The sequence below is a fragment of the Pseudomonas sp. 1 genome, assembly GCF_056626735.1.
The window spans coordinates 1-57671 of record NZ_JBWXMQ010000004.1; the positions used below are offsets into that span (position 1 = coordinate 1).

General features: G+C 60.6%; 49 protein-coding genes and 2 pseudogenes (1 of these 51 running past the window's edge). 36 read left to right on the plus strand and 15 right to left on the minus strand.

Annotation, left to right across the window (positions count from 1 at the left end; all coding sequences use genetic code 11):
* The first annotated feature begins 182 nt into the window (after window positions 1–182).
* The 3 genes from AC1MDC_RS07380 (at window position 183) to msrA (ending at window position 5375) form a co-directional block, all read left to right on the plus strand.
* Window positions 183–1580: an alkaline phosphatase D family protein gene (locus tag AC1MDC_RS07380; RefSeq protein WP_480392769.1), complete on the plus strand. Its 1398-nt coding sequence runs from the start codon at window positions 183–185 to the stop codon at window positions 1578–1580.
* 239 nt (window positions 1581–1819) lie between these two features.
* Window positions 1820–4516, plus strand: coding sequence for a putative bifunctional diguanylate cyclase/phosphodiesterase (locus AC1MDC_RS07385; protein WP_480392770.1), 2697 nt, complete (start codon window positions 1820–1822; stop codon window positions 4514–4516).
* 193 nt (window positions 4517–4709) lie between these two features.
* Window positions 4710–5375 carry a peptide-methionine (S)-S-oxide reductase MsrA gene (gene msrA / locus AC1MDC_RS07390; RefSeq protein ID WP_085701072.1) on the plus strand — a complete coding sequence of 222 codons (666 nt, stop codon included), beginning with the start codon at window positions 4710–4712 and terminating at the stop codon, window positions 5373–5375.
* 146 nt (window positions 5376–5521) lie between these two features.
* Here msrA and AC1MDC_RS07395 read toward each other — a convergent pair whose 3' ends face one another.
* The 6 genes and pseudogenes from AC1MDC_RS07395 to putP form a co-directional block, all read right to left on the minus strand.
* Window positions 5522–6361: a 23S rRNA (adenine(2030)-N(6))-methyltransferase RlmJ gene (locus AC1MDC_RS07395; RefSeq protein WP_085701073.1), complete on the minus strand. Its 840-nt coding sequence runs from the start codon at window positions 6359–6361 to the stop codon at window positions 5522–5524.
* Window positions 6362–6601: 240 nt separating this feature from the next.
* Window positions 6602–6922 (minus strand): hypothetical protein, encoded by a 321-nt coding sequence (locus AC1MDC_RS07400; protein WP_227234216.1) that lies wholly within the window; start codon window positions 6920–6922, stop codon window positions 6602–6604.
* A 333-nt stretch (window positions 6923–7255) separates the two neighbouring features.
* The gene (locus AC1MDC_RS07405; RefSeq protein ID WP_480392771.1) at window positions 7256–7978 is read right to left on the minus strand and encodes a DUF4123 domain-containing protein; all 723 of its coding nucleotides are present in this window, start codon (window positions 7976–7978) and stop codon (window positions 7256–7258) included.
* A gap of 27 nt (window positions 7979–8005) precedes the next feature.
* Window positions 8006–8395 carry a hypothetical protein gene (locus tag AC1MDC_RS07410; protein WP_266202161.1) on the minus strand — a complete coding sequence of 130 codons (390 nt, stop codon included), beginning with the start codon at window positions 8393–8395 and terminating at the stop codon, window positions 8006–8008.
* A 1052-nt stretch (window positions 8396–9447) separates the two neighbouring features.
* Window positions 9448–11454 (minus strand): annotated as a pseudogene (locus AC1MDC_RS07415) (type VI secretion system Vgr family protein); the annotation flags it as partial.
* A 351-nt stretch (window positions 11455–11805) separates the two neighbouring features.
* Window positions 11806–13290, minus strand: coding sequence for a sodium/proline symporter PutP (gene putP, locus AC1MDC_RS07420; RefSeq protein ID WP_085701076.1), 1485 nt, complete (start codon window positions 13288–13290; stop codon window positions 11806–11808).
* A gap of 456 nt (window positions 13291–13746) precedes the next feature.
* Here putP and putA point away from each other — a divergent pair, with 456 nt between their 5' ends.
* Both putA and AC1MDC_RS07430 read left to right on the plus strand, forming a co-directional pair.
* A complete protein-coding gene (gene putA / locus AC1MDC_RS07425; RefSeq protein ID WP_480392772.1) occupies window positions 13747–17700 on the plus strand; it encodes a trifunctional transcriptional regulator/proline dehydrogenase/L-glutamate gamma-semialdehyde dehydrogenase in 3954 nt (1317 codons plus the stop codon).
* A 277-nt stretch (window positions 17701–17977) separates the two neighbouring features.
* A complete protein-coding gene (locus AC1MDC_RS07430) occupies window positions 17978–19780 on the plus strand; it encodes an acyl-CoA dehydrogenase (RefSeq protein WP_480392773.1) in 1803 nt (600 codons plus the stop codon).
* A 161-nt stretch (window positions 19781–19941) separates the two neighbouring features.
* On the opposite strand, the gene AC1MDC_RS07435 is transcribed toward AC1MDC_RS07430, so the two are convergent.
* The 4 genes and pseudogenes from AC1MDC_RS07435 to AC1MDC_RS07450 all read right to left on the minus strand — a co-directional run bounded on the left by AC1MDC_RS07435 (window position 19942) and on the right by AC1MDC_RS07450 (window position 22509).
* On the minus strand, window positions 19942–20787 hold the full coding sequence (locus AC1MDC_RS07435; protein WP_427115172.1) for a methyl-accepting chemotaxis protein: 846 nt from the start codon (window positions 20785–20787) through the stop codon (window positions 19942–19944).
* Window positions 20788–20808: 21 nt separating this feature from the next.
* Window positions 20809–21879 (minus strand): annotated as a pseudogene (locus AC1MDC_RS07440) (HAMP domain-containing protein); the annotation flags it as partial.
* A 100-nt stretch (window positions 21880–21979) separates the two neighbouring features.
* Complete coding sequence (locus AC1MDC_RS07445) at window positions 21980–22282, minus strand: cell division protein ZapA (protein ID WP_007952314.1); 303 nt, start codon at window positions 22280–22282, stop codon at window positions 21980–21982.
* Window positions 22279–22509 carry a hypothetical protein gene (locus AC1MDC_RS07450; protein ID WP_085685455.1) on the minus strand — a complete coding sequence of 77 codons (231 nt, stop codon included), beginning with the start codon at window positions 22507–22509 and terminating at the stop codon, window positions 22279–22281. The genes AC1MDC_RS07445 and AC1MDC_RS07450 overlap by 4 nt, the downstream gene beginning before the upstream one ends.
* Window positions 22510–22789: 280 nt before the next feature.
* Between AC1MDC_RS07450 and AC1MDC_RS07455 the strand changes: the two genes are divergently transcribed.
* The 5 genes from AC1MDC_RS07455 (at window position 22790) to trxC (ending at window position 31875) form a co-directional block, all read left to right on the plus strand.
* A complete protein-coding gene (locus tag AC1MDC_RS07455; protein WP_227234207.1) occupies window positions 22790–24415 on the plus strand; it encodes a methyl-accepting chemotaxis protein in 1626 nt (541 codons plus the stop codon).
* Between the two features lie 301 nt (window positions 24416–24716).
* Window positions 24717–26459 (plus strand): potassium/proton antiporter, encoded by a 1743-nt coding sequence (locus AC1MDC_RS07460; protein ID WP_085701081.1) that lies wholly within the window; start codon window positions 24717–24719, stop codon window positions 26457–26459.
* 34 nt (window positions 26460–26493) lie between these two features.
* Window positions 26494–29847 carry a mechanosensitive channel MscK gene (mscK, locus tag AC1MDC_RS07465; RefSeq protein ID WP_085701082.1) on the plus strand — a complete coding sequence of 1118 codons (3354 nt, stop codon included), beginning with the start codon at window positions 26494–26496 and terminating at the stop codon, window positions 29845–29847.
* 48 nt (window positions 29848–29895) lie between these two features.
* Window positions 29896–31359: a protein adenylyltransferase SelO gene (selO, locus tag AC1MDC_RS07470; RefSeq protein WP_480392774.1), complete on the plus strand. Its 1464-nt coding sequence runs from the start codon at window positions 29896–29898 to the stop codon at window positions 31357–31359.
* Window positions 31360–31440: 81 nt separating this feature from the next.
* Window positions 31441–31875 carry a thioredoxin TrxC gene (gene trxC, locus AC1MDC_RS07475; RefSeq protein ID WP_011332109.1) on the plus strand — a complete coding sequence of 145 codons (435 nt, stop codon included), beginning with the start codon at window positions 31441–31443 and terminating at the stop codon, window positions 31873–31875.
* Between the two features lie 7 nt (window positions 31876–31882).
* On the opposite strand, the gene AC1MDC_RS07480 is transcribed toward trxC, so the two are convergent.
* Window positions 31883–32653, minus strand: coding sequence for a ParA family protein (locus tag AC1MDC_RS07480; RefSeq protein ID WP_064382864.1), 771 nt, complete (start codon window positions 32651–32653; stop codon window positions 31883–31885).
* A 370-nt stretch (window positions 32654–33023) separates the two neighbouring features.
* Between AC1MDC_RS07480 and AC1MDC_RS07485 the strand changes: the two genes are divergently transcribed.
* The 22 genes from AC1MDC_RS07485 to queC all read left to right on the plus strand — a co-directional run bounded on the left by AC1MDC_RS07485 (window position 33024) and on the right by queC (window position 52826).
* The gene (locus tag AC1MDC_RS07485; RefSeq protein WP_480392775.1) at window positions 33024–33749 is read left to right on the plus strand and encodes a beta-ketoacyl synthase chain length factor; all 726 of its coding nucleotides are present in this window, start codon (window positions 33024–33026) and stop codon (window positions 33747–33749) included.
* Complete coding sequence (locus tag AC1MDC_RS07490; RefSeq protein WP_085704983.1) at window positions 33725–34534, plus strand: lysophospholipid acyltransferase family protein; 810 nt, start codon at window positions 33725–33727, stop codon at window positions 34532–34534. The genes AC1MDC_RS07485 and AC1MDC_RS07490 overlap by 25 nt, the downstream gene beginning before the upstream one ends.
* On the plus strand, window positions 34515–34775 hold the full coding sequence (locus AC1MDC_RS07495; RefSeq protein WP_085701087.1) for a phosphopantetheine-binding protein: 261 nt from the start codon (window positions 34515–34517) through the stop codon (window positions 34773–34775). The genes AC1MDC_RS07490 and AC1MDC_RS07495 overlap by 20 nt, the downstream gene beginning before the upstream one ends.
* A 9-nt stretch (window positions 34776–34784) precedes the next feature.
* Entirely contained in the window at window positions 34785–35039 is a 255-nt protein-coding gene (locus AC1MDC_RS07500) for an acyl carrier protein (RefSeq protein ID WP_007947135.1), read from the plus strand.
* Entirely contained in the window at window positions 35036–35581 is a 546-nt protein-coding gene (locus AC1MDC_RS07505) for a COG4648 family protein (RefSeq protein ID WP_007952346.1), read from the plus strand. Before AC1MDC_RS07500 ends, AC1MDC_RS07505 begins: the two co-directional genes overlap by 4 nt.
* Window positions 35578–37257 (plus strand): ApeI family dehydratase, encoded by a 1680-nt coding sequence (locus AC1MDC_RS07510; protein WP_480392776.1) that lies wholly within the window; start codon window positions 35578–35580, stop codon window positions 37255–37257. Before AC1MDC_RS07505 ends, AC1MDC_RS07510 begins: the two co-directional genes overlap by 4 nt.
* On the plus strand, window positions 37250–37984 hold the full coding sequence (locus tag AC1MDC_RS07515; RefSeq protein ID WP_011332103.1) for a glycosyltransferase family 2 protein: 735 nt from the start codon (window positions 37250–37252) through the stop codon (window positions 37982–37984). Before AC1MDC_RS07510 ends, AC1MDC_RS07515 begins: the two co-directional genes overlap by 8 nt.
* Window positions 37981–38928 (plus strand): LpxL/LpxP family acyltransferase, encoded by a 948-nt coding sequence (locus AC1MDC_RS07520; protein ID WP_480392777.1) that lies wholly within the window; start codon window positions 37981–37983, stop codon window positions 38926–38928. Before AC1MDC_RS07515 ends, AC1MDC_RS07520 begins: the two co-directional genes overlap by 4 nt.
* Window positions 38909–40453 (plus strand): HAL/PAL/TAL family ammonia-lyase, encoded by a 1545-nt coding sequence (locus AC1MDC_RS07525; protein WP_227234198.1) that lies wholly within the window; start codon window positions 38909–38911, stop codon window positions 40451–40453. Before AC1MDC_RS07520 ends, AC1MDC_RS07525 begins: the two co-directional genes overlap by 20 nt.
* Entirely contained in the window at window positions 40446–40871 is a 426-nt protein-coding gene (locus AC1MDC_RS07530) for an acyl-CoA thioesterase (protein ID WP_085685400.1), read from the plus strand. Before AC1MDC_RS07525 ends, AC1MDC_RS07530 begins: the two co-directional genes overlap by 8 nt.
* On the plus strand, window positions 40868–41470 hold the full coding sequence (locus AC1MDC_RS07535) for an outer membrane lipoprotein carrier protein LolA (RefSeq protein ID WP_480392778.1): 603 nt from the start codon (window positions 40868–40870) through the stop codon (window positions 41468–41470). The genes AC1MDC_RS07530 and AC1MDC_RS07535 overlap by 4 nt, the downstream gene beginning before the upstream one ends.
* A complete protein-coding gene (locus AC1MDC_RS07540) occupies window positions 41454–43793 on the plus strand; it encodes an MMPL family transporter (protein ID WP_480392779.1) in 2340 nt (779 codons plus the stop codon). The genes AC1MDC_RS07535 and AC1MDC_RS07540 overlap by 17 nt, the downstream gene beginning before the upstream one ends.
* Window positions 43790–44950: a cation:proton antiporter gene (locus tag AC1MDC_RS07545; RefSeq protein ID WP_480392780.1), complete on the plus strand. Its 1161-nt coding sequence runs from the start codon at window positions 43790–43792 to the stop codon at window positions 44948–44950. Before AC1MDC_RS07540 ends, AC1MDC_RS07545 begins: the two co-directional genes overlap by 4 nt.
* The gene (locus AC1MDC_RS07550; RefSeq protein WP_227234196.1) at window positions 44937–46184 is read left to right on the plus strand and encodes an NAD(P)/FAD-dependent oxidoreductase; all 1248 of its coding nucleotides are present in this window, start codon (window positions 44937–44939) and stop codon (window positions 46182–46184) included. Before AC1MDC_RS07545 ends, AC1MDC_RS07550 begins: the two co-directional genes overlap by 14 nt.
* On the plus strand, window positions 46181–46906 hold the full coding sequence (locus AC1MDC_RS07555; RefSeq protein WP_085701097.1) for a class I SAM-dependent methyltransferase: 726 nt from the start codon (window positions 46181–46183) through the stop codon (window positions 46904–46906). The genes AC1MDC_RS07550 and AC1MDC_RS07555 overlap by 4 nt, the downstream gene beginning before the upstream one ends.
* Window positions 46906–47502 carry a hypothetical protein gene (locus AC1MDC_RS07560; RefSeq protein WP_176247775.1) on the plus strand — a complete coding sequence of 199 codons (597 nt, stop codon included), beginning with the start codon at window positions 46906–46908 and terminating at the stop codon, window positions 47500–47502. The genes AC1MDC_RS07555 and AC1MDC_RS07560 overlap by 1 nt, the downstream gene beginning before the upstream one ends.
* Window positions 47499–48695 (plus strand): beta-ketoacyl-[acyl-carrier-protein] synthase family protein, encoded by a 1197-nt coding sequence (locus AC1MDC_RS07565; RefSeq protein ID WP_085704969.1) that lies wholly within the window; start codon window positions 47499–47501, stop codon window positions 48693–48695. The genes AC1MDC_RS07560 and AC1MDC_RS07565 overlap by 4 nt, the downstream gene beginning before the upstream one ends.
* Window positions 48692–49171 carry a hotdog family protein gene (locus AC1MDC_RS07570; RefSeq protein ID WP_085704967.1) on the plus strand — a complete coding sequence of 160 codons (480 nt, stop codon included), beginning with the start codon at window positions 48692–48694 and terminating at the stop codon, window positions 49169–49171. The genes AC1MDC_RS07565 and AC1MDC_RS07570 overlap by 4 nt, the downstream gene beginning before the upstream one ends.
* The gene (locus AC1MDC_RS07575; RefSeq protein WP_480392781.1) at window positions 49164–49892 is read left to right on the plus strand and encodes a 3-ketoacyl-ACP reductase FabG2; all 729 of its coding nucleotides are present in this window, start codon (window positions 49164–49166) and stop codon (window positions 49890–49892) included. The genes AC1MDC_RS07570 and AC1MDC_RS07575 overlap by 8 nt, the downstream gene beginning before the upstream one ends.
* Window positions 49892–51118, plus strand: a complete 1227-nt coding sequence (locus AC1MDC_RS07580; RefSeq protein WP_480392782.1) for a beta-ketoacyl-ACP synthase — start codon at window positions 49892–49894, stop codon at window positions 51116–51118. Before AC1MDC_RS07575 ends, AC1MDC_RS07580 begins: the two co-directional genes overlap by 1 nt.
* 25 nt (window positions 51119–51143) lie before the next feature.
* The gene (locus AC1MDC_RS07585) at window positions 51144–51947 is read left to right on the plus strand and encodes a hypothetical protein (protein WP_480392783.1); all 804 of its coding nucleotides are present in this window, start codon (window positions 51144–51146) and stop codon (window positions 51945–51947) included.
* Between the two features lie 180 nt (window positions 51948–52127).
* A complete protein-coding gene (gene queC, locus AC1MDC_RS07590) occupies window positions 52128–52826 on the plus strand; it encodes a 7-cyano-7-deazaguanine synthase QueC (RefSeq protein WP_227234192.1) in 699 nt (232 codons plus the stop codon).
* 52 nt (window positions 52827–52878) lie between these two features.
* Here the strand turns inward: queC and AC1MDC_RS07595 are convergent, their stop codons facing one another.
* Both AC1MDC_RS07595 and AC1MDC_RS07600 read right to left on the minus strand, forming a co-directional pair.
* Window positions 52879–53757, minus strand: coding sequence for a queuosine precursor transporter (locus AC1MDC_RS07595; protein ID WP_480392784.1), 879 nt, complete (start codon window positions 53755–53757; stop codon window positions 52879–52881).
* Window positions 53741–54343 carry a helix-turn-helix domain-containing protein gene (locus AC1MDC_RS07600; RefSeq protein ID WP_480392785.1) on the minus strand — a complete coding sequence of 201 codons (603 nt, stop codon included), beginning with the start codon at window positions 54341–54343 and terminating at the stop codon, window positions 53741–53743. The genes AC1MDC_RS07595 and AC1MDC_RS07600 overlap by 17 nt, the downstream gene beginning before the upstream one ends.
* A gap of 340 nt (window positions 54344–54683) precedes the next feature.
* Between AC1MDC_RS07600 and AC1MDC_RS07605 the strand changes: the two genes are divergently transcribed.
* Both AC1MDC_RS07605 and AC1MDC_RS07610 read left to right on the plus strand, forming a co-directional pair.
* Window positions 54684–55013, plus strand: coding sequence for a DUF6124 family protein (locus AC1MDC_RS07605; protein ID WP_480392786.1), 330 nt, complete (start codon window positions 54684–54686; stop codon window positions 55011–55013).
* Between the two features lie 73 nt (window positions 55014–55086).
* Window positions 55087–55365, plus strand: a complete 279-nt coding sequence (locus tag AC1MDC_RS07610; protein ID WP_085704954.1) for a hypothetical protein — start codon at window positions 55087–55089, stop codon at window positions 55363–55365.
* Window positions 55366–55567: 202 nt separating this feature from the next.
* Here the strand turns inward: AC1MDC_RS07610 and AC1MDC_RS07615 are convergent, their stop codons facing one another.
* The gene (locus AC1MDC_RS07615; RefSeq protein WP_085701102.1) at window positions 55568–55951 is read right to left on the minus strand and encodes a type II toxin-antitoxin system PemK/MazF family toxin; all 384 of its coding nucleotides are present in this window, start codon (window positions 55949–55951) and stop codon (window positions 55568–55570) included.
* Between the two features lie 211 nt (window positions 55952–56162).
* Here AC1MDC_RS07615 and AC1MDC_RS07620 point away from each other — a divergent pair, with 211 nt between their 5' ends.
* Window positions 56163–56600 carry an excinuclease gene (locus AC1MDC_RS07620; RefSeq protein ID WP_480392787.1) on the plus strand — a complete coding sequence of 146 codons (438 nt, stop codon included), beginning with the start codon at window positions 56163–56165 and terminating at the stop codon, window positions 56598–56600.
* On the opposite strand, the gene AC1MDC_RS07625 is transcribed toward AC1MDC_RS07620, so the two are convergent.
* Window positions 56601–57497, minus strand: coding sequence for a LysR family transcriptional regulator (locus AC1MDC_RS07625; RefSeq protein ID WP_085701104.1), 897 nt, complete (start codon window positions 57495–57497; stop codon window positions 56601–56603).
* A 114-nt stretch (window positions 57498–57611) separates the two neighbouring features.
* Here AC1MDC_RS07625 and AC1MDC_RS07630 point away from each other — a divergent pair, with 114 nt between their 5' ends.
* Window positions 57612–57671: the beginning of an MFS transporter gene (locus AC1MDC_RS07630; protein WP_085701105.1), read on the plus strand. It continues 1218 nt past the right edge of the window; only the first 60 of its 1278 coding nucleotides appear in the window; it begins with the start codon at window positions 57612–57614; its stop codon lies off the right edge, out of view.

The following is a 57671-nucleotide window of genomic DNA, read 5'->3' on the forward strand; positions in this document are numbered from 1 at the left end:
TTGCCTGAAATAACTTCCGCCCGAACTTTTTCCCACAACTCGTGCTGATATAAGCCACACCTCAAGTCCACTTCCTGTTGATATTTTTCAGCAACAGGCAACTAACCTTGGCGTATTAAAGTTGCACCAATAAAACGGGGCAACTTTGTTCATCACCAACTTCTATTCGAATGGATTCGAACATGCTGAAACCTACTGTCGGCCCGATCGTTGGCCACACAACAACTCATCAGGCGCGAATCTTTATTCGCGGCGGACTGCAACATAACACGGCCGTATTTGCCGGCATTCGTTACCGGCCATTGGATTCCAAACAATGGCAAACGGGCCGGTTTGTAAAGCTTGATTCAACTCGCGACATGACTGAGGTGCTGGTACTCGATCATTTGCAAGCCGACACCGAATATGAATACCAGACCGGCTGGTTCAGCCCGATGAGCCCCGTCCACACCGTCCACAGCGTGGCGGAGCTGCCGCTGCAATGGCCACGGGAAACGTATCGCCTGCGCACCCGCAGCCATCAGCCGTTACAGCCGCGTGCCTACATCCTTGGTTCCTGTCGCTACCTGCGCATGACCTCTGGCATCCCTGTCCTCCCGCATCTGGGCGACCGGATCTTCGCGTCCATCAGCCAATTGATCGAGGGAGCACGACCGGCAGTCAGCGCAATCATGATGTGTGGCGATCAGATCTACGCCGATGATTTGAACCTGCTCGCTCCTGACCGCGACTATGACGAGATCATTGCAAAGTATCGTGCGGCGTTTTCCCTGCCCAATATTCGACGACTGATGTCGGAGACTTCGACTTACATGATTCTTGATGATCATGAAATAGAAGATAACTGGCCAATGAACGCCAACACGTCCGATGAAACTCTCTATCGCAATGCAATGGCGGCTTACGATATTTATCAAGCCAGCCATAGCCCGATCTGTTCAACAACAACTAACGGCACTATCGATCGAACCTCTCTGACGCACTACTGGTATCAATTCAGTGACGGCGATATCGAATGGTTTGTAACGGACAGCCGAACTCGCCGCAACTTGTCGAACGACAACCGCCGCATCCTCGATGAAGAACAGGAACAGGCCTTGTGCAAGTGGCTGGTCGACAGCCCGGCGCGGGTCAAGTTCGTGGTCACCAGCGTCATGTTCTACCCCGACCGCAAACTGAACGGCAACGATGCCTGGGCGGGCTTCCCCGAACAGCGCCTGCGCCTGCTGGAGACCATCCGCAAGCATCGGCTCAAAAACGTTGTGTTCATTTCCGGCGATGTGCATGGTTCGCTGACCAGTCGCCTGAGCCACAGCGAAGACCCGGACTTTGAAGTACACACCGTCGTTTCCTCGCCGCTGAGCAACAGCAAACTGCTGCCCTACGCCACCGCCGCGACCTTCAGGCTCGACTCGCCACTGGCACAGACCGAGTCAGGCGAATACCGGCACGCGCTGACCAGTCAGGTCATCAGCCAGGACAACTTCGCGCACATGGTGGTCGAGGCCGGGCGGATCCAGGTCAACTACCACGACCGCGATGGCAGGCCTCTGCAATCGATCGATATTCTGTTGCGGTGAATCCAGCGGCAACGACCGTTCCGGATGCCAGAAGGCTCTGGAACGGGCATCACCACGCTTGAAAGCATTAGTTTCCGGCAAGCGCTGGAGAAATGTTCACTGCAGCCGACATATTCTTATAGCACTTGGCCTTCATGTCTCTTGTCAGTCAGTGCCGCAATGATGCAACCTTGCCGCAGGCAACAGTAAAGAGGGCGAGAGCCCGGCGCGTTCAGCAAATTTCCAAGCGAGTTCCCTTCATGAAGAGCCAACCCGATGCCGCCAGCCGTATGGTGGCCGAGGTAGTGACGCAGTTGCCTGTGCCCTCGCGGCTCGGCATGCTGCGTTTCGAGCGCTTGAATGAAGCCAGCTGGGCGATGCTGTTTCTCGATCCCAACTGCGAACGTCAGTTCGGCCAGCCCGCCGTCGAACTCTGCGCCCTGGTCGGCTCGCCCTACGCCAGCCTGATGGAGCCCGAAGCGCGCTATCAGCTGCATGACACGATCCAGCAGCAACTCAGCCAAAGTCCGCACTATCTGGTGCGCTACACCCTGCACACCGCCGCCGGCGCCCTGAGCATTCTTGAACTCGGTGAAGCCTACAAACAGCACAACCGTCACTTGCTGCGCGGTTACCTGCTGGCGGTCGACAACGTGTTCGACGAAGCACCAGCGCTGCCGTCCGTCGACCTGGAAACCCAGAACTCGCGCCTGCAAATCGCCCTTGAGCTCAACCAGCGTGCCCAGCAGGAGCAACTGCAGCATCTGGAGCGGGTGCGCGCCCAGCAGGATCTGATCCTGTTGCTGGCCCGCCAGCGCTACAGCAGCCAGAATTCCCTGCAAGAAGCCGCCGAACTGATCACGCGCTGCGCCTGCGACATCTATGAAATCGACTGCGCCAGCCTCTGGAATCTGGAAGGCCAGAAACTGGTGCCGATCTCGGCCTACCACCGCGCCACTCAGGAATACATTCTGCCGGAGGCCATCGACGTCAGCGGCTTCCCCGATTACATGGAAGCGCTGCACAGCAGTCGCGCCATCGACGCGAACAACGCGATGCGCGACCCGCGCACCCGGGAGATGGCCGAGGCCCTGCGCCCCCGTGACGTCAACGCCATGCTCGACGCCAGCATCCGCGTCGACGGCCAGGTGGTCGGCGTGCTGTGCCTGGAGCAGACCGGCGTCACCCGCGCCTGGCAGTCCGACGAAATCGCCTTTGCCGGTGAACTGGCCGACCAGTTCGCCCAGGTCATCAACAATCACAACCGCCGCACCGCCACCAGCGCCCTGCACTTGTTCCAGCGCGCGGTCGAGCAAAGCGCCAACGCCTTTTTGCTGGTCAATTGCGACGGCGTGGTCGAGTACGTCAACCCGAGCTTCACCGCGATCACCCAGTACACCACCGAGGAAGTCCACGGCCAGCGCCTGGCGGAGCTGCCGGCCCTGGAAAACCTCAGCGAACTGTTGTTCGACGCGCCCTCGGCGCTGGCCAAGAGCAACAGCTGGCAGGGCGAATTCAAGAGCCGCCGGAAAAACCTCGAACCCTACTGGGGCCAGTTATCGATCTCCAAGGTGTACGGCGACAACCGTGAGCTGACGCATTACATCGGCATCTACGAAGACATCACCCAGTCCAAACTGGCGCAGCAGCGTATCGAACGTCTGGCGTATACCGACAACCTGACCAACCTCGGTAACCGGCCTGCATTTATCCGCAACCTGGATGAACGCTTCGCCCGGGACAGCGATACCCCGATCAGCCTGCTGCTGGTGGACATCGACAACTTCAAGCGGATCAACGATAGCCTCGGTCACCAGACCGGCGACAAACTGTTGATCAGCCTGGCCCGGCGCCTGCGCAACAGCCTGAGTTCCAGCGGCAGCCTGGCGCGGTTCGCCAGTAATGAATTCGCGGTGTTGCTCGACGACACTGACCTGGAGACCGGCCAACAGATCGCCAGCCAGCTGCTGATGACCCTCGACAAACCGATGTTCGTCGACAACCAGCTCATCAGCGTCACCGGCTCCGTGGGCCTGGCCTGCGCGCCGCTGCACGGCCGCGACCCGCAGACCCTGATGCGCAACGCCGGCCTCGCCCTGCACAAGGCCAAGGCCAACGGCAAACATCAGGTGCAGGTGTTCACCGAAGCGCTGAACGCCGAAGCCAGTTACAAACTGTTCGTCGAGAACAACCTGCGCCGCGCCCTGACCCAGAACGAGCTGGACGTGTTCTATCAACCCAAGCTGTGCCTGCGCAGCGGTCGGTTGCTGGGCATGGAAGCGCTGCTGCGCTGGAATCACCCGGAACGCGGCATGATCCGCCCGGACCAGTTCATCAGCGTCGCCGAGGAAACCGGCCTGATCATTCCGATCGGCAAATGGATCGCCCGCCAGGCCTGCCGCATGAGCAAAGCGCTGACCGCCGCCGGCATGGGCAAACTGCAAGTGGCGATCAACCTGTCGCCCAAGCAGTTCTCCGACCCGGATCTGGTGGCCTCGATCGCCAACATCCTCAAGGAAGAAGCCCTGCCGGCCAATCTGCTGGAGCTGGAACTGACCGAAGGCCTGCTGCTGGAGGCCACCGAAGACACTCACCTGCAGCTCGATCAGCTCAAGCGCCTGGGCCTGACCCTGGCGATGGATGACTTCGGCACCGGCTACTCGTCGCTCAGCTACCTGAAAAAATTCCCGATCGACATCATCAAGATCGATCGCAGCTTCATCCATGAAATCCCGGACAACCAGGACGACATGGAAATCACCTCCGCCGTGATCGCCATGGCCCACAACCTGAAGCTCAAGGTCGTGGCCGAAGGCATCGAGACCGCCGAGCAACTGGCGTTCCTGCGTCGCCACCGCTGCGACGTCGGCCAGGGCTACCTGTTCGACCGGCCGATTCCGGGCGGCGAGCTTATCCAGGCGCTCAAGCGCTACCCGCGCGGCCCGCTCTGCCTCTAAATCCCATAATCCCCCCAACCCTGTGGGAGCGAGCTTGCTCGCGAAAGCGGTGGGTCAGTCACTGCAAATGTTGAATGGATCGCCGCCTTCGCGAGCAAGCTCGCTCCCACATTTGAATAGTGCGAAAACGGGCATCATTGGGCACACTGGTGGTCTGCTTATTTACATCCCATCCTGACTGAGAGGAACGATCATGGTTCTGCGCTCGGAAATTCTGGTGAACAAAAACGTGCTACCGACTAAAGAACAAGCTCTGCCTGGCCGCGAAACTCCGATGGCCCTGCCTGAAAAACACTTTGTGTTCGAAGACACGCCGCTGCTGGGCCCGTTTTTCGAAGACGTCGACTTCGCGATTTTCGGTCTGGGTTGCTTCTGGGGTGCCGAGCGCCGCTTCTGGCAGCGCGAAGGTGTGGTCAGCACCGTGGTCGGCTACGCCGGCGGCTACACGCCGAACCCGACCTACGAAGAAGTCTGCTCGGGCCTGACCGGTCACGCTGAAGTCGTTCTGGTGGTGTTTGACAAGGCCAAGGTCAGCTACGAAGAGCTGCTGGCGATGTTCTGGGAATTGCACAACCCGACGCAGGGCATGCGCCAGGGCAATGACATCGGCACTCAGTACCGCTCGGTGATCTATGCCACCACGCCGGAGCAACTGGAAACAGCGCTGAAGAGCAAGGCCGTGTATCAGGCCGAGCTGTCGAAGGCGGGTCTGGGTGAAATCAGCACCGAGATTGAACAGGCCCCGACCGTTTACTTCGCCGAGGCCTATCACCAGCAGTATCTGGCGAAAAATCCGGAAGGCTACTGCGGGATTGGCGGCACCGGCGTTTGCATGCCTCCGAGCCTGGCGGGTAACTAAGCCCGCCCTGATCGTTCCCGCGCTACGCCTGATCGTTCCCACGCTCCGCGTGGGAATGCCTCAATGGACGCTCTGCGTCCGCTGTTGGGACGCGGAGCGTCCCGGGCTGCATTCCCACGCAGAGCGTGGGAACAATCGGTCAGCGATCAGCTCTCGGCGATCAACCAATCCATCTGCCACCCACCCTGGGTTTGTCCAAGTTTCTTGGACAGCCACGGCAGCAGCTCACGCAATTCTTCCTCCAGCCCCCACGGCGGATTGGCAATCGCCAGCCCGGAGCCGTTCAGGCTGTTCGGCGTATCCAGCGGATGCACCAGCAACTCGACCCGCAGCAACTTCGGCGCGCCGGTGCCGGCCAGATCCTGATAGAAACGACGCAATGCGCGCTGGTCCTTCACCGGATACCAGATGGCCGCCACGGTCTGGCGCATGCGCGAGATCGCTTCTTTCAAGGAGGCCGCGCAACGCTGCATCTCGTCGAGTTTCTCGAACGGCGGATCGATCAGCATCACCGCGCGTTTCTCGGCCACCGGCAACAACGCCCGCGCCACATGCCAGCCCTCACCCAGATGCACGGCCACACGACGGTCGCCCTTCATGTTGTCCTTGAGCAGCACGCCGTCTTCCGGGTGCTTCTCGTTGAGCAACACCCGATCCTGAGAACGGGTCAGACGTCGCGCCAGCTCCGGCGAACCCGGGTAGTAGCGCAACTGGCCATCCGGGTTCATCTCGCGCAGCACATTCATGTAGTCGGCGGTCAGCGCCGGCAGATCCGGCTGATCCCACAACCGCGCGATGCCTTCCAGGTACTCGCCGGTACGGTTGGCCTGATCGCCCTGCAAATCATACAGACCGATGCCGGCGTGGCTGTCGAGATAGGCAAACGGCTGCTCCTTGCGCGACATCAAGGCGATGAGACGGGTCAAGGTCAGGTGTTTGAACACATCGGCGTGATTGCCGGCATGGAAGGCGTGACGATAATTCATGGCTGCTCCTGCGAGGGCCGTGAAGTTTACCTTTTACCGGGCGGCAAGTCAGGGGCTCGCAGCTGAGTGGCGTCCCGCTGTGCTGATGATCGTTCCCATGCTCTGCGTGGTAATGCAGCCCGTGACGCTCCGCGTCGCATGGGGTATCAGCCCCAACTGCGGTGGACGCCTGGAACGCGGAGCGTCCCTGGAAGCATTCCCACGCGGACCGTTCGACGCCTCGACGTGGGAACGATCGAGTCAGAACGGCATGGCGCGTAGTCGCTTGCCAATCACATCCAAGACATCGCAGCCGTCACGCAGCGGAATCACACAGAGTTGGGCGAAGTCGCTGAGGATGACCGAGTCGCATTCGACCGAGCCGCGCATGCACATGTTTTCGAGAACCTGGATGACCGCGCGGATACGGTAGTTGGCGGCGTCCATCAGCACATCGAGCGGGGCGTGGGTGTCGATGAACAGGGTGGGCATGTCGTTGCAGTTGCTGGTCAGCGCCATGAGGCGGTTGTTGGGGTGGGGGATGAAGGGCTCGTACGGTGGATCGGGTTTTAACGTCGACATTTATTGCACCTCGGCAGGTTAAGTGAAGCTGCCAACGACCTTCCTACAGGTTTGGGTGGCAGCTGTACGCGAGAGTAGGAAACTGAGGAACCCACCAAACTCAGCTACGCCGAAGCGTTCCCGCGCACAGCCGCCGCGAACAATGTCATGGGCACGTTCAAGTGCCGCAATCAAAGAGCAGAGCGAATGCACGGCGAGTTTTCCAAGGGTTCCTACACCCTGTCACCACTCTCGCAGTGACAGCCAAAAGACTATCCCCGCACCACCGCGCCCACCAGTTCACGCAAACCGCCGCAACTCGCAGGAAACGTCCGAAGCCTTTGCCCGGAAATTTCACTCTGACTCGTCCCGCAAGTAGTCCAGCAATGCCGAAGCCGACGATTCGTCCGACGCCATAACCGCAAAAAATCTGACAACCTTGCAGCGCAAGACATCGGCGGGGAAAGCCTCGAACAACGCCGGCTGCTCCTCGCTCAACCACTGCAAGGCGTTGTTGATCCGGGCTTCATCGCCGAATTGCGCCAGCAGCTTTTCCGGCACCGACCACCAAGGAAACTCCCGCCCCGAGACCCGCGCCCTGCCCCCGATCTCGACAGCCTGACCGTTGATCAAGCCTCGCGTAAGAACCGGCAGCAATTGCCCGGCCTCCACTTCCGACGACTCAAGGATCGGCAACAAAAACCGCCCATCCCAAAACCGGAAGAACACCGCTTTGCCGTCCGGCATCAGCACTTGGGTCAAACTGCGAAAGTGCTCGACCACCGCCTCAAGCCCCGCCGAAGAGACCGCCAGCCAGCCCCAGTCGCGAGACTCCGTGGTCGCCACCCAATCCAGAAACTCACTGCCCGCGTCGACGATTCCCACGTAGGGCATCACCGCATCCCACTCGGCATAGTTCGTTTCCGCCCAAACAGGGCTGGGTGCCGACGCAAACTTCGAGCGTTGCCAAACTTTGAACGGCTCGGCACTGCTCGCATTGCAGAAGATGGCGAAGAGTTGTTCAGCACTGTCAACGGGGTGGGCTTGAAGCCAATTTCTAACGGAATCGTCTCTCATAAACCTATAACTGCCTGCCATTCAATTTCATTCAAGCCACCCCATAAAGTTCGCAACCAATAAAAAAACAACCATCACTACGAAGCTTCCAATTGCTGATAAATACACATAGCGAATCAAACGCAACAAACCCTTCGGAAAACTCAGAAAGTCACTCTCATCCAACGCCCCCCCCTTGATTGCCCGAGATGGCATGAGCAGGTACGAGCCGATGCACGCCAACATGAAATAAGCACCTGTAACCCCACCACTCAAAGGCTTACGAACTAACACGCCTTGCGAATTACTGAGAAAACGAAAAATCGCCTCCATTCTGAATAGAACGAGATAGAACTGACCGACAACAGATATGAAAGCAAACCCAAAGAACATTCCGCCAAAAGTCAAAACGAACCAGATTTCATCAGCCCTCGTCATGTGCCGACTCCTTCATAAATGACCTCACCAACCTTTTCACCCAAAATCTCGCCGCCCACTCCCCCTCCAAAAGTTCCAGCCCCGACCAGAACCAATGAGCAAAGCACCCCACCTGTTCCTGCCGTACCCAAGCCAATGCCAACGCATACAAGAGAGCCCGCGATACCACCACCGAGACTTCCCCCAAATGCACCGGCAAATTTCGCCGTCTCGGTGAACTTCACTTTCCTGCAAGCTTCCTCCGTACCTAACCGGCAAGTCTCCCTGACCTTTAACCCCGAAGCCGTCGCCCCCAGACCAACTCCAACCCAACCACCTAACTTGATCACCTTGCTGGCCTTACTTACGCCTTGAATATGCGTTGCGTATCCAGGAATCTCACCCGCAATACCAGCCTTGCTCCAATGGTGAACGAGACTCCGGCTGGAAATACCCAACGTTTTTTTTAAGTTTGGATGATCGGGTAAACCAGCCGCTTTACGCACTAGCGGGCTAAGACTGCCATCGAGTTGCGCCATCAACTGTTTGCGCCTGGAAAAGAAATCAGCGCCCTGAAGTTTTCCGTGTTTTTCGAAGGTTTGCTTATGCAGTATCTCCAGCTCTTTCAGCGTCTTGCCAAGATTGTCCAGATGATTACTGAACATCGCCGAGCCGATCCCCACGGCCGTCGAACCCTGAGATAAAAACGACTGAATCTCACCGTGATGCCGCGCCATAAACTCAGCCTCCGCATCACTCATTGGCGCCAGCGCCGCATCAACCTTCTGCGCCGCCTCCATCAATAAGGCTTCTTCGCGCGTGCACTGCGTATTACGTGGATCACTCAGGACAATAAGTTGACCGGGTTTTGCGTATTGAGTGAGTTGTGGATTAAGACTGCGGAATTTATCCAGCACGGCAGAATCCGGCTGCGGGAACAACATTGATTCAAGCGCTGCCCGAGACATTCCCTGTTCAACAATATGAAAGCCCGGCTCAACGCTGGAAGGCGTTGGCCGGGCCGAAGGCTTTGGGGAGTGAGTCAAGCTGTTCGAGGGCAGAGTCGGAGTTGGGCACACACCCTCCTTACAGCGCTCGCATTCTTCACAGAACGGCGCGTCTCCCTTAAGGCTCATGATTTGCGCGGCAGTCAGAATCGCAGCCGGCGCTGCCACCAGTTTTTCCGGCAACCCCGGCACGGTCGGCGCGGCGCTCATCGCCGCCATCGGCGCACCACCCACCACAATCGGCACGCTACTGAAAATCCCGCCGGGGCCAATGTTGATCCACTGCCCGCCCGCCTGAATCGTCGCGCTCGCCCCACCGTCGATCACCACTTGCTGGCCGGCGCTGACGTGGAATTGAGCGCTGGCGTGGATCGCCTGATTACTCACGCGGATGTGCCGATCGCCGGCCACCGTGAGGTGGTCGTCCTGCTTCACTTCGGTCTGGCGCTGACCGTGGGTGATGCGTTGCTCATCGGCTTTATGTTCATGCTTGGCGAGACCGGTGACGACGACACTGCGCTGGTTATCCACCTGCACCTGCTGATCGTTCAGCACATGCTGGGTCCAGTTTCGCTGGGCGCGCAGGTAGATTTCCTCGGCGCCTTTGCGATCTTCGATGCGCAATTCGTTGTAACCGCCACCACCCGGACTGCTCTGACTGCGGAAAATGCTGCGGGTCTTGTCGGCCGGCAGGTCCAGCGGCACGGGTGTTTCGGCGTTCGGCAGGCAACCCATGACCAACGGTTTGTCGGCATCGGAATCAATAAACCCCACCAGTACTTCCATGCCGACCCGCGGAATCAGCACGCTGCCATAACGGTCATGCGCCCAACCGCTGGCGACCCGCAGCCAGCAACTGGAATGCTCGTTCAGTTCGCCGTCGCGATCCCAGGCCAGTTGCACCTTGACCCGACCGTACTCGTCGCAATGGATTTCACTGTCTTTCGGGCCGGTTACCACGGCCGGTTGATAGCCGAGCATCCGAGGCTTTTCCGGGCCCATCGGCGGGCGAAAGAACACGTCCCATGGCGTGGCGAGAAAGGTATTACGGTAACCCTGGAATTCGTCGCCATCGCTGGTGACCGATTCCTCCAGCACTTGCGGCTGTCGTCCATGGTGTTCGATAGCGGTCAGCAGCCAGAGGTCATTCAAATCCTGGCGCGGATGCTCGGTCAGTTGCAGGAAATGTCCGCTGGCCAAGGAGGATTGATCGCTGCGACCCTCGGCCTGACGGTAGTCGGCGATATGTCGCTCAAGCGTGCGCTGGGCCTGCTGCCTGCCGGTTTCGCGCTCGGTGAACTGGCCAGGAAAGTGGTAATCCTCGAGCACCGGGCGCTGTTCGCTCTCGGCGCGACTTTGCAGCGCCAGCCGGGGCTTGGTGAAGTCGTAATCGCGCCGGGTGACCACGCTGGTGCGGGTTTCCACGCGCACGGTGAAGCGTTTGATCGCCGGTGCCGCCGCAGCCATGCCGCTGCCCGGCAGGTACAGGGTCGGCTCGGACAGACGCGGAAACACCGTTTGATCGTCGCCGAACACCACCAGATGCCCGTCCGGGCTGTGCTGAAAATGGAAATGAATGCCCACTTCGGCACACAGGCGCTGAATGAAGGCGAGATCACTCTCGGCGTACTGCACGCAATATTCACGGGGCGGATAATCGCTGCCGAGGCGAAATTCGAAGGCATCGCGCAGGATCGCGTGATCCTTGAGGATCTGCGTCACGATCTGCGGCACGCTTTGGTGCTGGAAAATCCGCTGATTGATCCGGTGCCCCAGATAGGCCAGACGTGGAACGAGGCTGACGTGGTAGCGGGTCAGACGCTTGCCGGAATCCCCCTGCCCGACCCGATAGATCTGACCGTGGATACCGGAACCGCCTTCATCAAAACTCAGAAACGCCTGACAGTGCAGCAGGCTTTCCAGATCCAGATCCGGCCGTTCACTGACCAGTTCCAGGTCAAAGCGAAAGGGTTGGCTGATGGCTTCCTTGCCCGTGAACTCAAGGACTTTGAGGTCAAATTGGGCGCCTTCGACGGTCAACGTGAAACGCGGTTGATTGGCAGGCGCGAACATCCGATGTCTCTCTGCAGATTGAGGGCGGGCGATTCTGCATGAGGGGCAAGGAGTGCAGGTTGGGTGACCGGAAAATCAGATTTTCCCTACTTGAAACTTCACTTTCCCCTTCAAAAATTGGCGCTTTCAACTACAGACATTTCCCTCAACAACATCACCAATCCCTGTGGGAGCGAGCTTGCTCGCGAATGCGGTGTGTCAGAAAAACAGATTTGAATGACAGGACGCCTTCGCGAGCAAGCTCGCTCCCACAGGGTTCTCGGTGTTTTCAAAGAACTTGCAGACAATAAAAAACGGCCCGTTTCCTGGCAGGAAACGGGCCGTTCTTTTGTGAGCCTCAGCTCATTCCCATCACTTGTTCAGATGGAAATCCTTCTCGGCCGCTTCAAAGCGCTGAACCATGCCAACACTCGGCTGGCCCATCAGGCTGACCAGGTAGATTGCCAGGCTGGCGAAGATGAAGCCCGGGATGATTTCGTACAGACCCAACAGTTCGAAATGCTTCCACACGATTACGGTGATCGCGCCGACCAGAATGCCGGCCAGTGCGCCGTTTCGGGTCATTTTTTTCCAGATCACCGAGATCAGCACTACCGGGCCGAAGGCTGCACCGAAACCGGCCCAGGCGTAGGACACCAGACCCAGTACGCGGTTTTCCGGATTGGCGGCCAGAGCGATGGCGACCAGGGCGACCAGCAGCACCATTGCACGACCGACCCACACCAGTTCAACCTGGGAAGCGCTCTTGCGCAGGAAAGCCTTGTAGAAGTCTTCGGTCAAGGCGCTGGAACACACCAGCAACTGGCAGCTCAGGGTGCTCATCACTGCCGCGAGAATCGCCGACAACAGCACGCCCGCAACCCACGGGTTGAACAGGATTTTCGCCAGTTCGATGAATACGCGCTCGTGGTTTTCGGTCACTGGACCCGCCACTTCCGGGTGCGCCGAGAAGTAAGCGATACCGAAGAAGCCCACGGCCACGGTGCCGCCCAGGCACAGGATCATCCAGGTCATGGAGATGCGACGGGCGTTGGCGATGGATTTCACCGAATCAGCGGCCATGAAGCGCGCCAGGATGTGCGGCTGGCCGAAGTAGCCCAGACCCCAACCCATCAGCGAGATGATGCCGATGAAAGTGGTGCCCTTGAGCATGTCGAAGTTGCTCGGGTCCTGCGCCTCGATGGCCAGGAACGTGGTATCCACGCCACCGGTAGCCAGCAGCACGATGATCGGGGTCAGCAGCAGCGCGAAGATCATCAGGGTGGCTTGCACGGTGTCGGTCCAGCTGACCGCGAGGAAACCGCCGACGAAGGTGTAGGCAATTGTCGCCGCAGCACCGGCCCACAGCGCCGTCTCGTAGGACATGCCGAAGGTGCTTTCGAACAGGCGGGCGCCGGCCACGATGCCGGAAGCGCAGTAGATGGTGAAGAACACCAGAATCACGACTGCGGAAATGATCCGCAGCAGACCGCTCTTGTCTTCGAAACGGCTGGAGAAATAGTCCGGCAGGGTCAGCGCATCGCCGTTGTGTTCGGTTTGAACACGCAGACGACCGGCGACGAACAGCCAGTTCAGGTAGGCACCGACGATCAGGCCGATGGCGATCCAGCTTTCGGACAGGCCGGACATGTAGATGGCGCCCGGCAGGCCCATCAGCAACCAGCCGCTCATGTCGGAAGCGCCGGCGGACAATGCCGTCACCACGCTGCCCAGGCTGCGGCCGCCCAGAATGTAATCGGAAAGGTTGTTGGTGGAGCGATAGGCCATGAAGCCGATCAGCACCATTGCTGCGATGTAGATCACGAACGTGATCAGGGTTGGGTTGCTTGCGCTCATTACGTACGTGCCCTGGCTTTGTTTTTATGTAGCGGCGGCGGTTGCACCGTTTGCAGACTGACGTCTGACAGACGATTCGCACGGCCACGCATTTATGACCAATGTTTCCCCAGGAAAGCCATTGGCCGGTGCGCAGGGTTTCCCCGGTTGCACCTTGGGCGCGAATCCTATGCAACAAAGCAAAACAGGTGCAACCAGTTTCTGGAGATTAAGTTGCACCCAGTCGGATTTATCCTGCGGAAGTCGCTTTTTGCTCCCTTTTAACGCAGTCGCAGCGCTTTTCTAGAAGCAAAAGCACCAAGCAGGAGCAGCACTTTCGTACCAGAAATTATTTCCTGACGAGTTGCAGAATATTCCGACAAAAAAGGGTTGCACCCGGTTGCACCTCTTTCGGCTCGCGGCTAATCTTGCCGCCAGCTGTTGTCGCGCAACTGCGGCACCTATGAGGATAAAAATATGGCTACCACCACCCTTGGGGTCAAACTTGACGACCCGACCCGCGAGCGCCTGAAGGCTGCCGCAACCTCGATTGATCGCACACCGCACTGGCTGATCAAGCAGGCAATTTTCAATTACCTGGAAAAACTCGAGGGTGGTGCAACCCTGACCGAGCTGAACGGTTTGACCGCCAAGGACGCCGACGACGCGGGCGAAGTCCACACCGATCACGCTCACCAATGCTTCCTCGAATTCGCCGAAAGCATCCTGCCGCAATCGGTGCTGCGCGCCTCGATCACCGCCGCTTACCGTCGCCCCGAGCCGGAAGTGGTGCCGATGCTGATCGAGCAGGCTCGCCTGCCGGCATCGATGGCCGAAGCCACCAACAAACTCGCTGCAACCATTGCGGAAAAACTGCGTAACCAGAAGAGTGCGGGTGGTCGTGCAGGCATTGTTCAGGGCCTGCTGCAGGAATTTTCCCTGTCGTCCCAGGAAGGCGTGGCGCTGATGTGCCTGGCAGAAGCGCTGCTGCGTATCCCGGACAAGGGCACTCGCGATGCGCTGATCCGCGACAAGATCAGCACCGGCAACTGGCAGCCGCACCTGGGCAACAGCCCGTCGCTGTTCGTCAACGCGGCGACCTGGGGCCTGCTGCTGACCGGCAAACTGGTCTCCACCCACAACGAAGCCGGCCTGACTTCGTCCCTGAGCCGCATCATCGGCAAGAGCGGCGAGCCGATGATCCGCAAGGGCGTCGACATGGCCATGCGCCTGATGGGCGAGCAGTTCGTCACTGGCGAAACCATCGCCGAAGCCCTGGCCAACGCGAGCAAGTTCGAAGCCAAGGGTTTCCGTTATTCCTACGACATGCTCGGTGAAGCGGCGCTGACCGAACACGACGCCCAGAAGTACCTGGCCTCGTACGAACAAGCCATTCACTCGATCGGCAAAGCGTCCCACGGCCGTGGGATTTATGAAGGTCCGGGCATCTCGATCAAACTGTCGGCCCTGCACCCGCGTTACAGCCGCGCCCAGTACGAGCGCGTGATGGACGAGCTGTATCCGCGCCTGCTGTCGCTGACCCTGCTGGCCAAGCAATACGACATCGGCCTGAACATCGACGCCGAAGAAGCCGACCGCCTGGAGCTGTCGCTGGATCTGCTTGAGCGCCTGTGCTTCGAGCCGCAACTGACTGGCTGGAACGGCATCGGTTTCGTGATCCAGGCCTATCAGAAACGCTGCCCGTATGTGATCGACTACGTGATCGACCTGGCTCGCCGCAGCCGTCATCGTCTGATGATCCGTCTGGTGAAAGGCGCGTACTGGGACAGCGAAATCAAGCGCGCCCAGGTCGAAGGCCTGGAAGGCTATCCGGTCTACACCCGCAAGGTGTACACCGACGTTTCCTACATCGCCTGCGCCCGCAAACTGCTGTCGGTACCGGAAGTCATCTACCCGCAGTTCGCCACGCACAACGCCCACACGCTGTCGGCGATTTATCACATTGCCGGTCAGAACTATTACCCGGGCCAGTACGAATTCCAGTGCCTGCACGGCATGGGCGAACCTTTGTACGAGCAGGTTGTAGGCAAAGTTGCCGAAGGCAAGCTGAACCGTCCGTGCCGTGTGTACGCTCCGGTCGGTACCCACGAAACCCTGCTGGCGTACCTCGTACGTCGTCTGCTGGAAAACGGCGCCAACACCTCGTTCGTCAACCGCATCGCCGACCAGTCGATTTCGATTCAGGAACTGGTGGCCGACCCGGTTGCGCAGATCGAGCAGATGGCAACCGTGGAGGGTGGTTTCGGCCTGCCGCACCCGCGCATTCCGCTGCCGCGTGACCTGTATGGTTCCGAGCGCGCCAATTCCAGCGGCATCGACATGGCCAACGAACATCGTCTGGCATCGCTGTCCTGCGCCCTGCTGGCGACCGCGCACAACGACTGGAAAGCCGCGCCGATGCTCGGTTGCGCCTCCAGCAACGAAGCGCCGGTTCCCGTCCTGAACCCGTCCGATCTGCGTGACGTGGTCGGCCATGTGCAGGAAGCCACGGTCGAAGACGTCGACAACGCCATTCAATGCGCCCTGAACGCCGCACCGATCTGGCAGGCGACCCCGCCGGCCGAACGCGCCGCGATTCTGGAACGTGCCGCTGACCTGATGGAAGGCGAGATCCAGCCGCTGATGGGCCTGCTGGCCCGCGAAGCCGGCAAGACCTTCGCCAACGCCATCGCCGAGGTCCGCGAAGCCGTCGACTTCCTGCGTTATTACGCGGTGCAGGCACGCAACGATTTCAGCAACGACGCCCACCGCCCACTGGGCCCGGTGGTCTGCATCAGCCCGTGGAACTTCCCGCTGGCGATCTTCAGCGGTCAGGTTGCTGCCGCACTGGCTGCCGGTAACCCGGTGCTGGCCAAACCGGCCGAACAGACTCCACTGGTCGCCGCACAAGCCGTGCGTCTGCTGCTCGAAGCCGGGATTCCGGAAGGCGTGCTGCAACTGCTGCCGGGTCGCGGTGAAACCGTCGGCGCCGGTCTGGTGGGTGACGAGCGCGTCAAGGGCGTGATGTTCACCGGTTCCACCGAAGTCGCGCGCCTGCTGCAACGCAACATTGCCGGCCGCCTCGACAACCAGGGCCGTCCGATCCCGCTGATCGCCGAAACCGGCGGCCAGAACGCGATGATCGTCGACTCTTCGGCTCTTACCGAACAAGTAGTGATCGATGTGGTGTCGTCGGCCTTCGACAGCGCCGGTCAGCGTTGCTCGGCCCTGCGCGTCCTGTGCTTGCAGGAAGATTCCGCAGATCGCGTCATCGAAATGCTCAAAGGTGCGATGGCTGAAAGCCGTCTCGGCAACCCGGAGCGTCTGTCCGTGGACATCGGCCCGGTGATCGACGCCGAAGCCAAGGCTGGCATCGAGAAGCACATCCAGAGCATGCGCGACAAAGGTCGCAACGTGTACCAGGTGGCCATCGCCGATGCCGAGGAAGTCAAACGCGGCACCTTCGTCATGCCGACCCTGATCGAGCTGGAAAGCTTCGACGAGCTGCAGCGCGAGATCTTCGGCCCGGTGCTGCACGTGGTGCGCTACAAGCGTAAAGAGATCGACCAGTTGATCGCCCAGATCAACGCCTCCGGCTACGGCCTGACCCTCGGCGTGCATACCCGCATCGACGAGACCATCGCCAAGGTGATCGACAACGTCAACGCCGGTAACGTCTACGTCAACCGCAACATTGTGGGCGCCGTGGTCGGCGTCCAGCCGTTCGGTGGCGAAGGCTTGTCGGGTACCGGCCCGAAAGCCGGTGGCCCGCTGTACCTGTACCGTCTGCTGTCGACGCGTCCTACCGACGCCATCGAACAATCCTTCGCTCGCGGTGATGCTGCCGTGGCGCCGGACGTTCGTCTGCGTGACGCCATGAGCAAACCGCTGACTGCCCTGAAAGCCTGGGCCGACAGCAACAAGTTCGCCGACCTGAGCACCCTGTGCGTGCAGTACGCAGCGCAGTCGCAAAGCGGTATCACCCGCGTACTGGCCGGCCCGACCGGCGAAAAGAACAGCTACGCGATCCTGCCGCGCGAACACGTGCTGTGCCTGGCGGACATCGAAGGTGATCTGCTGACTCAACTCGCGGCGGTACTGGCGGTGGGTGGTTCGGCGGTCTGGCCGGAATCCGACACCAGCAAGGCATTGTTCGCACGCCTGCCGAAGGAGATTCAGGCGCGGATCAAACTGGTTTCCGACTGGAACAAGGACGATGTGGTGTTCGATGCGGTTCTGCATCACGGCCACTCCGACCAGTTGCGGGCGGTCTGCCAGCAGATCGCCAAGCGTGCCGGCGCCATCGTCGGGGTTCAGGGCCTGTCCCAGGGCGAGACCAACATTGCGCTGGAGCGTCTGGTGATCGAGCGTGCGCTGAGCGTCAATACCGCGGCAGCGGGTGGTAACGCCAGCCTGATGACCATCGGCTAATCCTCGCGCGATCGTTCCCACGCTCCGCGTGGGAATGCCTCAAGGGACGCTCCGCGTTCCAGCCGCGCTGCCAATTTCAAGTCTGGCACCGATGGGACGCGGAGCGTCCCGGGCTGCATTCCCACGCAGAGCGTGGGAACGATCGCACACCAATATAGAAATGGGCGCCCTCACCGGCGCCCATTTTTTTGGCCTCTCCATCACCGTCATCAATCTTCCTGTTCAGACTTTATTCGCACGCCTAGACTCGGCCCATTCCAAAAAAAGGTAGGCCGCCATGTCCGAGACGCTGCTCAGTTCCCGCAATCTGGCTTTCGAGCTGTACGAAGTCCTCGATGCCGAGGGCCTGACCCGGCGTGAGCGGTTTGCCGAGCACAACCGCGAAACCTTCGATGCCGCCATCGGCACGGCGCGCAACATCGCCGAGAAGTACTTCGCACCGCACAACCGCAAGGGCGATGAGAACGAGCCGCGCTACGAGAACGGTCAGGCGATTTTGATTCCGGAGGTGAAACCGGCGGTGGATGCCTTCCTCGAAGCCGGATTCCTCAACGCCGCGCGCAGTTTCGACGCCGGCGGCATGCAACTGCCTACATTGTTGTCCCAGGCCTGCTTCGCTCACTTTCAGTCGGCCAACGCCGCTTCGACCTCCTATCCGTTCCTGACCATGGGCGCGGCCAACCTGATCGAAAGTTTCGGCACCGAAGAGCAAAAGCAGCGCTTTCTGCAACCGATGATCGACGGCCGCTTCTTCGGCACCATGGCCCTGACCGAACCCCATGCAGGCTCGTCGCTGTCGGATATTCGTACCCGTGCCGAGCCGGCGTCCGACGGCACTTATCGACTCAAGGGCAACAAGATCTTCATTTCCGGCGGCGATCACCCGCTCTCGGAAAACATCGTGCACATGGTGCTGGCCAAGCTGCCGGATGCGCCGGCCGGGGTGAAGGGGATTTCGCTGTTTATCGTGCCCAAATTCCTGGTCAACGATGACGGCAGCCTCGGCAAGCGCAACGACGTGCTGCTGGCCGGGCTGTTTCACAAGATGGGTTGGCGCGGAACGACCTCGACTGCGCTGAACTTCGGCGATAACGGCGAATGCGTCGGCTATCTGGTGGGCAAGCCGCATCACGGTTTGAGCTACATGTTCCAGATGATGAACGAGGCGCGGATCGGCGTCGGCATGGGCGCGGTGATGCTCGGTTATGCCGGTTATCTGTACTCGCTGGAATACGCTCGCGAACGTCCGCAAGGCCGGGTACCGGACAGCAAGGACCCGACGACGGCGCCGGTGGCGATCATTCAGCACGCGGACGTCAGACGCATGCTGCTGACGCAAAAATCCTACGTCGAAGGTGCGTTCGATCTCGGCCTGTATGCGGCGCGACTGTTCGATGACACCACCACGCTGGAAACCGAAGCCGAGCGCAAACAGGCTCACGAGCTGTTGGATTTGCTGACGCCGATCGTCAAATCCTGGCCATCGGAGTTCTGCCTGAAAGCCAACGAACTGGCGATCCAGATTCTCGGCGGCCACGGTTACACCCGCGAATACCCGGTGGAGCAGTACTACCGCGACAACCGTCTGAACCCGATCCACGAAGGCACCCACGGCATTCAGTCGCTGGACTTGCTGGGACGCAAACTGGCGCAGAACGGTGGCGCCGGGCTCAAGCACCTGATGCGCCTGATCGCCGACACCGCCGAACGCGCGGTGGCGTATGAATCGTTGACCGCACTGCGCGAACCGCTGGAGAAACTGGTCGCGCGCTTGCAGAGCGTGACCATTGGCCTGCTGACTGACCTGGCCCAGGGCAAGGTCAACAGCAGCCTGGCGAATTCGGCGCTGTACCTGAAAGTGTTCGGGCATGCAGTGATCGGCTGGCGCTGGCTGGAACAGGCGATTCGCGCCGAGGAAGGGTTGGCCAAGGGGGATGCGGCGGATGCCGACTTCTATAACGGCAAGTTGCAGGCGGCGCGGTATTTCCTGACGTGGGAAGTGCCGGGGTGTCAGCATGAGCTGACGTTGCTGGAGGCGCGGGATGACACGTGCCTGGCAATGCAGGATGCGTGGTTCTAACCCTTAACCATGATCGTTCCCACGTCGAGGCGTCGAACCGTCTGCGTGGGAATGCCTACTGTGACGCTCTGCGTCACGATCTTGAGGGAACGCGGAGCGTCCCGGGCTGCATTCCCACGCGGAGCGTGGGAACGATCAGTGCCTCGACAGGGAACGATCAGTCAGCTCAGCTTGAACCCACCCATCTGCCGCGCCAGATCATCCGCCAGCCGCTGCAACATCTGACAATCCTCACGACAAGCGCGAACCTCCCCCGCCGTGGCCCGCGCCAGATCGGAAATCCCCTGCACATTGCGGTTGATCTCTTCGGTCACCGCCGACTGCTCCTCTGTCGCCGTCGCGACTTGATGGTTCATGTCGCTGATGCGCTCGACCTGCCCGGTAATCGCGGTCAGTGAAGCCCCGGTACGCTGACTCGATTCAACGCCGGTGCCCGTCGCGGCCTGGCCGGTGCGCATCGATGAAACTGCGTTCTCCGCCCCCTGCTTGAGGCTGCCGATCATCTGCTGAATCTCGTCGGTAGACGCCTGAGTGCGGCGCGCCAGCGTCCGCACTTCATCAGCCACCACCGCAAAACCACGCCCCATATCGCCGGCCCGCGCCGCCTCGATCGCCGCGTTCAACGCCAACAGATTGGTCTGCTCGGACACCCCGCGAATCACCGCCAGCACCTGATCGATCGACGCCACCTGATGCGCCAGTTCACCTACCGCGCCGGCAGCAACGCCGATTTCATCGGACATGCTTTCTATATGGCGAATCGACCCGCCGACCACTTCCCGCGCCTGCATCGCTTCATCGCGGGCGGTTTGCGAGGCGAGCGCCGCGTTACCGGCGTTCTGGGCAATCTCCTGCACGGTCAGGCCCATTTCGTGGACGGCGGTGGCGACCATATCGGTCATTTCCTGCTGGCGACCCGAGCGTTCGGCGGTGTTATCCACAACCCTGGCCACCTGGCCGACGGCAACGCGCAGACGCTCGCTGGTGGTCAGCACTTCGCCGATCATCCCGCGCTGGCTGTCGAGGAAACGGTTGAAGCCCCGAGCGAGGTCGCCCAGTTCATCGGCGCGGCTGGAATCTAACCGGTGAGTCAAATCTCCACCACCGCTACCGATTGCTACCAGTGCCGCTGTTACCTGACGAATCGGTCGCACCAATCCCTGGGCCAGCCAGATCACCAGCGCCAGACAAACAACCGCCACGGCCAGACCGATACCGCTGCTCATCCACATCGCCCGGCGGGCTTCGGCGTAGATCTGCGACTGTGGCACTTCGGCCACCAGGGTCCAGCCGAGGTCGCGCAAAGGCAGGCTGAAGGCGAGGAAGTCTTCGCCATCGCGCTGGAAGCTGCTGTTGGTCGCTACTTTGTGGCCCATGACCGCTTGCGCCGCATTGGCGCCGATCTGCTCCGTGAGGGTGCGTTTGCCGCTGAACTGTGCCTCGGGATGAACCTGAATCAAACCGTCGGAACGCACGAGATAGACCTTGCCGCGTTCGCCGAAACTGAAGTTGTGGATCAGCTCGGACAGCTCTTTCATGCTCAGTCCGAGCCCCGCAACGCCGACCACTTTGCCGGCCTGCTCCACCTTCAAGTCGATGAACAGCGCCAGCTCTCCGGTAGCTCCGTCGTTGTCGATGTTGAGAGTTCGAGGCTGGTTGCTGTCGAGAAACGAGTAGAACCACGCATCGGCCGGTTTGTCGCGACTGAGGGTGCGATCCAGGCCTTTTTCGGTGATGTAGTGATTGGATTCGGTGCCAATGATCAGCGCCGTGAAAGCCTTGTGTTCGGCGCGGATACCTTCCAGATACTGCGCGAAGCCGGCCGTTTTGCCGGAGTCTTCACCATTGGCCAGCCAGTCGCGGACCATGGTGTTGCTGGCGATGTCTTTGGCGGCGGTGAGGGGCTGAACGAGGATACGTTCGATGTCGTTGCGCGTCGCTTCGATGCTCGACGGCAACGCCTGTTCGACCAGATAGCTCTGGGCGAGGCGGTTGACCACCAGGGTATAAATGCCAACCACGATCAAGATGCTGACCAGCAGAGCGGTGCCCATGCCGAGGATCAGCTGCCATTGAATACTGCGACGCCAGAACTGCATGGAGCACCCCCAAAGAATAAGAGGCTGAAACACTGCAACAGCCGTGCCGATTGTATACAGCTCAATCGACAATCTTATTCTTTGGTTGTGCGCAACCCCATCAACCCTGATTGATGGTCTTGGCGATGGTCTCGACCGTGGCGCTGACTTGCTCTTGGTAACGCTCGAGTTCTTCCTGATGCTGCTTCTTCATTTCAATCTGCTGCGAGCACAGATTCATCGCCGCCAGCACCAGCAGGCGGTCGCCGATCAGGGTCGGGTATTTGCGCTTGGTGTCGGCCAGTGCGGCCTTGAGCATCAAGGCCGCGTCCAGCAGGGTCTGTTCTTCCCCGGCCGGTGCCTTGATCGAATAGTCCTCCCCCATGATGGAGATGACTTTTACCCCTGCTGTGCCGTGGTTCATGCGCTGACAGGACCGGCGTTGACGCGATCAACCAGGGCCTGGATGCGTGCGGCGGTGGCGCCGTGCTTTTCTTCCTGTTCCATCAGGCTCAGTTGCAGGCTTTCGTTTTCATCCTTGGCCCGGGCCAGTTCCGTGGACAGGGTCTGGTTGGTTTCCGACAGGGTCTGGTTCTGTTGCACCAGATCGCTGACGAGCTGTTCCAATTGGCTGAGGGATGCTTCCAACATTTTGATATTCCAAGCGTTTTTCAAAGGGCGCGTACGATAAAGAAAAGTCGTCGTGGATGCCAGGATTAAACCGGCGCAAGGCCTTGATTTTCCTGGCGGCTCGACCGTTCTCGCGAGTCTTAGAGACTGTGATCTGCCGATCTGGTTCCTGCACTTCGTCGCTTGCGTGCGGATGCGACAAATACGCACACCGACTCAAGACTTTAGTCGTATGACCGATAAGTCACCCAACAGCAGTCTCAGCCCGCACGGATGCGGCCCTTCTTTGGTATCCGCCTCCATGTCCCTTCGCAATATGAACATCGCCCCCCGGGCGTTCACCGGTTTTGCCCTGATCGGCGGCCTGATGCTGATTCTCGGCATATTCGCCCTGAACCAGATGAGCAAGATCCGCGCAGCAGGCGAAGACATCGCCACCGCCAGCGTGCCTTCGATCAAGGCCCTGGACGAATTCACCCAGTTGACCCTGCGCCTGCGCGTGCTGTCGTATCGGTTGCTGATCAACCGTGAGCCGGACGTCCAGCAAAAAACCATCGAGCTGTTCGATTTGCGCAACCGGCAGATCGCCGACGCGCAACGCGCCTACGAGCCGCTGATCGAAGGCCCGCAAGAACGCGCGGCTTACGATCAGTACGTGCAATTGCTGGCGCAGTACCGTCAACTCGAAGACCGCATGAAGACTCTGTCGCGCAACAATCAGGTCGACGAATTGCGGCAGATGCTCAACACCGATTTGCTCGCCAACTCCGAAGCGGTGAATACCGCCCTCGCGCGTTTGCTGGAGATCAACACCCAACAGATCGCCGAGACCAATCAGGGCGCCACTGATCAGTATTCGATGTCGTTCAATCTGGTGGTGACGCTGCTGGTGATTGCCACCGGCCTGACCTTGCTGTTCGCCTGGCTGCTGACCGTCAGCATCACCAAGCCGATCGCCAAGGCACTGGATGCCGCGGAAACCATCGCCGAAGGCAACCTGACCCAGCCGATCCATGTGGATGGCAGCGACGAAGCCGGACGCCTGCTGGCGGCCATGGCCAAGATGCAGTCGAAACTGCGCGACACCCTGCAGCGGATTTCCGGCTCGGCTACGCAACTGGCGTCCGCCGCCGAAGAGCTCAACAGCGTCACCGACGAAAGCGCCCGTGGCCTGACCCAGCAGAACAACGAAATCGAGCAGGCCGCCACTGCGGTCAACGAAATGACCAGCGCTGTTGAAGAAGTCGCGCGCAACGCCGTCAGCACGTCCGAAGCTTCGAAGAATGCCACCACCTCCGCCGGCGACGGCCGCGATCTGGTGCAGGAAACCGTCAGCGCCATCGAACGCATGAGCGCCGACGTGCAGAGCACTGCGACACTGATCGGCGATCTGGCCAACGAATCCCGCGATATCGGCAAGGTACTGGACGTGATTCGCGGCCTGGCCGACCAGACCAACCTGCTGGCACTCAACGCTGCGATTGAAGCGGCCCGTGCCGGTGAGGCCGGTCGTGGTTTTGCCGTGGTGGCTGACGAAGTGCGGGCCCTGGCGCATCGCACCCAGCAGTCGACCAGTGAAATCGAGCGCATGATCGGCAGCATCCAGAGCGGCACCGAACACGCGGTGGATTCGATGCGCAACAGCACCGAGCGCGCCGAGTCGACCCTGAACATCGCCCGTGGCGCCGGCCTGTCGCTGGACACCATCAACACCGCCATCGTGGAAATCAACGAGCGCAATCTGGTGATCGCCAGCGCCGCCGAAGAACAGGCGCAAGTGGCGCGGGAAGTGGATCGCAACCTGGTGAACATCCGCGATCTGTCGGTGCAATCGGCGACCGGCGCGAATCAGACCAGTGCGGCGAGTAACGAACTGTCGCGTCTGGCGCTGGATCTGAACAATATGGTTGGGCGGTTTAGCCTCTAAGCCTCTGCATCGATCGTTCCCACGTCGAACCGTCTGCGTGGGAATACAGTCGCCCTCCGCGTTGATCGTTCCCACGCTCTGCGTGGGAATGCAGCCCGGGACGCTCCGCGTCCCAGAAGCGGACGCAGAGCTGTCCATTGAAGCATTCCCACGCGGACGGTTCGACGCCTCGACGTGGGAACGATCGCCTCCTCTGGTACAAAACCTTTTTGACAGCATCACATTTCAACAGGTTAGAATCGCTGGCACGCAGACTGCATGGTCAGTTTGTGCCCGTCTTTCCGCTTCTGGAGTACTGCCTTTGAATGCGACGACCATCAACAGCCTGTTCTTGATCGGCGCGTTGCTGGTAGGCGCAAGCATTCTTGTCAGCTCCCTTTCCTCCCGTCTCGGCATCCCGATTCTGGTGATCATCCTTGCAGTCGGCATGACTGCCGGGGTCGATGGCGGCGGCATCATTTTCGATAACTACCCGACGGCCTATCTGGTCGGCAACCTCGCACTGGCAGTGATCCTGCTCGACGGCGGCTTGCGCACCCGGGTGTCGAGTTTCCGCGTGGCCCTGTGGCCGGCCTTGTCGCTGGCCACGGTCGGCGTCCTTATCACCACCGGCCTCACCGGCATGGCCGCCGCGTGGCTGTTCGACCTTAATCTGATCCAAGGCCTGCTGATCGGCGCCATCGTCGGTTCCACAGACGCCGCGGCGGTGTTCTCGCTGCTCGGCGGCAAGGGCCTGAACGAGCGGGTGACCGCCAGTCTGGAAATCGAGTCCGGCAGCAACGACCCGATGGCAGTGTTCCTCACCGTGACCCTGATCGACATGCTCGCCAGCGGCCAGACCGGCCTGCACTGGAGCCTGCTGACCCACCTGATCCGCGAGTTCGGCATCGGTGGCGTGATCGGCCTCGGCGGCGGCTGGCTGATGCTGCAACTGGTCAACCGGATCAATCTGGCCGCCGGCCTGTATCCGATTCTGGTGATCGCCGGCGGTCTGGTGGTGTTCGCCCTGACCAACGCCCTGCACGGCAGCGGCTTCCTCGCCGTGTACCTGTGTGGCCTGGTGATCGGCAACCGCCCGGTGCGCAGCCGTCACGGCATCTTGCACATGCTCGACGGCATGGCGTGGCTGGCGCAGATCGGCATGTTTCTGGTGCTGGGTTTGCTGGTCACTCCGCACGATCTGCTGCCGATCGCCTTGCCTGCCCTGGGCCTGGCGCTGTGGATGATCCTGTTCGCACGGCCGCTGTCGGTGGTGGTCGGGCTGCTGCCGTTCAAGGCCTTCCATGGCCGCGAAAAAGCCTTCATTTCCTGGGTCGGCCTGCGTGGCGCGGTGCCGATCATTCTGGCGGTGTTCCCGCTGATGGCCGGGCTGCCGAATGCGCAGCTGTACTTCAACCTCGCCTTCTTTATCGTGTTGGTGTCGCTGCTGGTGCAGGGCACGAGCCTGCCGTGGGTGGCCAAGCTGCTCAAGGTGACAGTACCGCCGGAGCCGGCACCAATCTCCCGCGCCGCCCTCGAAGTACACGTCACCAGCGAGTGGGAACTGTTCGTCTACAAGCTCGGCGCGGAAAAATGGTGCATCGGTTCGCCCCTGCGCGAACTGAAAATGCCCGAAGGCACCCGTATCGCAGCCCTGTTTCGCGGCCAGCAACTGCTCCATCCGTCGGGTAGTACGGTGCTGGAAGTCGATGATTTGCTGTGTGTTATCGGCCATGAACACAACCTTCCGGCCCTCGGAAAACTGTTCAGCCAGGCGCCGCAACGCGGCCTCGACCTGCGCTTCTTCGGCGACTTCGTACTTGAAGGAGACGCCCAGCTCAAAGCGGTTGCCGCCCTGTACGGCCTGCCCGCCGAAGGCATCGACCCGGACATGACCTTGGGCCACTTCATTGCTCAGAAAGTCGGCGGTGCACCGATCGTTGGCGACCAGGTGGAATGGAACAACACCCACTGGACGGTTGCGGTCATGGACGGGAACAAGATCGGCAAAGTGGGCGTCAGATTCCCCGAAGGAAGTCGCCCAGGCCCCGGGCTCTTCCTCTAAACTGCGTCCACTCCAACTTGCTTGACCGGTCTCTATGCCTACCCTGCGCTCCTTTTTCGTCGCGGCCCTGCTGGGCCTGAGTCTTACTGTCGGCCCGCTGCAAGCCGCCGAACCGCCGTCCAGCGAAGCCGTGCAGGCCAGTCTGGACAAGATCGCCGACAGCAAACTGCCCGACGCCGATAAAAAGACCCTGCAAACGGTCCTGCAAAACACGCTGAACCAGCTCAATAACCGGCGTGACTACGAGCAGAAGCTGATCGATCTCAAGCAGCAACTGGCCTCGGCACCGAAGCAAACCATCGAGAACACCCGCGAACTGACCCGCCTCAAGGCCAGCGCCGTGGTGCCGGTGGCGCAGCGCTTCCCCAAGGAAAACATCCAGCAGCTGGAGCAGATGCTCACCGAGCGCTCGACCCAGCAAAGCGATCTGCAAAAGGCCCTGGCCGAAGCCAACAGCCTGATCATCACCGCCCAGACCCGCCCCGAGCGCGCCCAGGCCGAGATCTCCAGCAGCCAGACGCGCATCCAGCAGATCAACAACATCCTCAAGACCGGCAAGGACGGCGGCAAGCCCCTGAGCGCCGAGCAACGCGACCAGCTCAACGCCGAGCTGGCCGCCCTGAACGCGCTGATCCCGCTGCGTCGGCAGGAACTGGCCGGCAACAACCAGTTGCAGGATCTGGGCAACAGTCAGCATGACCTGCTCTCGGAGAAATCCGACCGCCTGGACCGCGAGATCCAGGAACTGCAAACCCTGATCAACCAGAAGCGTCTGGCCCTGTCTCAAGAGACCGTGACCCAGCAATCGATCGAGGCGCAGAAGTCCGGCAGCAGCACCCTGCTCGCCACCGAAAGCGCGGCCAACCTCAAGCTCTCCGACTACCTGCTCAAGAGCACCGACCGCCTCAACGAAGTCACCCAGCAGAACCTGCAGACCAAACAGCAACTGGACAGCGTGACCCAGAGCGATTCGGCCCTCGACGAGCAGATCAACGTGCTCAAGGGCAGCCTGCTGCTGTCGAAGATTCTCTATAAACAGAAACAGGCCCTGCCACGCCTCAAGGTCGATCGCGACCTGGCGGACCAGATCGCCGATATTCGTCTGTATCAGTTCGAAGTCAGCCAGCAGCGAGAACTGCTGAGCAACCCGACGGCTTACGTCGACAACCTGCTGTCCACCCAGCCGCCGGAGCAAGTCACGCCGCAACTGCGCAAAAGCCTGCTGGAACTGGCCAACACCCGCGCCGACCTGCTGGAGCGTCTGAACCGCGAACTGAGCGCGATGCTCAACGAGTCGATTACCCTGCAACTGAACCAGAAACAACTGCTGAGCACCGCGCAGAGCCTGCGCGCGACGCTCGACGAGCAGATGTTCTGGATTCCGAGCAACAAGCCACTGGACGCCGAATGGATGCGCGGCGTGCCGGAACGCCTCAAGCGTCAGATCGACACCTTGCCGCTGGCCTCAAGCTTCAGTGAACTGACCGACGGCCTGACCCAGCGACCGCTGTTGTTCCTGCCGCTGGCGCTGCTGATCGGCGCGTTGCTGTGGCGCCGCAAGCAGTTGTATTCGCGCCTGAACAAGGTTCACCAGGACATCGGTCACTTCAAACGTGACAGCCAGTGGCACACGCCGCAGGCGATTCTGATCAATATTTTGCTGGCGATGCCGGTGGCGCTGGGCCTGGCCCTGTGCGGGCTGGCGTTGCAGATCGACGCCCGCGGGCAGAACGCCAACATGGGCGCGGCGCTGCTGCAAATGGCCCAGGCATGGCTGGTGTTCTACACCGCTTACCGGATCCTCGCGCCGGGCGGCGTGGCCGAATTGCACTTCCGCTGGGAAAAGCCGCAGGTCGAATTCCTGCAAGGCTGGGTCCGTCGCCTCGGACTGGTGGTCATGGCACTGGTGGCGGTGGTGGCGGTTGCCGAGTTGCAACCGGCGGCGCTGGCCGACGATGTCATCGGCATGCCGGTGGTGCTGACCTGCTACGCCCTGATGGCATGGCTGCTCAGCCGCCTGCTGATCAGCAGCCCGACCCACGAAAACGCCTCGCTGTTCCGCAAGGCCGTAGGCGTGATGTTCACCCTGCTGCCTATCGCGCTGTTCGTCGCTGTGTGCTTCGGCTACTACTACACCGCGCTGAAGCTCAGCGACCGTTTGATCAACACGCTGTATCTGCTGATGTTCTGGCTGGTGATCGAGGCCACTTTCGTCCGTGGTCTGGCGGTCGCGGCCCGCCGCCTGGCTTACCAGCGCGCCCTGGCCAAACGTCAGGCTGCGAAGGAAGCCGGCGATGGCGAAGCGGTGATCGAAGAGCCAACCCTGGACATCGAGAAGGTCAACGAACAGTCCTTGCGCCTGATCCGTCTGGCCCTGCTCGGCGGCTTCATCGCCGCGCTGTACTGGGTCTGGGCCGACCTGATCACCGTGTTCTCGTACCTCGACAACATCACCCTCTACGAATACACCAGCGGCACCGGCGCCAACATGAGCATGGTGCCGATCAGCATCGGCGACATGCTCGGCGCGCTGATCATCATCGGCATTACCTTTGCGCTCGCCCGCAACTTGCCGGGCCTGCTGGAAGTGTTCGTACTGTCGAAACTCAATCTGGCCCAGGGCAGTGCCTACGCGACCACGACACTGCTGTCGTACGTGATCGCCGGGGTCGGTTTCGTCTCGACCCTGTCGACCCTCGGCGTGAGCTGGGACAAGTTGCAGTGGCTGGTGGCGGCGCTCTCTGTGGGCCTCGGTTTCGGCATGCAGGAGATCTTCGCGAACTTCATCTCCGGCATCATGATCCTGTTCGAGCGCCCGGTGCGGATCGGCGACACCATCACTATCGGCAACCTGTCGGGCACGGTGAGCAAGATCCGCATCCGCGCCACGACCATCACCGACTTCGACCGCAAGGACATCATTGTCCCGAACAAGACGTTCATCACCGGGCAACTGATCAACTGGTCGCTGACCGACACCATCACCCGGGTGACCCTGAAACTCGGCGTGGATTACGGTTCGGATCTGGATCTGGTCAAGGAACTGCTGCTCAAGGCCGCCCGGGAAAACCCGCGCGTGCTCAAGGAACCCGAGCCGCACGTGTACTTCCTCAACTTCGGCGAAAGCACTCTCGATCATGAACTGCGCATGCATGTGCGCGACCTCGGTGACCGCAACCCGGTGCTCGACGAGGTCAACCGCTTCATCAACCGTGAGTTCAAGAAGCAGCACATCAACATCTCGTTCCGGCAGATGGAGGTGTACCTGAAGAACCTGCACGGCCAGGAATACAAGATGGTGCCGATCGAGCCGGAAACCAAAACCATCGTCCCGGTCAGCGACGAGCAAAAACCGCTGCAAGAGCCGCCGCCCGCCAAACTCGACTAACCGGACTAATCCCAGCAGAATGCTCGGACATTCTGCTGGAGCCGGCCCTTGAAAGCCCTCGACGAACTGACCTTCGACAACCGCTTCGCCCGCCTGGGCGACGCGTTCTCGGCCCATGTGCTGCCCGAACCGATCGACAATCCGCGACTGGTGGTCGCCAGCCCGGCGGCCCTCGCGCTGCTGGATCTGCAACCGGCGGCGGCTGACACCCGGGAATTCGCTGAATTGTTCGGCGGCCACAAGTTGTGGGCCGATGCCGAGCCACGGGCGATGGTTTATTCCGGGCATCAATTCGGCGGGTACACGCCGCAACTGGGCGATGGTCGCGGGCTGTTGCTGGGCGAGGTTTACAATGCGGCCGGCGAACACTGGGACTTGCATCTGAAGGGCGCCGGGCAGACGCCGTTCTCGCGCATGGGCGATGGTCGCGCAGTGCTGCGCTCCTCGATTCGTGAATTTCTCGCCTCCGAAGCGCTGTATGCGCTGAAAATCCCCTCGTCACGCGCCGCCTGCGTGATCGGCTCCGACACTCCGGTCTGGCGTGAGAAACAGGAGCGCGCCGCGATGGTGCTGCGCCTGGCGCCGAGCCACATTCGCTTCGGCCATTTCGAATATTTCTATTACACCAAGCGTCCCGAACAGCAGAAGCAGCTCGGCGAGCACGTGCTGGCGATGCACTACCCCGAATGCCTGGAACAGCCGGAACCGTATCTGGCGATGTTCCGCGAGATCGTCGAGCGCAACGCCGAACTGATCGCCAAATGGCAGGCCTACGGTTTTTGCCACGGGGTGATGAACACCGACAACATGTCGATCCTCGGCATTACCTTCGACTTCGGCCCGTTCGCCTTCCTCGACGATTTCGACGCGAACTTCATCTGCAACCACTCCGATGATCAGGGCCGCTACTCCTTCAGCAATCAGGTGCCGGTCGGCCAGTGGAACCTCAGCGCCCTGGCCCAGGCCCTGACGCCGTTCATCAGCGTCGAAGCCCTGCGCGAAACGCTCGGCCTGTACCTGCCGCTGTTCCAGGCGCACTACCTCGACCTGATGCGCCGCCGTTTCGGCTTCACCACTGCCGAGGACGACGACCAGCAGTTGCTGGAGCAACTGCTGCAACTGATGCAGAACAGCGGCGTCGACTACACGCTGTTCTTCCGCCGCCTGGGCGAAGAGTCAGCCGAACAGGCCGTCGCTCGCCTGCGCGATGACTTCGTCGATATCAAAGGTTTCGATGCCTGGGGCGAGCGTTATGTCGCCCGTGTCGCACGCGACGGCGCGACCGATCAGGAACAGCGCCGTGCGCGGATGCATGCGGTGAACCCGCTGTACATCCTGCGCAATTATCTGGCGCAGAAGGCGATTGATGCGGCCGAGCAGGGTGACTACTCCGAGGTACGGCGGCTGCATGCGGTGTTGAGCAATCCATTCGAGGAACAGCCTGGAATGGAAAGCTATGCGGAACGGCCGCCGGAGTGGGGCAAGCATCTGGAGATCAGTTGTTCGTCGTAAGCGGGAACGACTGCACCTTGATAATCGATCCGTACGGCTCCAGATCAGTCGTACGATCCCGTTTTATTCATTGAGCTGATCATGACCGACCCACTCCTCATCCCCTGCCCCTCCTGCAACGGCCTCAACCGCATCCCCGCCGAGCGCCTCAACGATCATCCGAAGTGCGGCCGCTGCAAGTCCGAAGTGCTGTTGAACAAACCGTTTGAACTCAAGCAAGGCGATTACGCCAGTCAGATCAAGGGCGATCTGCCGTTGCTGGTGGACGTGTGGGCGGACTGGTGCGGGCCGTGCAAGTCGTTTGCGCCGGTGTTCGAGCAGGCGGCTGCGCAGCTGGCAGGCAAGTGCCGGCTGGCCAAGCTGGACAGCGAGGCCAATCAGCAGTTGTCGGCGCAGTTGGGGATTCGTTCGATTCCGAGCCTGATTCTGTTGCGCAACGGCCGGGAAGTGGCCCGTCAGAGCGGGGCCTTCCCGTTGCCGCAGTTGATGGCCTGGCTGCGCAGCCAGGGCATCTGACAAGGCTTCAGGCGTCTTCGAGCAGGTTGTGCAGTTCCACGAACTGCTGCGTCAGCTTGTGCCGCGGGTCGAGATGGATCAGCGGCATACTGGCCTGATGCGACTCGCGCATGCGCACTGAGCTGGCGAGGTAGACCGGCAATACCGGCAGGCCCTCGGCGATCAGTTCGTCGAGGATCTGCTGCGGCAGGCTGGCCCGGGCCTGGAACTGGTTGACCACAATGCCTTCGACTTCCAGGCCTTCGTTGTGGTCTTCCTTCAACTCGTCGATCTCGGCGATCAGACCGTACAGGGCCTGACGCGAGAAGCTGTCGCAGTCAAAGGGAATCAGTACCCGATCGGCGGCAATCAGTGCCGAGACCGCATAGAAATTCAGCGCCGGCGGCGTATCCAGATAGATCCGGTCGTAATCTTCCGACAATTCGTCGAGCAGCTTTCGCAGCTTGTTGATCTTGTGTTTGGCCTCGAGCTTGGGTTGCAAGTCGGCCAGTTCGGCGGTGGCGGTGATGATGTGCAGGTTGTCGAACGGCGTTTCGTAGATATCCGCCTGATTCTTTTTCGAGAACGGCCCGGAAGACAGGGTCTGCTTGAAGAAGTCGGCAATGCCCATCGGAATGTCATCACCCGTGAGCCCGGTCAGATACTGAGTGGAGTTGGCTTGGGCATCGAGGTCCACCAACAGCGTGCGATAACCCTCGCTGGCGCTCACCGCCGCCAGATTGCAGGCAATGCTGGATTTGCCCACGCCACCTTTCTGATTGAACACCACGCGCCGCATGACAAAACCTCCGTGTATCAAAGAATGACCGAGTGTAGTGGTGCCCGGTGCCGGTTCGCTACCTCGATGGATACGGACTACAGAGTCAGGCGCCAATATCCCAATGAATACGGGGCAAAGACACCCGTTGATCGCCGATTCGCCCGACAGACAGACACCCGACAATCTGGATAATGGCCAAGTGACAGTTTTCTGCTGCGTACCATTCGGTCCATTTCACTGCGCAAAATGTAACCGGCATTTGCTACACACTCGTCGCACCGGGATAATGCGCGCCACCCGGCGCCACGCGCCATGCCATTTCAGGCTAAATCAGCTCAGCGGCGACGTTGGCGAAACCGCGTCAAATCGGCCCGCAGGGGCGGGATAAATGTCCGTGATCAACTTCAACATCGCCCAATGGCGCGCCTGGGCTCCCGGGCTCGACAGCGTGGAAGCCTGGCAGGCCTGGAGCCGACAACCGGTCGTGCTCGAAAGCAGCGATGCCGCACCCGATGTGTCGTTTCTGCCGGCCATGCAGCGCCGTCGTCTCAGCCGTCTGGCGCGGATGGCGTTCAGCGTCGGCTGGCCGCTGGCCGACGGTCGGGAAAATCTGCCGCTGGTCTTTGTCTCCCGGCATGGCGAAACCCCGCGCACCTTTGAAATCCTCAGCGATCTGGCTAACGAACAGCCGCTGTCGCCGACCCAGTTCAGCCTGTCGGTGCACAACGCGATCATCGGCCTGTGGTCGATCATGCGCGGCGAAACCAGCGAAATGACCGCCCTCGCCGCGGCCGGCGACGGCCTCGAACACGGCATGCTCGAAGCCGCCACATTGCTCAACGAAGGCGCCCCGGCAGTATTGCTGGTGATCACCGAGGAACAACCGCCCGAAGCCTATTCGGCGTGGGTCGACGACGTTCCGTTTCCCTATGCGGTCGGGCTGTTGCTCACCCCCGGTACCGACTGGCGGCTGACCCTGAACAGCGCCCCGCAAGCAGTGTCAAAACCGCAGTGGCCCCATGCACTGAATCTGCTGCGAACCCTGCTCGGTCAGCAACCCCATTGCCAACATGCCTGGAAGACTCGTCTATGGACCTGGCAACGCAACCTGTAATCGGAAAAAACCGCGATGCCTATTACTGGCGTCTGCTGGCCACCGCCACCAGCTTCGCCCTGTTCGGGCTCGGTGGCCTGTGCCTGCGCCTGCTGGTATTCCCATTGCTCGGTTGCCTGCCGGGCGACGCCATTGCGCATCGCGAACGGGCGCGCCAGACCGTCAGCCGGCTGTTCTGGTTTTTCGTCCGGTTCATGGCCCGTACCGGCGTGCTGACCTACGACATCCAGGGCGCCGAACGTCTGGGCCGTCCGGGGCAGATGATCATCGCCAATCACCCGTCGCTGATCGATGTGGTGTTCCTGATCGGCCTGGTGCGCCGGGCCAACTGCGTGGTGAAGAAAAGCCTGTGGGAAAACCCCTTCACCCGTGGCCCGCTGCGCAGCACCGAATACATCAGCAACGACGGCAGCATGGACATGCTCGATGCCGCCGCCAACGCGCTGCAAAGCGGCCAGACCCTGATCATTTTTCCCGAAGGCACCCGCACCCAACCGGGCCAGGCGCCAGCCTTTCATCGGGGCGCAGCGGCCATTGCACTGCGCGGTGCGAAAATCGTCACCCCGGTGGTCATCCAGGTCAGTCCGACCACCCTGACCAAGGCCGAACCCTGGTATCGCATCCCCAGTCGCCGCGTGCACTTCAGTTTTCGCGTCGGGGCCGATATAGACCCACAGACTTTTGCCGCGCAGGGACCTGCCCCGCAGGCTTCGCGCAAGCTCAATGACTATTTGCACCAATTCTTTATCAAGGAGCTCGCCGAAGATGAGCGATCTAAACCGTGACATCAAAGAGCTGATCATCGACGCCCTGGGCCTCGAAGACATCAGCGCAGAGGACATCGGCGACGACCAGACGCTGTTCGGCGAAGGCCTGGGCCTGGACTCCGTCGACGCTCTGGAGCTCGGCCTGGCGATTCAGAAAAAGTACGGCATCAAGATCGACGCCGACGCCAAGGACACCCGCAACCATTTCACCAACGTGGCGAGCCTTGCGGCGTTCGTCACTGCAAAACAGGCAGCTTGAGACCGGACCATGCAAACTCGTGACGACATTTTCAACACCCTGCGCGATGCCCTGGTCGAGCTGTTCGAACTGGACCCGGCTCGCGTGAGCCTGGAATCCAACCTGTATCAGGATCTGGAAATCGACAGCATCGACGCCGTCGACCTGATCGATCACATCAAACGCCAGACCGGCAAGAAAATCGCCGCCGAGGAATTCAAGTCGGTGCGTACCGTCAGCGACGTGGTCGAGGCGGTCTACCGTCTGGTTCAACCGGCCGCATGAGCCGACTGATCGGCCTCGGCCTGCTGCTGGCGGGCCTGCTGTATCCCTTTGCGGTGTATTTCGGCATGGAGCATTTCGCGCCATGGCAGTTCGGCCTGCTGCTGGGCGGCCTGTGGCTGGCCCGGGCGCTGACCGGCGAACGCAAGCCCGGCAGTCTGTGGATGGCCTGCGTGGCGATCGTGTTCTGCCTGCTGCTGGCGGTGTTCGACAGCCCTTTGCTGTTGCGCTGGTACCCGGTGCTTATCAGCGGCTTCATGCTGGTGCTGTTCAGCCTGAGCCTGAAATACGGGCCGCCGATGGTTGAGCGTCTGGCGCGCCTGCGTGAGCCGCAACTGCCGCCCAAGGCGATTCGTTACACCCGCCAGGTCACCGTGGCCTGGAGCGTGTTTTTCTTTTGCAACGGTTTGTGCGCCGCCCTGCTGACACTCTGGGCGCCGCTGAACTGGTGGATGTTGTACACCGGCCTGATCTCCTACGGATTGATCGGCCTGATGTTTGCCATTGAATGGCTGATACGACAAAGGGTAAGAGGTCGCCCATGAACTGGATAAAACTTGAGCAGCTGTTGCTCAAGGATCTGCCGCAGCGCGCAATCACCGTCGCGCCGGCACTCGATCACGCACACCTGCGCGAGCAAGCCCTGAGTCTGGCCGCCGGTCTGCAGGCCCGCGGCGTGAAGCGTCTGGCAGTGCATCTGGAAGATGCCGCCGAGCTTGCCATCGCCCTGCTCGGTGCCTGGCGCGCCGGCGTCAGCGTGTTGCTGCCTTCGGATCTGCAAGCGCAGACCCGCCAGCGCTGGTCGAACGAAGTCGATCTGTGGCTCACCGATCAGGCCGATGACGCTCGCCTGAGCGATCTGCTGCAACCTCCTCTGCCCGCTGCCGAACTGGATCTCGACCAGTGCCGTCTGAGCCTGTGCACCTCCGGCTCCAGCGGCGAGCCCAAGCGCATCGACAAATCCCTGCGGCAACTGGCCAACGAAGTCGAAGCCCTTGAGCAACTGTGGGGCGCCGATCTGGGTGAGGCCTGCATCCTCGGCAGCGTCGCCACCCAACACATCTACGGCTTGCTGTTCCGCGTGCTGTGGCCGTTGTGCGCCGGGCGTCCGTTCCTGCGCAAGCAACTGGCCTTCCCGGAAGACCTGCAACGCGCCAGCCGCGAGCACCCGGCCTTTGCCTGGGTCGCCAGCCCGGCGCTCCTCAAGCGCATGGGCGACAACCTCGACTGGCCAGCGCTGAGCGTCGTGCGCCGGGTGTTTTCATCCGGTGGCGCACTGCCGGCAGACGCCGCGCAAAGCCTGCATCAACGTCTGGGACAATGGCCGACAGAAATCCTCGGCAGCTCGGAAACCGGCGGCATCGCCTGGCGTCAGGGCGAATCGTTGTGGCAGCCGTTTGCCGGCGTCGAGTTGAGTCAGGACAGTGACGGCGCCTTGCTGATCGCTTCGCCGTATCTGCCCGCCGGGCATGTCGAACACACCGCCGATGCGGCCCGCATTCAGGCCGATGGCCGCTTTGAATTGCTCGGACGGCTCGACCGGATCGTCAAACTCGAAGAAAAACGTATTTCCCTGCCAATGCTTGAACAGGCGCTGGTGGCTCACGACTGGGTCGCCGAAGCACGTCTGGGCGTGGTGCAGGAAAACCGTGCGTCCCTCGGCGCGCTGCTGGTGCTCAGCGAATCCGGCCTGTTTGCCCTGCGCGAACACGGTCGGCGCAGCCTGACCGAAACCCTGCGCCGTTATCTCGGCGACCATTGCGAAGCCCTGGCCCTGCCCCGCCGCTGGCGCCTGCTGCGACAACTGCCGCTGAACACTCAGGGCAAGTTGCCTCAGGCCGACGTCGAAGCCTTGCTGCTGGCGCCACGGCCAAAGGCGCCGGAGATTCTGGAACAGGCCGAAACCGAGGGCGAATGGAACCTGCAATTAAGCGTTCCGCCGGATCTTTCCTACTTCAGCGGCCACTTCCCCAAGGCCCCGGTGCTGCCCGGCGTGGTGCAGGTCGAATGGGCGCTGAACCTGGGTCGGCAACTGCTGAACCTGCCCGGCGCGTTCGCCGGCATGGAAGTGCTGAAATTCCAGCAACTGGTGCGCCCCGGCGATGAAATCCAGCTGCACCTGCGTTTCGACCCGGAGCGCGGCAAGTTGTATTTCGCCTACCGCAACGACACCGCCACCTGTTCCAGCGGGCGGATTCTGCTGGGGACTGGCGATGCATAACCCTTGCGCAGTGATCCCGGTCTACAACCACGAAACCGCCATCGGCACGGTGGTCGACGCCCTGCTCGCCGAAGATCTGCCATGCATTCTGGTGGACGATGCCAGCAGCAAATCCTGCGCCGCGGTGCTGGACGCGCTGGCCGAGCGCGAGCGGGTTTATCTGGTGCGCCTCACCGCCAACCAGGGCAAGGGCGGCGCGGTCATGACCGGCCTGCGTGAAGCCGCGCGTCTGGGCTTCAGCCATGCCTTGCAGGTCGACGCCGATGGTCAGCACGACTTGCAGGATGTCGCGCGTTTCATCGAAGAGTCCCGCGCCCACCCCGAGTCGCTGGTCTGCGGCTATCCGCTGTATGACGCCAGCGTGCCCAAGGGCCGTTTGTATGCGCGTTACCTGACCCATGTGATGGTGTGGATCAACACCTTGTCGCTGCAGATTCGCGATTCGATGTGCGGCTTCCGGGTTTATCCGCTGGAACCGACGCTGGGCGTGATCGATTCGGCGCGGATCGGCAAGCGCATGGATTTCGACTCGGACATTCTGGTGCGCCTGGCGTGGCGCAATCAGCCGATGCGCTGGTTGCAGACCAGCGTGCATTACCCGCTGGACGGCGTGTCGCACTTTCGCCTGTTCCATGACAACGTGCTGATCTCGAGCATGCACACGCGCCTGTTCTTCGGCATGTTGCTGCGCCTGCCCGTGATCCTCTGGCGACGGTGGCGCCCATGACCGTCGAGACCGACAAGAAGCATTGGGCCGACCGCGAAGAGCGCGGCAGTTTCCTGCTGATGAAACTCACCGCGTTCGCCGCCAAAGTCCTTGGCCGACGCCTGCTGAGCCCGTTGCTGTACGGCATCGTTCTGTACTTTTTCCTGTTCGGCCGCACGGCGCGGCGCAGTGCCTGGCAGTATCAACAGCGCCTCGCTGACTGGAGCGGTCGCCGCGAACTGCGTCCGACCCGTTGGAGGGTGTTCCGCCAGTTCATGGCATTCGCCGATTCGCTGCTCGACAAGCTCGACGTGTGGAACGGCAAGCTGAAGATCGAGCAGATCGAAATCATCGACCCGGCGCTGCTGCGCAATCAGTTGCGCGGCAGTCGCGGGCAAATGCTGGTGGGCGCGCATCTGGGCAACCTCGAAGTGTGCCGGGCGCTGGCGGAGCTGGGCGAAAAGGTCACGATGAACGTGCTGGTGCACACCAAGCACGCCGAGCAATTCAATCGCCTGCTGGGCGAAGCCGGAGCGACCAATTTGCGGCTGATCCAGGTCAGCGAGCTGGACCCGGTGATCATGCTGCAACTGCACGAACGCCTGGAACGTGGCGAATGGCTGGCGATTGCCGGCGACCGCGTGCCGCTGCATGCCGGGCGCAGTGTGACCGTGGACTTTCTCGGCCATCCCGCGCCATTCCCGCAAGGGCCGTGGCTGCTGGCCGGCCTGCTGAAATGCCCGGTCAACCTGCTGATGTGCCTGAAACAGCCCGACGGCCACTATCGCCTGACCCTGGAGCCGTTCGCCGATGCCGTGGTGTGGTCACGTCGCGAGCGCGAACAGGTCATTCATCAGTGGGCCACCCGCTACGCCGAACGCCTGAGTCACTATTGCCTCGAAGCACCGTGCCAATGGTTCAACTTTTACCCATTCTGGAAAACCGATGACAACGCCAACTCCTGAGCCGGTCACTTTCGGCGAACGCCCTTTGCGCATCGAAGACGTGCTGGCCCTGGCCAACCGTCAGGCGCCCGTGCAGTTGCAGAGCGACGCGCCTTATCGCGAACGCATCGCCAAGGGCGCGCGGTTCCTCGATTCGCTGCTGGACAAGGAAGGCGTGATCTACGGCGTGACCACCGGTTACGGCGATTCCTGCGTGGTCGCGGTGCCGCTGCATCACGTCGAGGCGCTGCCGCGTCATCTCTACACGTTCCACGGTTGCGGGCTGGGCAAACTGCTCGACGCCCCGGCCACGCGCGCGGTACTGGCGGCGCGTTTGCAGTCGCTGTGCCACGGCGTGTCCGGGGTGCGCATCGAGTTGCTGGAACGCCTGCATGCGTTTCTCGAACACGACATTCTGCCGCTGATCCCCGAAGAAGGTTCGGTGGGCGCCAGCGGCGATCTGACGCCGCTGTCCTACGTTGCCGCGACCCTGTCCGGCGAGCGTGAAGTGATGTTTCGTGGCGAGCGCCGCCAGGCTGCCGACGTACACCGTGAACTGGGCTGGACGCCGCTGGTGCTGCGTCCGAAAGAAGCGCTGGCACTGATGAACGGCACCGCCGTGATGACCGGACTGGCCTGCCTCGCCTACGCTCGCGCCGATTACCTGCTGCAACTGGCCACCCGCATCACCGCGCTGAACGTGGTGGCGCTGCAAGGCAATCCGGAACACTTCGACGAGCGCCTGTTCGCCGCCAAGCCGCATCCGGGCCAGATGCAGGTAGCCGCGTGGCTGCGCAAGGATCTGGCGATCGACGCGCCGACCGCGCCGCTGCACCGCTTGCAGGATCGCTACTCGCTGCGCTGCGCACCGCACGTACTGGGCGTGCTGGCCGACAGCCTGAACTGGCTGCGTTCGTTCATCGAGACCGAACTCAACAGCGCCAACGACAACCCGATCATCGACGCCGAAGCCGAGCGCGTGCTGCACGGCGGGCACTTCTACGGCGGGCATATCGCGTTCGCCATGGACAGCCTGAAAAACCTCGTGGCCAACGTCGCCGACCTGCTCGACCGACAACTCGCGCTGCTGGTGGACGAGCGTTACAACCACGGTTTGCCGAGCAATCTGTCCGGCGCCAGCGCCGACCGCGCGATGCTCAACCACGGCTTCAAGGCTGTGCAGATCGGCGCCAGCGCCTGGACTGCCGAAGCGTTGAAAAACACCATGCCGGCCAGCGTGTTCTCGCGCTCCACCGAATGCCACAACCAGGACAAGGTGAGCATGGGCACCATCGCCGCCCGCGACGCCATTCGTGTGCTGGAGCTGACCGAACAGGTCGCCGCCGCCACGCTGCTCGCCGCCAATCAAGGCGTGTGGCTGCGCGGTCGCGATGCAGACGCGCGTCCGCTGCCTCCGTCCCTTGCCGCGATGCACGAAGCGCTGGCCCAGGACTTCCCGCCAGTCATCGAAGACCGCGCCCTGGAAGGCGAACTGCGCCTGTGTCTGCAACGCATCGCCGAGCAACACTGGAGGCTGCATGCGTAGTGCCGGAGTGCTTCACGCCGATACAGAAATTCTCGTGCCGTTCTTTGACGTCGACACCATGCACGTCGTCTGGCACGGCCATTACGTGAAATACCTGGAAGTGGCGCGGTGCGCATTGCTCGACAAGATCGGCCACAACTACAACCAGATGGTCGACTCGGGCTACGCCTGGCCGGTGATCGACCTGCAATTGCGCTACGTGCGCGGCGCGGTGTTCGGTCAACGGCTGAACGTGCGCGCCAGCCTGGTGGAATGGGAAAACCGCCTGAAGATTCACTACCTGATCACCGACGCCGAGACCGGCGAACGCCTGACTCGCGCCAGCTCGGTGCAGGTTGCCGTCGAAGTCAGCAGCCGCGAGATGCAATTGGCGTCGCCCAAAGTCTTCACCGATGCCGTGGAAAGGATGCTGCGATGAATGTGTTGGTGAAATCCCTCGGAGCCCTGGCGCTGCTGACGCTGTCGTCGCTGGCCAACGCCTTCGACCTGCAACAGTTGAGCGAGCAACTGGCGAAACCGGACGTGATCCACGGCCAGTTCACCCAGGAAAAGCACCTGCGCGCCCTGCCACAGCCGCTGATCAGCAAGGGCAGTTTCGTCCTCGCGAAAAACCATGGCCTGCTGTGGCTGTTGAAAACGCCGCTGCAGCAGGACTACCGCATCAGTGCCAAGGGCATCGCCCGACGTGATGCCAGCGGCTGGCAACTGCTGCCGAACAAGAGCGCCGGCGCCGAGCAGAACCGTTTGTTCCTCGCCGTGCTGCAAGGCGACAGCAGCGGCCTGCAACGGGATTTCGAACTGGCCCTGAGCGGCGACGCGCAGCAATGGCAACTGACCCTGAGCCCGCGTTCGGTGCTGCTCAAGCAGGTCTTCAATCAGATCAACATCAGCGGCGGCGCGTTGGTAAACACCATCGAACTGCTGGAAACCCAGGGCGACAGCACCGTGCTGCGCATGCAGGACAGCACCGCCGGCCAACCTCTGAGCGACGCGGAGCAACATGACTTTGCCGAGTGAACGCAGGCTGCCCTGGCTGTTCCTGATCCTGCTGCTGGCCGTCGTCGCACTGGGCGCCTGGCAATGGCGCGACGGCGCGCCGCTGTCGGCGAACCTGATGGAACTGGTGCCCGGCACCCACCCGGACGCCCTCGAAGTGCGCGCCGAACAACGCATGCAGGAGCCGCTCAACCGCGACATGCTGGTGCTGGTCGGTCACGCCGATCGTCAGCAAGCCGTCGCGATGGCCCAGACCCTGGGCGAGCAATGGCAGGCCAGCGGCCTGTTCGAAAAGGTCCAGTGGAACCTGCAAGCCGACCTGCCGGCCCTGCGCACGCAACTGCTGCAAGGGCGGCTGGCGATGCTCTCGGCGGATGACCGGCAACTTTTGACCGAACATCCCGACGCCTTCATCCAGCAACGGGTGCAGGCGCTGTTCGACCCGTTCACCGGATTCAGTCTGGTGCCGAGCCAGGACGACTGGCTGGGCCTGACCGGGCGCATCCAGAACAGTCAGCCGCAACATGGCGCGGTGCAACTGGACATCGGCAGCGGTGCGTTGATCGCCGACGCCGACGGCAAGAGCTGGGTGCTGCTGCGCGCACGCACCACCGGCAGCGCCTTCGACATGAATCAGCCGCTGCAAGTCGCCGCTCTGCTGCAACACAGCCGTGAGCTGGCAGCGAGCGCCAACGTGCAATTGCTGGCCGCCAGCGGCCTGCTTTACGCCGCCAACGGTCAGCAACAGGCGACCCGGGAAATGACCTGGGTCGGCGGTGGCGCCACCGTCGGCATCCTGTTGCTGTTGCTGCTCGCCTTCCGCCGCTGGCGGGTGCTGCTGGCGTTCATTCCGGTGCTGGTCGGCATGCTGTTCGGGGCTGTGGCCTGTGTTGCGCTGTTCGGGCACATGCATGTGATGACCCTGGTGCTTGGTTCCAGCCTGATCGGTGTGGCGGTGGATTACCCGCTGCACTATCTGTCCAAGAGCTGGAGCCTCAAGCCGTGGCGCAGTTGGCCGGCGCTGCGCCTGACCCTGTCCGGGCTGACGTTGAGCCTGATCACCAGCGCCATCGGTTATCTGGCGCTGGCCTGGACGCCTTTCCCGGCACTGACCCAGATCGCGGTGTTCTCCGCCGCCGGTTTGCTCGGCGCCTACCTGTCGGCGGTGTGCCTGTTGCCGGCGCTGCTGAAAAACGTCGAACTGCGCCCGGCGCAATGGCCGCTGCGGCTTGCCGAGCGTCTGGTGCGACTGCGGGAAAATCTGCTCGAACACGTCAGGACTCCGGTGTTGCTGGCCCTGCTGATCGCCTTCTGCGTCGGTGGTCTGCTGCAACTGGAGAGCAAGAACGACATTCGCCAGTGGGTCGGTGCCCCGCAACGCCTGACCGATGAGGCGCAGACCATTGCGCGGATTACCGGTTATCAGCCGACCAGCCAGTTCTTCCTGGTGCGCGCCGCCGACCAGCAGCAATTGCTGGAGCGGCAAGCGGCTTTGAGCGAGCGGCTGGATCAATTGGTCAACCTCGACAAGTTGCAAGGTTATCTGGCGCTCAATCAACTGGTCAGCCCGCCGGCTCAGCAACAACTAGTTCGTGAAGCACTGAGCAAGTTGCCGCCGTTCTGGCAGCCGTTGCTGGAGGTCGGGGTGCCGCTGGCGGCGCTGCAGAACGAACTGCAACAGTTGCAGGCCCTGCCCGCCGAAGACATCGATGCCGCGCTGGCCGGCCCGCTCGGCGAGCCCTACCGCACGTTGTGGCTGGGGCCGACCGAGGACGGCGTGGCGGCAATGGTCAGCCTGCAAGGCCTGAACAATCCGTCGCTGCTGCGGGTGCAGGCGCTGGACCTGCCGGGTGTGATGCTGGTGGACCGGCTCGGTGATCTGAACAAGGTATTCGCCCAGACCCAGATCAGCGCCGCTGAACTGAAACTCGCCTCCTGCGTGTTGATCGTGCTGGTGCTGATGCTGCCGTTCGGTCTCGGTGGCGCCCTGCGGATCGTCGCCCTGCCGCTGCTTGCTGCGCTGTGCAGCCTCGCCAGCCTGGGCTGGCTCGGCCAGCCGCTGACCCTGTTCAGCCTGTTCGGCCTGCTGCTGGTGACGGCGATCAGCGTCGACTACGCAATCCTCATGCGCGAGCAGGTCGGCGGCGCGGCCGTCAGCCTGCTCGGCACCTTGCTTGCGGCCGCCACCACCTGGCTGTCGTTCGGCCTGCTGGCGGTGTCGAGTACGCCAGCGGTGAGCAACTTCGGTCTGTCGGTGAGCCTCGGTCTGGCCTTCAGCTTCATGCTCGCGCCGTGGGCCGGGCGTCAGGCCCATGCGGTTGCCGTCACGGAGCGTTCAGCGTGATGGTGGGGATTTTCTGGCTGATGGCCCTGGCGCTGTTCTTCGTCGCCACCCGGGTCGGCCGGCATTTCGGGCTGATCCCGATCGTCAGTCAATTGCTGCTGGCCAGCTTCGGCCTGCCGCTGCTGATGTACTTCTGGATTGAACCGGGCTGGCAACTCAACGGCGCCGAACTGATTGCGCCGGGCTGGCTGAAAAACCTCTACAGCCTGAGCTTCGCCCTGTTGCTGGGACACATCCTCAGCGACGTGATCGACCTGCGCCTGGACCGTCAGAGCGTGAAGATCGCCCTGCCGAGTTTCGCCGTGCCGTTCACCTGCGGCCTGGCGACGGCGTACTGGCTGTTGCCGACGCAGCCGTGGATCAACTCGCTGGCCATCGGCCTGGTGTTCGCCATCACCGCGATCCCGGTGCTTTACCTGTACCTGCGCCATATCGACTATCCGCCTGCCGCCACCCGGCGCCTGGTGCAGACCGCGATCCTGATCGACCTGACCTGCTGGACTCTGTTCGGCCTCGCTCAGGGCAGCCTGCACCTGAGCAGTCTGTTGTTGCCGCTGGGGCTGGCCTGCGTGCCAGTGCTGCTGCGGGTGTGCGGCATACGCCGGCCATTGACCTACAGCCTCGGTTTCTTTGCGCTGCTGGTGCTGGCCGAACACTACAAACTCAACGCGCTGATTTTCGGCATCGGCTATCTGTTGTGCATGGCCGCGCTCAAGGTGCCGCTGGTGTTGCCGCTGCCGGCGCACTGGATGAACCGCTTGCAGACGTGGGTCGCGATTCCGCTGATCCTCACTTTCGGCATCGTGCAGATCGATGTGCACAGCGCCCTCGCCAGCCTTGGCGCTGTGCAATGGGCAGCGCTCCTGCTGCTGCCGGTCGTTAGCAAAATCGTGGGCAACTGGCTCGGCCTCGGCTGGGCCGGCGCGTCGTTCGCGGGCGCCAGCCGCTGGCGCGAAAGCGTGCTGTTGAACATTCGCGGCTTGAGCGAAATCGTCTTTCTCAACCTGCTGTTGCAACAACAACTCATCAGCCCGGCGCTGTACTTTGCGCTGATGCTGATGGGTCTGATCGCGACGCTGTTGCCGGCTTTCATCGGCCTGCACCGGGCGTCACTGAATCCTATTGCCGTACCCAGGAGCTCGCGTGCCAATCGTTGAAATGGAATCCCGTCAGGTCGTGATCATCGGCGCCGGCCCCTCCGGCGCCATCGCCGCCGCATTGCTCAAGCGCAAGGGACACGACGTACTGGTGATCGAGCGCCAGCACTTCCCGAGGTTTTCCATCGGTGAAAGCCTGCTCTGCCATTGCCTGGATTTCGTCGAAGAAGCCGGCATGCTCGAGGCGGTGAATGCCGCCGGATTCCAGCGCAAGAACGGCGCGGCATTCGCCTGGGGCGAGCGTTACAGCGCCTTCGATTTTGGTGACACCTTCACCGCCGGCAAACCGACGACCCTGCAGGTGCAACGCGCCGACTTCGACAAGTTGCTGGCCGATCAGGCGGCGTTGCAGGGTGCGGAAATCCGCTACGGCGACGCGATTGTCAGCGTCGATTTCGAACGCCCGCGCCCGCAGCTGAATGTGCGTCGCGAGGACGGCAGCGAATACCGCGTCGAAGCCGACTTTGTCCTCGATGCCAGCGGCTACGGCCGCGTGCTGTCACGCCTGCTCGACCTGGAAGCGCCGTCGAATTTCCCGGTTCGCCAAGCCGTGTTCACCCACGTTGAAGACCACATCGATCATCCCGGCTTCGACCGCGAGAAGATTCTCATCACCACCCACCCGCAGCACCGCGATATCTGGTTCTGGTCGATCCCGTTCAGCAACGGGCGCTGCTCGGTGGGCGTGGTGGCTGCCGCCGAACATTTCGCAGGTCGCGATACCGACCTCGACGCCTGCCTGCGCGGATTCATCGCCGAAACCCCGAGCCTGGCCAAAGTGCTGAACAACGCCGTGTGGGATACACCGGCACGCACCCTCGGCGGCTATGCAGCCAACGTCAAAACCCTGCACGGCCCGGGCTTCGCGCTGCTGGGCAACGCGGCGGAATTTCTCGACCCGGTGTTCTCCTCCGGCGTGACCATTGCCATGCGTTCGGCAAGCACGGCCGCCGCTGTGCTGCACCGGCAGTTGCAGGGCGAAGCGGTGGACTGGCAACGGGAGTTCGCCGAGCCGCTGAAACGCGGGGTCGACACCTTCCGCTGTTACGTCGAAGGCTGGTACGCCGGCACTTTCCAGGACGTGATTTTCCACGAGCAAGGCTCGCCGGAAATCCGCCGCATGATCTGCTCGATCCTCGCCGGTTACGCCTGGGACGAACGCAACCCGTTCGTCAGTGAAGCGCGCCGTCGGTTGAAGACGATCTCCGAACTCTGTGCAAGGGACGACACATGAATTACTTGAGCGACAACTACGTCGAGGAAACCCGTTTCGGCTTCTGGTTCCTGCGCAGCCACACCTGGCAACACCATGTGCTGCGCGTGGCGATCAACGATCTGCGCGGGCTGTTCAGCGAATCGTTGCCAGCCAACCCGGTGCTGCTGGATGCCGGTTGCGGCCAGGGCAAGTCGTTCGGCCACCTGCGCCAGACCTTCGCGCCACAGCGCCTGATCGGCGTCGATGCCGATCCGCACAGCCTTGAACTGAGCGCTGCCGAGGCTGCGCGTCAGGGCTTCGACGTCGAGCTGATCGGCAGCGACTGCGCGACGCTCAATGTGCCGGACGCCAGCGTCGATCTGCTGTTCTGTCACCAGACCTTCCATCATCTGGTCGAGCAGGAAAAAGCCCTCGCCGAGTTCTATCGAGTGCTCAAGCCGGGCGGTTATCTGCTGTTCGCCGAGTCCACCGAGGCTTACATTGATACGTGGGTGATTCGCTGGCTGTTCCGCCATCCGATGCACGTACAAAAGAGTGCGGCGCAGTACCTGGAGATGATTCGCCGGCAGGGTTTCGAGTTCGGCGAACAGAACGTTTCGTACCCGTATCTGTGGTGGAGCCGGTCGAAGGATTTCGGTCTGCTCGAACGTTTTGGCCTGCGCCAGCCCAAGCCCTTTGGCCAACGGGAAGAAACCCTGGTCAACGTGGTGGCCCGCAAACCGCTGCAAGGTGATAACTGATGCCACACATCGCATGTGGGAGCGAGCTTGCTCGCGAAAACGGTATTTCAGACACCAGAAAGGTTGAATGTGAGATCGCATTCGCGAGCAAGCTCGCTCCCACAGTGTCCGATGTATGCCGTTTTTTTGTGCTCGTCGTTGTACTGTTCTTGAGTGCCTGCGCCAGTCGGGCGCCGCTGCCGGTTGGCAACCCGAACCTGGCGCTGCCGATGCAATTGCATATCGAGCGGCATCTGGCCGGGCAACAGCAAGACTGGTTGCTGGTGATCCAGCGCGAAGGCCCCGGCATCCGCTGGTCGATGATGGATCCACTGGGCATTCCCCAGGCGCGTCAGCAGTTGATCGACGGGCACTGGCAGGCTGACGGCCTGCTGCCGCCCAACCCGGAAGCCCGGGAACTGTTCGCCGCGCTGCTGTTCGCCCTGACCCCATCGGGCGAACTGTCACGCAACTACCCCGACGCGCAGCAACAGGGCGGCCAACGTTCCCTGCCGGCGCGCTGGGACATCCGTTACACCCAACCCTTGAGCTTCGAATTGAATCTGCCCCAAGGCCCGCACTATCGCGTAACGCCACTCGGTGAACCGACGTCATGACCGCCTACCTCAATGCCCTCGGCGTGATCTGCGCCCTGGGGCGCGACAAGCAAGCCGTGGCGCGCAACCTGTTTGCCGGCGATTGCTCGGGCATGCGCCGCGAGTCCGGCTGGGTGCCGGAGCGCGAACTGCCGGTGGCCGCCGTGCACGGCGATCTGGCGCCGATTCCAGATGCCTTGGCCGACCAGCGCAGCCGCAACAACCAACTGTTGCTGGAAGCCGCGTTGCAGATTCGCGATGACATCGAGCAGGCGATCCAGACTTACGGTCGTGATCGCATCGGCGTGGTGCTTGGCACCAGCACTTCGGGTATCGACGAGGCCAGTCGCGGCTTGGCGCACTACATTCGCGACCACCAGTTCCCGGCCGATTACGACTACCGGCAACAGGAACTCGGCGCCCCGGCGAATTTCCTCGCCGACTGGCTGCAACTGAGCGGCCCGACCTATGTGATTTCAACTGCCTGCACCTCCAGCGCACGCGCACTGATGAGCGCCCGGCGCCTGCTTGATCTGGGCCTGTGCGACGCAGTGCTGTGCGGCGGTGTCGACAGCCTGTGCAAGCTGACCCTCAATGGTTTCAGTGCGCTGGAAGCCGTGTCGGACGAGCGCTGCAATCCGTTTTCCGCCAACCGAAACGGCATCAACATCGGCGAAGCAGCGGTGCTGTTCGTGATGAGCAAAGAACGCGGCGCAGGGCCGGGCATCGCCCTGCTCGGCGCTGGCGCCAGCTCCGACGCGCACCACATTTCCGCGCCGGAGCCGACCGGCCGTGGCGCACGGCAATCGATGCAGAAAGCCCTCGATCAAGCCCAACTGCAAGCCGGCGATATCAGCTACCTGAACCTGCACGGCACCGCGACCCAACACAACGACGCCATGGAAAGCCTGGCCGTCGCCGCGCTGTTTGTCGACGGCGTGCCGTGTTCCTCGACCAAACCGATGACCGGCCACACTCTCGGCGCCGCCGGCGCACTGGAAGCGGCGTTCTGCTGGTTGAGCCTGAGTGCCGACAATCCCGACCATGCCTTGCCGCCGCACATCTGGGACGGCCAGGCCGACCCGGCACTGCCAGCGTTGAAGTGGGTGACCGCAAGCGAACGCCTGGCGTCCACTGCACCCCGCTACCTGATGAGCAATTCGTTTGCCTTCGGTGGCAATAACGTCAGCCTGATTATCGGAGACGCCCCATGACCCACTGGCCGCTCGCCGAACTGCTGCCCCACGCTGGCGACATGATCCTGATCGACCGGATCCTGAGCTTTGACGACGAACAGATCCACACCACCCTCACCGTCCGGCCCGGCGGCCTGTTCAGCCTGCCCGACGGCAGCCTGCCGGCCTGGGTCGGCGTCGAGCTGATGGCGCAAAGCGTCGCCGCGTTCGCCGGCTGCCATGCACGACAGAAAGGCAATCCGGTGGAGCTGGGTTTTCTGCTCGGCACACGCAAGTTCGAATGCAATGTCGCGGCCTTTCCGGTCGGCAGCGAACTGACCATCCATGGCCTGCGCTCGCTGGAAGACGACAACGGCATGGGGGTATTCGAATGCCATATCAACGCGCCCGGCATCGAGGCCAGCGCCCGGCTGAACGTGTTCCGCCCGCCGCAGGCGGCGGACTATCTGGAACAAACCCGCAACGAAACCAATAAGGAGTCGAACGATGACTGAATCAATACTGGTCACCGGCTCCAGCCGTGGCATCGGTCGCGCCATCGCCCTGCGTCTGGCCAGCGCCGGCCACGATATCGTCCTGCATTGCCGCAGCGGCGTGAGCGAAGCACAGGCGGTGGAAGCCGAAGTCGAAGCGCTCGGCCGCAACGCGCGCATCCTGCAATTCGACGTGGCTGACCGCGAAAGCTGCAAAACCATCCTCGAAGCCGATGTTGAAGCCCACGGCGCCTATTACGGCGTGGTGCTCAACGCCGGCCTGACCCGCGACGGCGCCTTTCCGGCCCTGAGCGACGACGACTGGGACGTGGTGCTGCGCACCAACCTCGACGGCTTCTACAACGTCCTGCACCCGGTGATGATGCCGATGATCCGCCGCCGCGCCGCTGGTCGCATCGTTTGCATCACCTCGGTTTCGGGACTGATCGGCAATCGCGGCCAGGTCAATTACAGCGCCTCGAAAGCCGGTGTGATCGGCGCCGCGAAAGCCTTGGCGATCGAACTGGCCAAGCGCAAGATCACGGTCAACTGCGTTGCGCCGGGCCTGATCGATACGGCGATGCTCGATGAAAACGTGCCGGTGGAAGAACTGATGAAAATGATCCCCGCACAACGCATGGGCACGCCTGAAGAGGTGGCCGGTGCGGTGAATTTCCTGATGTCGGCGGAAGCGTCGTACATCACCCGCCAGGTGCTGGCGGTCAACGGAGGCTTGTGCTGATGAAGCGCGTTGTCGTCACCGGCATGGCCGGCATTACCTCGCTGGGCAGCGACTGGGACACCATCGCCGGCAATTTCGCCGCCAACCGCAGCGGCATCCGCCGGATGGACGAGTGGGATCGTTTCAGCGAGCTCAACACGCGCCTGGCCGGGCCCATCGATGATTTCCAGGTCCCGGCGCACTGGACCCGCAAGCAACTGCGCAGCATGGGCCGGGTTTCACGCCTGGCCGTCTGCGCCGCGGAAAAAGCGCTGGCCGATGCCGGCCTGCTTGGCGACGAGTCGATCAAGGACGGGCGCATGGGCGTGGCCTGTGGTTCGTCCACCGGCAGCACCGACGAAATCAAGGCGTTCGGCAACATGCTGCTCAACTCGGTGGCCGAAGGCCTTAATGCCAACTCCTATGTGCGGATGATGCCGCACACCACGGCGGCGAACATCAGCATCTTCTTCGGCCTCACCGGCCGTTTGATCCCGACCTCCAGCGCCTGCACCAGTGGCAGCCAGGGTATCGGCTACGCCTACGAGGCGATCAAGTTCGGACGTCTGCCGCTGATGCTCGCCGGTGGCGCCGAAGAGCTGTGCCCGACCGAAGCCATGGTGTTCGACGCGCTGTACGCCACCAGCCTGAAAAACGATGCACCGCACACCTCGCCACGTCCGTACGACAAGGGCCGCGACGGTCTGGTGATCGGTGAAGGCGGCGGCATGCTGGTGCTTGAAGAGCTGGAGCACGCCCTTGCCCGCGGAGCACACATTCACGCCGAAATCGTCGGCTTCGGCAGCAACGCCGACGGCCAGCACACCACCCGCCCCGAACAAGTCACCATGCGCCGGGCGATGGAACTGGCGCTGGAAGACGCAGGCCTTGCGCCGGACGTCATCGGCTACGTCAACGGCCACGGCACCGCCACTGAACAGGGCGATGTCGCTGAGACCCTGGCCACCAGTGCCCTGTTCGGCGAACACATGCCGATCAGTTCGCAAAAGAGCTTTCTGGGCCATACCCTCGGCGCCTGCGGGGCGCTGGAATCGTGGTTCAGCATCGAGATGCTCAACCGTGACCTGTACGTGCACACGCTCAACCTCGATGAGGTCGATCCGCACTGCGGCAAGCTTGATTACCTGCGCGGCGAATTCCGCCAGATGCGCACCGAATATGTGATGAACAACAATTTCGCTTTTGGTGGCGTCAACACTTCGTTGATTTTCCGCCGCTGGCACTGACCGCAACATTTCTGGAGTGAAGGGAATGACTCAGTTTCACCGCATCGCCGCCATCCTGGCCCTGGCTTTCGTACTCGGCGGTTGCACCAGCAAACCGGTATACAACGCAAAGGAACAGTTTTCCAGCAACCTGGGCTTCACCGACGCGCAGATGAGCCGTGCCATTGTCACGGCGCTGAATGACCGCCAGTGGGTCGTGCAATCGGTACGTCCGGGCATGATCAAAGCCGCCATCACTGTGCGCGGCCGCCATCACGCCGAAGTCGACATTCCGTTCAGCGCGACTTCGTTCGAGATCGACTACCGCAGCAGCTACGGCCTGGACGCCAAGGACGGCAAGATCCACGGTAACTACAATCGCTGGGTCAATCGTCTGCGTGACAACGTACTCAAAGAGCTGTCGATCAACCCGGACATCGAAGCCGTCAATAACCTGGGCATCATCAAGCAAGGCGCCGATGAGCCGACTTACCTGAGCTTCCGTGAAGGCGTCAAACGCGCTACCGACGCCGGCCTGCTCGACGGCAGCGTGAAGTTCTACCTGGCCGGCGAAGTGCTGCCCAACCAGGTGCGCAAACTCGACACCGTCAGCAGTAGCCGCAAGACCAACGGTTCGAACAAATCCGACGCCGACGCCTGCTTCTGGGCGCTGCAATCGGCCCTCGCGACCTTGCAGGCAGCGGCGAAGAAAGCCGATGCGAATGCGGTAATCAACATCGCCAGCGTCGACCAGCGCGACCTGTACAAAGACACCGAAAAATTCCAGTGCCGCGCCGGGCTGGTGGTGTCGAGTGTGGCGTTGCGCGGGGATCTGGCGCACGTGGATTGATTGAGCCGTCGGAAACGACAAAGGGCGCCATTCGGCGCCCTTTTTTCCATCTATTGCACAAAAAACTGCACACAAGGAAAGCTCAGCGTTTCTTTTCGGAAACGTCCCACATTCAGCGCATTTTCTACTCTGTAAGGTCAGTGGTGCCGCGATCAAGCGGCACACCTCAAGGACGAAAAAATGCGTAAAAAAGCGGTAATCGTTTTCAGCGGCGGGCAGGATTCCACGACTTGTTTGATCCATGCCTTGTCAAAGTACGATGAGATTCACTGCGTCACGTTTGATTACGGACAACGCCATCGCGAAGAAATCGACGTAGCACGTCGACTGGCGAAAGAACTGGGTGTGACTGCGCACAGCGTGATGGACGTGAAGGTACTCAACGACTTGACCGTCAGCAGCCTGACGCGTCACAACATCCCCATACCGTCCGCCAATTCATCCGGAAGCGATTTGCCCAACACATTCGTACCTGGAAGAAACATTCTGTTTTTAACGCTCGCGTCGGTTTATGCGTATCAAATTCGGGCTCAGACTGTGATTACAGGTGTCTGCGAAACAGATTTTTCTGGCTACCCGGATTGTCGTGATGATTTCGTTAAAACGCTAAATGAAGCTATCAACTTAGGCATGGAATATGAACTGCGGCTAGAAACGCCACTGATGTGGCTGACCAAGGCCGAAATCTGGGCGCTGGCCAGTTATCATGATCGGCTCGACTTTGTTCGCGAACATACACTGTCTTGCTATAACGGGATAAAGGCTGGTGGCTGTGAGGAATGTGATGCTTGTGCTCTTCGCTCCAAGGGACTAGACGAGTTCCTGAAAAACAAGAAAAAATTCACAAACAGTTTGAGATATCGATTGAGCTTAAGTTAACTCCCCAACGAACAGGAGGAGGAGCGTAATAACGCTCCTCCCCCGATGCCTGCTATGCGACCTTACTCTCCGCAACAAACCTTCTAAAAAGCGACCTTGCTCCGTACGCGGGAAAAACATTGAAAAATGCAAAAAACATTTTTATGGTGATTTGCACCATCACGATTGACAATATTTCATCACTCTCCAGCACACCATAAAAAGCTATAAAACAAAAAAGTACACTATCGATCAGAACTGCAAAAAACGTACTAAAAAAGACACGCAGGAAGAGATACCTAGAATTTGTCAACTGCTTAATTTTGCACAAGAGGTATGAATTAATGTATTCGGAAAACAGAAACGAAATCGATGAGGCCAACAACACCGAGGAAACATGCGATACCACTTCACCATAAGGTTCATCAAGTTTCCAATCCGCCACTCCCGGCATCATTTTTGCCGCACTCAACAATAAGATAATCAGCGCATTGCTCAGAAATCCAAAAAAAATTGCCCTTCTGGCCAGCTTGAACCCATACAACTCATTCAACATATCGACTACGAGAAAGGTCAGAGGATAGAGAAAAACCCCGGGTGTCAGAACGACGTCAAATTGCTCGATATAGATCAGCTTTGTCGCGCCAATATTCGAGAACACATACAACACCAAGAGCAACAGGTTTAATACAACATAGACCATCCAGGATCGTTCATGACGGTCTGCCAAATCATAGGCGGTCACGGCTGCACTCGTAGAATAATATTTCCTGTATATACTTTTGACCTCGGCCCTGCTGAGATCATCAATCAAATCACTTTTTAGAAGCTCCGCCAATTTAAGCTTAATCAGCTTGCCAGTTGAAACAATCATGACTACAGCCAGCTTCTTATCCGACTCAAAACCCACAAGCTTATACTTATCTCTCATAACTTCAATATTTTCCGACATTAAACCTTTCCTCTATCAAATCTCCTATGATACGTACACCAACATCGAACTCTGAGCCGGTGACAATTATGAATTTTCTGGTACGCTCGTCATATACAAGCTTTTCATTCTTGCTAATCGATACGCCTTTTCTAACTATCAGAAGGTCACCCACCTCATTGGCCCCGACTATCTCACTCTCCAAAAGCACGCCTATTAGATTACTCGCCGCTCCGAAGTAGTAGGTCAAAGGATGCGATATAGCCAACTCGCCGATCCTTTTATCCAAACTCTGAAGCAGCAAGCTTTCTTTGATGATCGGAACTGCGGCTGGATTCATATTCCCGTGCAAAGAAACAGTGGATTCAATTATTTCCCGCTCTTCAAAATCAACAGTTTCAATCTCCTTGTAAGATACCCCGAAAAAATCCGATATCTTCCGGATCGTAGATTGCTGCACGTTAACCACTCTACCCTCCAGAATATTATAGATAGTTGTCCTGGTTAACCCACTGGAGTTACACAGTGAAATTCTCGTCTCACCTCGGCTTTCTATCAGGTACTTAATATTCCTTTTTAGCTTTTCTGTTTTTTCTTTCTTATGCATTAAATATCTGCCAATCATTTTATAGGTTGAAGCTCATCCGCTACTTGTTGGAATGTTGCAGATTGCTGCCAAACGCTGATGAATTGTACAGCCACAGCAGCATGTTTAAATCAACGTTGAATACTAAACATCGAATAGAAGATAAATCCCACAATATTGAAAGACGTTACTCACAGGCATCCGCAAAGAATCATTTAATTACACAAACGTTCAATTATTTGATTAATAGAAGCGAAATTATTAGTTATAAATACATCCGCTTTCCACGCCCTTCGCTGAGCACCTATGAATAACTGGAAGTGGATGTCACTACTCATAAAAAACCAGAAGGAGTTCCGAAATGAAAAAAATTGATTCCTACCCCACGCAATCGCTAGGTACAAGTAATCCAGCCACGCCCGACCAACTCGAGACCACTGTCCGCGTCACCTCCCACCTCTCGCTTAAACCGGAACCGCTTAGCCACATTTTCACAATCCTTCCGGAGGTCGACACTGAGTCATTGCTTTGCCATGCGTCCGAAAACCTCGCTTCGCTCAATATCATGGCTACGAATCTCGCGGGCGAGGTGGAAGGGCCGCAGCGGAACGTAACGTTGGCTATTCAGCAGCTCACCGTCCTGAGCGAGTTGCTGGTGAATCGGGCGCTGGACAACCTGGATCCTCCTTGAAAAAGAGCCTGCAAACTCACTGAACGCTGACTACCGAGTATCCGCACCTATTACCTAATGGAGTTCTTCTGTCATGGATCGATACAGGCCTATCACCGGAATTGACTGCGAAATACCTTCACTCCTGATCGACACTCAAGCACCACTGGACGTACTTCACGAAATAGCCGCCTATCGCATACGCACTGCGACACAGTTTCTTGAAAATCTGGCGTTCAGCGAGGGCATTTACAGTGAGTTGGCGAAGGTATTGGTCACATCGTTGCGCGATGGCTGTGACTTGTTGGATGTGATCGGGCGCAGATTGCAGGATGAAACTTCGACTCAGGAGGTAATGCAATCAAACCTTTGAAAATGACAAAGGGCGCCTTTCGGCGCCCTTTCACAAACAGGTTGGCTTGTCATCGCCTGTCACCTGTCTGGCTCTGCGATGGCTGGTTGCCCAGGATCCTCAGAGTCTCACAAGCCCCTTTCGGGAACGCGGTCAGTATTGCCTGAAACTACATGCCGGGCAACGGCTGGCATTTGGCTTCGATGCGCCACTTCCGTTGCCATCACAGTCCCAACGCCCGTCTGACCGCAGTTTTAATGGCGTGAAACTCGTCTGTTGCAAGATGTGAGATCAGGTAGGTGCGCTTGCCTTGCCGATCCCGGCTTTTGATCCGATCAAGCCGCGAAAGGCTGACCGTGGCAATCATGTCGCACTTGGCCCAACAGGTCGGGCTGGCCCCCTGAAGGTGACTTGCAAGTTCAAGATGGTGCCCAAGCAAACAATCAGGGGCGGTGGTACTCAACGGCACTACTGTTACCAACAGGCTGTTGGTTCGATGTTTACGTATCACAACAACAGGTCTGACTTTGACCATCTCGGGGACTTCATAACCCCTGAAATCGCAAATCAAAACGCTGCCCTCCTTAGGCTGGTATCGAAGTGGCATCCGTGACACTCGCTTGAAAAAAACTGATTTTGCGCAACAACAGCCATATTCCCTACGACAGATCCGTTACTCCAAATGTACGGAGTCGAGCCAACCAAACCTGTGCACCCAACTACACTCGCTCAAACAGGCCGATACACAACGCCTGCCGGAACGGCGAGCCCTGCCGGTCAAGTACTCGCGGTTCTCTTTCACCGTCAAGGAGACAACCATGCAAGCGAAAGCCCTGATCGCCGCCGCCCTCTTCAGCCTGCTTCCCAGCGCCAGCCACGCCACCAATCTGATGTACATGCCGTTCGAAACAGTCGTGTCGGATGCGATGCGTGCCGGGCGGCTGGATGGCAGCGTGAAGTTTTATCTGGTCGGCAACGGGCCTCAGGGCACTCAGCGGTTGTTGCAGCACGGAGTGGTCAGTGACTTGAAGACCAACGGCTTCAACAAGAGCGATCACGACTCGTGCGAGTGGGTGCTGCAGTCGAATCTGATTGCGTTGCAGGCCGAAGCCAAGCGTGTCGGGGCGAATGCGGTGACCAATATCGTCAGCTACTACGACCAGCACGTACGCAAGGATCTGAACACTTACGAATGTCGCGCCGGGGTGTTTGTGACGCGCGTGGCATTGAAGGGGGATCTGGTGCAACTGCCCTGATCAACCGGCTTCAACCTTGCGCGTGAGCAACTCGACGAATGCCTTGGCCATCGGTGATTTCTGGTCCTTGCGCTGCACCAGCCACACGGCCGAAATCGCTTCAGGATCGAGCAAGGGTCGATAAACCACGCCATCGATGCGCATCCGCTGATAGGACGCCGGCAGCACCGACACGCCCAAACCCGCCGCTACCAGACCGATGATGGTCATGGCTTCGCCCGCCTCCTGTGCAAAATGCGGACTGAATCCGGCATCTCGGGCCAGGTTGATGAGTTGCGAGTACAAACCACTGCCGTAGCTGCGCGGAAAAAACACAAACGGTTCGAGGGCCAGTGCCGAGAGGAACAGCCCCTCTTCAGAGCCCTGCGCCAGCGGATGTTTGGAGCTGAGCACGGCCACCAGCGGCTCGCGCATCAGTTCGACCACGCTGAGCGAATCCGGCAAACCCAGCGGCCGCATGATGCCGACCTCGATCGACTCGTCCACCAGCGCATCTGCCACCTGAGTGCTGCTCATCTCCCGCAGGTTCAGATGCACGGCCGGAAAGCGTTGGCGAAACGAGAAGATCGCCTGGGGAATGGTCGAGTTGAATGGCGCCGACGAGGTGAAGCCGATCTTCAGTTCACCCAGCTCGCCAAGTTGCGCGCGGCGGGCCACGTCGGCTGCTTTATCGACTTGCGCGAGCACCAGCCGCGCTTCCTCCAGAAACAGTCGCCCGGCCTCGCTGAGCTCGACCCGACGATTGGTACGCTCGAAAAGCCGCGCGCCGACTTCCTGTTCCAGCGCCTGAATCTGCTGGCTCAGCGGTGGCTGAGAGATACCCAGCACCTGTGCGGCGCGGCCAAAGTGCAGTTCTTCGGCCACGGCGATGAAGTAGCGCAGATGACGCAATTCCATGAACACTCCATTAGGTCGTTAAAACTATCAAACAGGTCGAACAATATATTGGATAGAAACATTAGCCAGCTATATGATTTTTTCACTGCCTGCCCGCACCCTCCGAGGTCCGATGTGAAAACCGCCGTCGCTCCACTGGCCCATGAAGTTCCGCCCGCTGCGGCGGACGATGTG

Bases quoted from the DNA above. Each gene is read 5' to 3' on its own strand.
- AC1MDC_RS07380 (WP_480392769.1), top strand. From the start codon at position 183: ATGCTGAAACCTACTGTCGGCCCGATCGTTGGCCACACAACAACTCAT.
- AC1MDC_RS07385 (WP_480392770.1), top strand. From the start codon at position 1,820: ATGAAGAGCCAACCCGATGCCGCCAGCCGTATGGTGGCCGAGGTAGTG.
- msrA (WP_085701072.1), top strand. From the start codon at position 4,710: ATGGTTCTGCGCTCGGAAATTCTGGTGAACAAAAACGTGCTACCGACT.
- AC1MDC_RS07395 (WP_085701073.1), bottom strand. From the start codon at position 6,361: ATGAATTATCGTCACGCCTTCCATGCCGGCAATCACGCCGATGTGTTC.
- AC1MDC_RS07400 (WP_227234216.1), bottom strand. From the start codon at position 6,922: ATGTCGACGTTAAAACCCGATCCACCGTACGAGCCCTTCATCCCCCAC.
- AC1MDC_RS07405 (WP_480392771.1), bottom strand. From the start codon at position 7,978: ATGAGAGACGATTCCGTTAGAAATTGGCTTCAAGCCCACCCCGTTGAC.
- AC1MDC_RS07410 (WP_266202161.1), bottom strand. From the start codon at position 8,395: ATGACGAGGGCTGATGAAATCTGGTTCGTTTTGACTTTTGGCGGAATG.
- putP (WP_085701076.1), bottom strand. From the start codon at position 13,290: ATGAGCGCAAGCAACCCAACCCTGATCACGTTCGTGATCTACATCGCA.
- putA (WP_480392772.1), top strand. From the start codon at position 13,747: ATGGCTACCACCACCCTTGGGGTCAAACTTGACGACCCGACCCGCGAG.
- AC1MDC_RS07430 (WP_480392773.1), top strand. From the start codon at position 17,978: ATGTCCGAGACGCTGCTCAGTTCCCGCAATCTGGCTTTCGAGCTGTAC.
- AC1MDC_RS07435 (WP_427115172.1), bottom strand. From the start codon at position 20,787: ATGATCGGCGAAGTGCTGACCACCAGCGAGCGTCTGCGCGTTGCCGTC.
- AC1MDC_RS07445 (WP_007952314.1), bottom strand. From the start codon at position 22,282: ATGAACCACGGCACAGCAGGGGTAAAAGTCATCTCCATCATGGGGGAG.
- AC1MDC_RS07450 (WP_085685455.1), bottom strand. From the start codon at position 22,509: ATGTTGGAAGCATCCCTCAGCCAATTGGAACAGCTCGTCAGCGATCTG.
- AC1MDC_RS07455 (WP_227234207.1), top strand. From the start codon at position 22,790: ATGTCCCTTCGCAATATGAACATCGCCCCCCGGGCGTTCACCGGTTTT.
- mscK (WP_085701082.1), top strand. From the start codon at position 26,494: ATGCCTACCCTGCGCTCCTTTTTCGTCGCGGCCCTGCTGGGCCTGAGT.
- trxC (WP_011332109.1), top strand. From the start codon at position 31,441: ATGACCGACCCACTCCTCATCCCCTGCCCCTCCTGCAACGGCCTCAAC.
- AC1MDC_RS07480 (WP_064382864.1), bottom strand. From the start codon at position 32,653: ATGCGGCGCGTGGTGTTCAATCAGAAAGGTGGCGTGGGCAAATCCAGC.
- AC1MDC_RS07485 (WP_480392775.1), top strand. From the start codon at position 33,024: ATGTCCGTGATCAACTTCAACATCGCCCAATGGCGCGCCTGGGCTCCC.
- AC1MDC_RS07490 (WP_085704983.1), top strand. From the start codon at position 33,725: ATGGACCTGGCAACGCAACCTGTAATCGGAAAAAACCGCGATGCCTAT.
- AC1MDC_RS07495 (WP_085701087.1), top strand. From the start codon at position 34,515: ATGAGCGATCTAAACCGTGACATCAAAGAGCTGATCATCGACGCCCTG.
- AC1MDC_RS07500 (WP_007947135.1), top strand. From the start codon at position 34,785: ATGCAAACTCGTGACGACATTTTCAACACCCTGCGCGATGCCCTGGTC.
- AC1MDC_RS07505 (WP_007952346.1), top strand. From the start codon at position 35,036: ATGAGCCGACTGATCGGCCTCGGCCTGCTGCTGGCGGGCCTGCTGTAT.
- AC1MDC_RS07510 (WP_480392776.1), top strand. From the start codon at position 35,578: ATGAACTGGATAAAACTTGAGCAGCTGTTGCTCAAGGATCTGCCGCAG.
- AC1MDC_RS07515 (WP_011332103.1), top strand. From the start codon at position 37,250: ATGCATAACCCTTGCGCAGTGATCCCGGTCTACAACCACGAAACCGCC.
- AC1MDC_RS07520 (WP_480392777.1), top strand. From the start codon at position 37,981: ATGACCGTCGAGACCGACAAGAAGCATTGGGCCGACCGCGAAGAGCGC.
- AC1MDC_RS07525 (WP_227234198.1), top strand. From the start codon at position 38,909: ATGACAACGCCAACTCCTGAGCCGGTCACTTTCGGCGAACGCCCTTTG.
- AC1MDC_RS07530 (WP_085685400.1), top strand. From the start codon at position 40,446: ATGCGTAGTGCCGGAGTGCTTCACGCCGATACAGAAATTCTCGTGCCG.
- AC1MDC_RS07535 (WP_480392778.1), top strand. From the start codon at position 40,868: ATGAATGTGTTGGTGAAATCCCTCGGAGCCCTGGCGCTGCTGACGCTG.
- AC1MDC_RS07540 (WP_480392779.1), top strand. From the start codon at position 41,454: ATGACTTTGCCGAGTGAACGCAGGCTGCCCTGGCTGTTCCTGATCCTG.
- AC1MDC_RS07555 (WP_085701097.1), top strand. From the start codon at position 46,181: ATGAATTACTTGAGCGACAACTACGTCGAGGAAACCCGTTTCGGCTTC.
- AC1MDC_RS07560 (WP_176247775.1), top strand. From the start codon at position 46,906: ATGCCACACATCGCATGTGGGAGCGAGCTTGCTCGCGAAAACGGTATT.
- AC1MDC_RS07565 (WP_085704969.1), top strand. From the start codon at position 47,499: ATGACCGCCTACCTCAATGCCCTCGGCGTGATCTGCGCCCTGGGGCGC.
- AC1MDC_RS07570 (WP_085704967.1), top strand. From the start codon at position 48,692: ATGACCCACTGGCCGCTCGCCGAACTGCTGCCCCACGCTGGCGACATG.
- AC1MDC_RS07575 (WP_480392781.1), top strand. From the start codon at position 49,164: ATGACTGAATCAATACTGGTCACCGGCTCCAGCCGTGGCATCGGTCGC.
- AC1MDC_RS07580 (WP_480392782.1), top strand. From the start codon at position 49,892: ATGAAGCGCGTTGTCGTCACCGGCATGGCCGGCATTACCTCGCTGGGC.
- AC1MDC_RS07585 (WP_480392783.1), top strand. From the start codon at position 51,144: ATGACTCAGTTTCACCGCATCGCCGCCATCCTGGCCCTGGCTTTCGTA.
- queC (WP_227234192.1), top strand. From the start codon at position 52,128: ATGCGTAAAAAAGCGGTAATCGTTTTCAGCGGCGGGCAGGATTCCACG.
- AC1MDC_RS07595 (WP_480392784.1), bottom strand. From the start codon at position 53,757: ATGTCGGAAAATATTGAAGTTATGAGAGATAAGTATAAGCTTGTGGGT.
- AC1MDC_RS07600 (WP_480392785.1), bottom strand. From the start codon at position 54,343: ATGCATAAGAAAGAAAAAACAGAAAAGCTAAAAAGGAATATTAAGTAC.
- AC1MDC_RS07605 (WP_480392786.1), top strand. From the start codon at position 54,684: ATGAAAAAAATTGATTCCTACCCCACGCAATCGCTAGGTACAAGTAAT.
- AC1MDC_RS07610 (WP_085704954.1), top strand. From the start codon at position 55,087: ATGGATCGATACAGGCCTATCACCGGAATTGACTGCGAAATACCTTCA.
- AC1MDC_RS07615 (WP_085701102.1), bottom strand. From the start codon at position 55,951: ATGCCACTTCGATACCAGCCTAAGGAGGGCAGCGTTTTGATTTGCGAT.
- AC1MDC_RS07620 (WP_480392787.1), top strand. From the start codon at position 56,163: ATGCAAGCGAAAGCCCTGATCGCCGCCGCCCTCTTCAGCCTGCTTCCC.
- AC1MDC_RS07625 (WP_085701104.1), bottom strand. From the start codon at position 57,497: ATGGAATTGCGTCATCTGCGCTACTTCATCGCCGTGGCCGAAGAACTG.